This window comes from Streptomyces humi, from assembly GCF_001005085.2.
Classification (GTDB): domain Bacteria; phylum Actinomycetota; class Actinomycetes; order Streptomycetales; family Streptomycetaceae; genus Streptomyces; species Streptomyces humi.
On sequence record NZ_LBMU02000036.1, the window covers coordinates 1 to 40585 of the forward strand.

A 40585-nucleotide genomic window follows, 5' to 3' on the forward strand; every position below is an offset into this window, starting at 1 on the left:
CGCCGACTACCGGGCGCTCGTGCACCGCTGCACGGAGGCCGAACTCGCCGCAGTGCTAGGGCGGTTGATCGCCGAGCGCGGTTCGGGGACCGTGGTCGTGCCGGCGGGTCTCGCGCCGGGGTGGCTGGCGGCGACCGACGCCGAGCAGGTCCCCGACCGCGCGGAGAGCACTCCGTACGAGCTCGACCGGGTCGGCAGCGTCGTCACCGGCTGCGCGGTGGCGATCGCCGAGACCGGCACCATCGTCCTGGACGGCGGCCCCGACCAGGGCCGCCGCCGCATCACCCTCGTCCCCGACCATCACATCTGTGTCGTCCGGGTTCCGGACCAGGTCGTCTCCTCCGTGCCCCAGGCCCTCGAACGCCTCGACCCGGCACGCCCGTTGACCTGGATCTCCGGCCCTTCGGCCACCAGTGACATCGAGCTGGACCGGGTCGAGGGGGTGCACGGCCCGCGCACCCTGGAAGTGCTGCTCGTCAGCCGCGATCAGCCGAGCGACGTCAGCAACTCGAAGTGACCGGAAGGTAGTTCGTACGACGCGACGCCGTCCGCGTACCCCTGGTAGGTCACGCCGGGCACCCGGGAGAGCGGGGTGCGGCCCTCGCGGACGGTCCCCGGGTCGGCCGTGGGGATGCGCAGGGTGGCGGTGCTGTTCGCTGGTACCACGGCCCGGTAGGCGAGTCGGCGGTCCGTCACCCGCCACGCGCTGACGATCTCACCGTACGGCGACTGGTGCGAGCCGGAGACCTGGGTGATCTTCCCGGTCGGGTCGAAGTGCGGCCGGAGCAGGAAGTGCTTGAATCCGGGATGGGCCGGGTCCTTGGCGATGCCCGCCATGGACTCGTACATCCACTCCATGATGGCGCCGTAGGAGTAGTGGTTGAAGGAGTTCATCTCGACCGGTCCGAAGCCGTCGGCCGCGGAGTAGGAGTTCCAGCGCTCCCAGACCGTGGTGGCGCCGTTCTTCACCGAGAACAGCCAGGACGGCATGGCGTCCTGGTGGAGGAGCCGGTAGGCGAGGTCGGCGTGGCCCTCGTCGGTGAGGACGGGGGCGAGGACGTTCACGCCCAGGAAGCCGACGGAGAGGGTGTTCTCGGCGTAGTCGACGCGGGTGCTGTCGGGGTGGGCCGCCTTGTAGGCCGCGTCGTTGCCGATGTTGGCGGCGAGCAGGGTGACCAATTGGCGGCGCTGCGCCTCGGTGTCGTAGAAGCCGAGTCTGAGGACCCAGAGCAGGGCGGTCTGGGCGTTGTCCTCGGTCCTGCCCGCGCTGTTGCCGGGGGTCCAGGGCGGCGGGTCGCCGAGGCTGGAGCGGAGCGTGAGGTCGCCGGTGGAGGTGTCGGTGGCCAGGTACTTGGTGATGAACGCCCGCTTGATGTGGGCGAACAGCCGCTCGTAGGCGTCGGCTTCGTCGGTGCGGCCGGTGGCGCGGGCCATGTCGGCCATCAGGCGGGTGCTGTGGCCGTAGTAGACGTCGCTCATCAGCTGGGTGCTGGTGATCTGGAAGGCGAGCCAGTCGCCGAAGACGGCGCCCTGCCCCGCGTAGGTGTCGCCGGTCCTGCGCTGGATCCAGTCCAGGTACTTCGTCATCGCCGGCCAGCAGCGGTCGATGACCGTGCGGTCGCCGGACATCTGCCAGACCGTCCAGGGCACGACCACCCCGCAGTCGGCCCAGCCGCTCGCCGCCACCGGCTGGTTGTAGCGGTTGCCGGGCGCGACCCAGGTGAACTGGGCGCCGTCCAGGCCGTAGATCCGCTGGGAGTCGTTGAGGTTGTCGGTGAAGTGGCTGAGGAAGTTGACCGCGTCGGCGTTGTAGAGGCCGGTGCCCGCGAAAAGCTGGGTGTCGCCGGTCCAGCCGAGCCGTTCGTCCCGCTGGGGACAGTCGGTGGGGACCCAGAAGTAGTTGCCGCGCTGGCCCCAGCGCACGTTGCTGATCAGCTGGTTGACGGTGTCGTCGTCGGTGCCGATCGCCCCGGTGTCGCGGATCGCGGAGGTGGCGACCCGGCCGGTGAGGGAGGTGACGGTGATCTGCTCGGTGGCGGTGACGGAGGCGTAGCGGAAACCGTAGAAAGTCAGCGAGTCCTCGTGGGTCTCGCCGCCCGGGTCACCCTTGAGGACGTAGGTGCTGGTGGCCTTCGCGGTGCGCAGGTTGGCCCGGTACAGGGAGCCGGCCGGGCCGTCGGCGCCCGCGCTGGAGTCGTTGAGCATCTCGCCGAAACGGAAGGTGACTTCGGTGCCGGCCGGGCCGCGCAGCGTGTAGCGGGGGACGCCGACCATGTTCTGCCCCAGGTCGAAGACCGCGGTGTCGCCGGGGGCGAGGGTGACGGTGGCGGTGGCCGCCTGCGCCGGGTCGGTGACGGTCCGGGCGGGGTCGACGACGATCCGCCCCCTGCCGTCGCCGGTCACGCCGGTGTACACGGTGACGGAGCGCGGCCTGCGGTCCCACTCGGGCATCAGCCGGGCGCTCTCCCCCGGGTAGGCGACGAGTTGCGCGTCGGGGAACCGCGCCGGGTACGCGCTGGGTTCGACGGCCGACCAGCCTGAGGTGTCGAAGCCGTTCGCGGTCCAGCCGGGCAGGTCCCGGCGGGCGTCGTAGGTCTGGCCGTCGTAGATGTCGTCGGCGCGGTAGGGGCCGGTGTCGGTGGCGCGCCAGGCGTCGACCGGTTCGGTGACGACGGACTGGGTGCTGCCGTCGGTGTACCGGATCAGCAACTTGGCTTTGAGGGCGAGGGAGTTACCGTCCGCGGAGTAGTAGGTGCTGCCGTCCGAGACCCGGCTGTTGTACCAGCCGTTGCCGAGCACGGCGGCCAGGGTGACCTGCCGTTCGCCCGCGACCAGGTGGGTGACGTCATAGCTGAGGTAGCTGATCCGGCTGTCGTAGTTGGTCCAGCCGGGGGCCAGCAACTCGGTTGTTCTGCCGTCTCCTTGGGGCACGGTGACCCGCCGTCCGTTGACGTGGGCGGTGTAGACGCCGAGGGCCGAGACGTAGAGCCGGGCCGCGACCACCGTGCGGCCGGTGAGGGCGGTCTGGCGGCGCAGCAGCGGGGCGCCCGCGCTGCCCGGACGCTTGCCCGCCATACCGATCCAGCGGGCGCCGTCCCAGCCGGTGACACCGTCGGTGCTCAGCAGTCCGGTCTCGAAGCGGGCCGGGCGGGAGGTGGTGGCGCGGCCGTCCTCGTGCCAGACCGTCACCGTCCAGTCGTAGCGGGTGGCGGCGGTGAGGTCCGGGCCGCCGTACGGTACGGCGACGGAGTCGGCCGAGGGGACCCGGCCGCTGTCCCAGACGGGCGCGCCCGCTTCGGTGACCCGGATCCGGTAGGCCGTCTGGCGGCGGCCGCGGACCGGGGAGGCGGTGCGCCAGCCGAAGCGCGGGCGCTGTGCATCCACGCCGAGCGGGTCGGTGCGGTGCTCGACCGTCAGCCCGGTCACGGCGTCACCGGCGGCCGGGGCAGCGGCGGCGGCCGGGCCGGGGCTGCCTGCCCTCAGCACCGGGACGGCCCCGAGCGCGGTGGTGAGCAGGGTCCTGCGCCGGACTCCGTCGTGATCGTCCCTGGATACTCCGTCTGTCATGCCGTCATCCCTTCGGCCGGTCGGAGTTGTATCGATTCAGATCGATCGACGGATGAAGATAGTTGCCCTTGTGACACGTGTCGACGGAGGGAACAGGGACAATTTTTCACAGCCTCCGACACCCGTGGGATCCGGCCAGGGGACGGAAGGCCATCGGAAGATCGGGTTGAAACTTTTCAAAAACGGAGCCGAGCGTCCCGGAACGGCCGCGGCTAGCGTGAGGAGCATGATCCGGTTCGAGCAGGTCTCCAAGCGGTATCCGGACGGCACGACCGCCGTGGACGGCCTCTCCTTCGAGGTGGCCGAGGGTGAGCTCGTGACGCTCGTCGGCCCGTCCGGCTGCGGCAAGACCACCACGATGATGATGGTGAACCGGCTCATCGAACCGACCTCGGGCCGGATCCTCGTCGACGGCGAGGACGTCGCCACGGTCGACCCGGTGCGGCTGCGGCGCCGGATCGGCTACGTCATCCAGCAGGTGGGGCTGTTCCCGCACCGCACGATCCTCGACAACACCGCCACCGTCCCGGCTCTGCTCGGCTGGAGACGGGCGAAGGCCCGGGCCCGCGCGGCCGAGTTGCTGGATCTGGTGGGCCTGGACCCCGGGACGTACGGGGCGCGCTACCCCGACCAGCTCTCCGGCGGTCAGCGGCAGCGGGTCGGCGTGGCGCGGGCGCTGGCCGCCGATCCGCCGGTACTGCTGATGGACGAGCCGTTCGGCGCGGTCGACCCGGTGGTGCGGGCGCAGTTGCAGGACGAGTTCCTGCGGATGCAGGCCGCGGTGCGCAAGACGGTGCTGCTGGTCACGCACGACATCGAGGAGGCGGTGCGGCTCGGTGACCGGATCGCGGTGTACGGGCAGGGGCGCATCGAGCAGTTCGACACGCCCGGCGCGGTGCTCGGCACCCCCGCCACGCCGTACGTCGCCGAGTTCGTGGGCGCCGACCGTGGGCTCAAGCGGCTGTCGGTGACCGCCGTCGAGCCGGACGACCTGGAGCAGCCGCCGGTGGTCCGGCTGGACGAGTCCGCCGGGGGTGCCGCCGCGCGGATGCGCGGCCTGGGCGCCCGGTGGGCCGTGGTGCTCGACGCGGACGGCGACCTGCACGGCTGGGTCGGTCTGGACGAGTTGGCGGCGGGCGGCCCGGTCCGCGCGCTCGCCCACCGGATGACCTCCTGGGTACCGGTCGGCGCCCCGCTGAAGCAGGCGTTCGGGGTGATGCTCCAGCACGACGCCGGGTGGGTCGCCGTCCTGGACGGCTCGCGGTTCCTCGGTGTGCTCACCCCGGCCAGGCTGCACGAGGCGCTGCGCCGCTCGGTGGACGCGGACGCGCGCGGGATTTCGCGGGGGCAGGTGCCGTTCGACTCGGTGTCCGGCGCCTGACGGGCCCCGGCCGGGGTGGCGTCAGGAGTACGTCATCGGGCAGCCGCGGCGCAGTGAGTGCTGGGCGGCCCGCAGGTACAGCGCGACGTAGAAGGCGGCGTCCAGGTCCTCGGCCCATGGCCCGGGGCGGGAGGCGGCCGCCTCCTCGGCCTCGCCCTCCAGGAACCACATGGTCAGGTCAAGGTTGTCGCAGGCCTCCGGTATCACGTCCAGGGGCAGCCGGATCGCCTCGGCCATCCGCTCGGCGAGGGCGAGCACCTGGGGTGCGCCGGCGACCGTCGTCTCGTCGGCGTAGGGGGACCGGACGGGCAGCCGCAGTGACTCGTCGAGCGGCAGCGGCACCAGCACCGACCAGGTCAGCAGCAGCCCCGACTCGCGCTCCGACAGGTGCTCCCGGCACAGCCCGCCGAACCCGTCCATGGGCGCCGCCAGCTTCTCCTCGAACGACTGCCCGGAGCCGCGCACCAGGGCGGTCCGCTCGGGCACCGACGTGTACGGCGCGAGACCGCGGCGTGCCAATTCCGCGTCGAGCGCCGCGGCGAGGGCGCCGTGGCCGCCCTCGCCGTCGTCCTCCGCCTCGGCCTCGGTCGTGCCGAACCAGTCCCCCGCGCTGACACTCACCAGATAGATCCCCATGCCCCGCAACGTACCGGCCGCCACTGACAACGGCCCCGGACCGACAGGCCCCGGACCTCACTTCGCCGGGACCGGACCTCACTTCGCCGGGACCGGACCTCACTTCGCCGGGACCGGACCTCACTTCACCAGGCCCTTGTCCTTCAGGTAGGTCCGGGCGACGTCCGAGGCGAGTCGCCGCCAGCTGTCGACCTGCTGGTTCATGGCGGCCAGATCGGCGGTGGTGAGAACGTCGTTGAGCCTGCCGAGCGCCTTGGTCACCCGCTCGCCGCCGGCCCGTGACCGGTTGACGACCGGGACGACGTAGTCGGCGTTCTGTAGGTGCCGGTCGTCGGCGAGGAGGACCAGGCCGAACCGGCCGAGGGTGGCGTCCGTGGTCGTGGTCAGCACCATCTGGTCCTGTCCGTTCTGCACGGCCCGCTTGGCCTGCGTGGTCCCGACGCCCTTGGGGTCGACGCCGGTGATGTCGATGCCGTACACCTTCTTCAGCCCCGGCGCGCAGTACGGCCGTTGCACGCACTCGTCGCCCGCCGCGAGCCGTACCTTCAGTCCCGAGGCACCGAGGTCGCTCAGGGTTCTCAGGTGGTACCGGCGGGCGTAGGCGGCGGTCACCGCGAAGGCGTTCTGGTCGACGGCCCTCCCCGGGGCGAGGACGGTGAGACCTCGCGGGGTGGCGAGGCGGCGCAGCGCCTTCATGGTGGTGGCGAGGTCCGGTGAGCCGGCGGGCGGCGCGTCCGGGCCGTTGGTCCTGGCGTTGAGCCAGTCGGCGAAGGTGGCCGCGTACTCCGGGACGACGTCGATCTGGCCGGATTCCAGGGCCGGTTCGTAGAGCTCCCGGTTGGCGACGGTGAGGAGGGAGGTCCGGTAGCCCGCCTGGTTCAGCAGCTGCGCGTACATCTGGGCGAGCAGGTCGCTCTCGGTGAATCCGGCGGATCCCACGGTCAGGTGCCGGATGTCGCCCGGAGGTGCGGTGACCTCGCCGCGGGTCTCCAGGGAAGGGCCGGTGGCGCAGGCGGTGAGGACGAGCAGCAGCGCGGCCGGTGCCGCCGTGCGGCATCTCACCGCGAGCCCCGTGCCCACACCGGGGCGAGCCGTTCGGCGATCTCGAAGACGCCCTCCACGACCAGCGCGAACGCGGCGACCAGGATCGCTCCGGCGACCACCATGGGGGTGCTGGCCAGGTTGAAGCCGGCCGTGATGATCCGGCCGAGTCCGCCGCCGCCCGCGAGCGCCGCGATGGTGGCGGTGGCGACGAGTTGCACGGCGGCGAGCCGCACCCCGGTGAGGATCATGGGCAGGGCGAGGGGCAGTTCCACGCGCAGCAGCAGTTGCCGGCCGGTCATCCCCATCCCCCGGGCGGCCCGTACGACGCTCCGGTCGACCTCGCGCATCCCGACGTAGGCGTTGGTGAGCAGGGGCGGTACGGCGAACAGCACCAGGGCCACCACGGTGGGGCCCTCGCCCCAGCGTCCGACCGGGGTGAGCAGGAGCAGGACCAGGACGGCGAAGGTGGGGACGGCGCGGCCCACGTTGGAGATGTTCACGGCGAGCGCGCCGCCCCTGCCGAGGTGACCGAGGACCAGGGCGACCGGGAGGGCGATCAGGCAGCTGACGAGCAGACAGACGACGGTCAGGACGAGGTGCTGGAGCAGCCGGTTGCCGATGCCGTCGTCGCCCGCCCAGTGCGCGGCGTCGGTGAGCCAGGACCAGGCGTCGGCGAGCGTCGTCATCGGCGGGCCGCCCGGGTCCAGGGGGTGAGCAGCCACTGCACGCCGAGCAGCAGCAGGTCGGCCAGGACGGCGATGGCCACGCACAGCACGGACGCGGTCAGTACCTGGGCCTTGAAGTAGGTGTTCATACCGGCGTAGATCAGGTTGCCGAGCCCGCCGAAGCCGACGATCGCCCCGACGGTGACCAGGGAGACCGCGGAGACGGTGGCGATGCGCAGCCCTGCCATCGCGGCGGGCAGGGCGAGCGGGAACTCGACGGTGAGCAGCAGCCGGACCGGGCCGTAGCCGAGGCCGCGGGCGGCCTGCCGGATCTCCTCGGGGACGGCGCGCAGGCCCGCGAGGAGGTTCCGGACCAGCAGGGTGAGCGAGTAGAGCACCAGGCCGGCGACGACGAGGGTGGCCGAGAGGCCGTACAGGGGCAGTAGCAGGGAGAACATCGCCAGGGACGGGATGGTGTACAGGATCGTGGTGACCCCGAGGACGGGTCCGGCCGCCCAGCGCCGGCGGCGGGCCAGTACGGCCAGCGGTACGGCGACGAGCAGCGCGATGACCACCGAGACCACGGTGAGTTTCAGGTGCTGGCCGACGGCGTCGAGCAGGATCTGCCGGCGGCTGGAGAGGTAGGCGCCGCAGATCCACTCGTTGCGCGCGAGGCAGTCGTTCGGGGGCGCGGTCACGCGTCCATTGCACCGGACGGGCGACCGGCTCGGCGCGTTGTGGTGATCCGTCCGGGGCCGGCCCCGGGGCTACTTCATGCCGGCCGCGTCCATCAGGGCGGTCACCGTGCCGGTGGCCAGGCCGTCGGCCAGGGTCTCGATGCGTGCGCCGGCGCGGGCGCCGGCCCCGTCGAAGACCAGCATCAGCTGCCGGGCGAGCAGTCGCGGGTCCCGGGCGCCGCCCCGCTCGGCCTGGGTGCGGAAGCCGCTCTCCAGGTGGTCCTTGACGTCCCGGGCCACCGCGCTCGCCGGATGCTCGGTGTCCTTCAGCTCGACGAGGACGGCGAGGTACGGGCAGCCGCGGTAGTCGGGGGCGGCGGAGGCCTGCTCCAGCCGCCGGAAGACGTACAGGATCCGCTCGCGGGGCGTGTCCGACGCGCTGTCCGGCGGCGTGAGCTGGGCCTCGTACCAGGCCCTGCGGCGCTCCAGGCTGGCGGCCAGCATCTCGTCGTTGCTCTCGAAGAGCTGGTACATCGAGCGCTTGGAGACCCCGGCCGACCTGCACAGTGCCTCGACGCCGATGGAGACGCCGTCGCGGTAGAAGAGCTGGGCGGCGGCGTCGAGCAGCCGGTCGCGGGGGGACGCCTTGGCGGTGGTGGCCATGTGGCCGAGGGTACCGCGCGGAGCGGAGTTGGGAAACCGATCGGTATACAGGGTGGCGGGTCATGTGAACAAGCGCTTAGATAGTGAGGTCAGTGCTCGCCCCTCAGCCGGAGGCCCCGTTGTTCACTTCCGTCGACGACGTCTCCACGCGCCTCGCGGAGACGGGCTACCTCGCCTCCCCCGCGGTGGCCACCACCGTCTTCCTGGCCGACCGGCTGGGCAAACCGCTGCTCGTCGAGGGCCCCGCCGGGGTCGGCAAGACCGAACTGGCCAAGGCCGTGGCCGAGGTCGCCGGGGCGCGGCTGGTCCGGTTGCAGTGCTACGAGGGCGTGGACGAGTCCCGCGCGCTGTACGAGTGGAACCACGCCAAGCAGCTGCTGCGCATCAGCGCGGGCCGGGACGAGAGCTGGGACGACACCCGCACCGACATCTTCAGCGAGGAGTTCCTGCTCCCCCGTCCGCTGCTCACCGCGATCCGGGGTGACGACCCCAAGGTGCTGCTGATCGACGAGACCGACAAGGCCGACGTCGAGGTGGAGGGCCTGCTCCTGGAGGTGCTCAGCGACTTCCAGGTGACGGTCCCGGAGCTGGGTACGGTCACGGCGGCCCGCCGCCCCTTCGTGGTCCTCACCTCCAACGCCAGCCGTGAGCTGTCCGAGGCGCTGCGCCGCCGCTGCCTGTTCCTGCACATCGGGTTCCCGGACGAGGAGCTGGAGCGGCGGATCGTGCGCCTGAAGGTGCCCGCCCTGACCGAGACGCTGGCCGAGTCCGTCGTCCGGGTGGTCGGGGCACTGCGCGCGATGGACCTGCGCAAGGTGCCGTCGGTCGCGGAGACCATCGACTGGGCGCGGACCCTGCTCGCGCTGGGCGCCGACACGCTGGACGAACAGGTGGTACGGGACTCCCTCGGCGTGATCCTCAAGCACCAGGACGACATCCAGAAGGCGGCCGCCAAGCTGGACCTGGACGCGCTGTGAGCGCGCCGGCCGGTCCCCTCGCCGACCTGGCGGACCGGCTCACGGGGCTGGTCGGGGCGCTGCGGGCGCACGGGGTGCGGGTCGGGACCGGCGAGACGGTGGACGCGGCCCGCGCGGTCGAGGCGCTGGGCCTGGCCGAACGGGAGCCGCTGCGCGAGGGGCTGGCCGCGACCCTGCTGCACGGCACCGGTCAACGGGCCGTGTTCGACCAGGTCTTCGACCTCTACTTCCCGCGCGGGGTCGGCGGCCCCGGCGACGGGTCCGGCGACGGGTCCGGCGACCGGGACGAGCTGCGGGAACGGCTCGCGGACGCGCTCGCCGACGACGACACCGCGCTGCTGCGGCAGTTGGCGGCACAGGCCGTGGACGGCTTCGGCGGGTACGGGAGTTCACCGGGCTCCGACGGCTGGTCGTCGTACCAGACGCTGGACCGGCTGCGGCCGCAGACGCTGCTGGCCCGGGTGCGGGCGGACATCCGGGCACGGGGCGGGAACGGCGCGGGGTTCGCGGACCGGCTGCTGGACGACGAGATCAGGCGGCGGATCGAGGCGTTCCGGGGCATGGTCGCGGCGGAGGCCAGGCGGCGGGTGGCGGAGCGGCGCGGGCGGGACGAGATCGCCCGGCGGGCGGTGGCGCCGAGCGCCGACCGGGTGGACTTCCTGTTCGCCGGACGGGACCAACTCACCGAACTGCGCAGGGCCGTGCAGCCGCTGGCCCGCAAGCTGGCGACCCGGCTGGCCGCACGCCGCCGCCGGGCCGCTCGGGGCACGATCGACCTGCGGCGCACCCTGCGCGGCTCGCTGTCCACCGGCGGGGTGCCGATGCGGCCGGTGCTGCGCCGACGCCGGCCGGTCCGCCCCGAGCTGGTGCTGCTGTGCGACGTCTCCGGCTCGGTGTCGGGGTTCTCGGACTTCACGATGCTGCTGGTGCAGGCGCTGCACGACCAGTTCAGCAAGGTCCGGGTGTTCGCCTTCGTCAACCGGATCGACGAGGTGACCGGCCTGCTGGAGCACGGCCGGGCCGACCCCGAGGGGCTCGGCGCCCGGATCCGCGCCGAGGCGACGCTCACCGGCTGGCACGGCAGCAGCGACTACGGCATGGCGCTGGGCGAGTTCGCCGAACGGTACGGCGCCGCGGTGGGCCCGCGCACCACCGTGTTCGTACTCGGCGACGCCCGCACCAACAACCTCGACCCGAACCTCGCGGCCGTCCGCCGGGTCGCCGGGCAGGCGCGCCGCGTCTACTGGCTGAACCCCGAGCAGCGCTCGCTGTGGGGCACCGGCGACTCGGCGGCGCCCGACTACGCGGAGCTGGTGGAGATGCACGAGTGCCGGACGGCCCGGCAGTTGAGCGGACTGATCGCACGACTGCTGCCGGTGTAGCGCACGGAACGGGGTGCCGTCACCGCACGTGGTGACGGCACCCCGGGGCCGGCCCTCAGCCCTCCTTGGCCTTCGCGTAGTCCGTCGCCATGCCGCCGGCGAAGTCGTACACGATCACCTGTTCGTCGCCCACGACCCAGGCATCGTGCCCCGGCGGGCAGACGAAGACGTCTCCGGGGCCGACCTCGCCCTCGCCGCCGTCGTCCATGACCAGGTGCATCCGGCCCTGCACCACGAATCCGTTGTGGTGGACCATGCAGGTCGGGGTGCCCGCGATCGGTCCCACCGACTCCGTCCAGCGCCAGCCCGGCTCGAAGGTGGCGACGGCGAAGTCCAGGCCGGTCATGTGCACGGCTTCGAGGTGGCCGCGAGGGAAGTCACGCCGCTCGTCCGGCTTGTCGACCGTCTTGATCTCCAGCATGACGGTGTCCTCCCTTCCGGCCGCTCACCACGGCCGGGGCCGGCCTCCGCCGCCCGGTGGCCGCGCCCCACCACTCCATCGTCTTCCTGTCAAGCCGGGAGCGCCATTCGGACGAGCGGCGCGGCCGACGCGGGCAGCAGCAACTCCCCCGGCAGGCGCGGGAATTCGACAGGGCCGTAGCGGAGCCCGCTTCGGGGTGGGCTTCCCGGCCGGTTCTGCCTCCTCGGTCACGCCGGCATCCGCCACCGTAGGTGTTCCCCCGGCCGGTGCCATGTGACATATTACTGTCGTGAGCATGCGACTGACCTGCGATGTCGTGATCGTCGGGGCGGGCATGGTGGGCGCGGCGTGCGCCCTGTACGCGTCCCGGGCGGGGCTCGACGTGATCGTGGTGGACCGCGGTCCGGTGGCCGGCGGTACCACCGGCGCCGGCGAGGGCAACCTGCTCGTCTCCGACAAGGAGCCGGGGCCCGAGCTGGAACTCGCCCTGCTGTCCGCCAGGTTGTGGACGGAGCTGGCCGACGACCTGGGCGACCTGTTCGAGTACGAGGCCAAGGGCGGGGTGGTGGTCGCCGCCGCGGCCGCGGAGCTGGCCGCCCTCGACCGCCTCGCGGACGGTCAACGGGCCGCCGGGGTACGGGCCGAGGCGGTCGACGCGGACCGGCTCCGGGACCTGGAGCCGTACCTGGCACCCGGCCTGGCGGGCGGCTTCTTCTATCCGCAGGACGCGCAGGTGATGCCGACGCTGGCCGCCGCGCATCTGCTGCGGGTCTCGGGCGCCCGGCTGTCGGCGGGCCGGACGGTGACGGGGGTACTGCGCGGTGCCGACGGCGCCGTGCGCGGGGTCCGCACCGACCGCGGCGACCTGCACGCCCCGGCCGTGGTGAACGCGGCCGGGACCTGGGGCGGCGAACTGGCCGCGCTCGCCGGTGTGCGGCTGCCCGTGCTCCCCCGGCGCGGTTTCGTGCTGGTCACCGAGCCGCTGCCACGCCGGGTACGGCACAAGGTGTACGCCGCCGACTACGTGGCCGACGTGGCCAGCGACTCGGCCGCCCTTCAGACCTCGCCGGTCGTCGAGGGCACCGCGGCCGGGCCGGTCCTGATCGGGGCGAGCCGGGAACGCGTCGGTTTCGACCGGTCGTTCGCACTGCCGGTGGTCCGGGCGCTGGCGGCGGGCGCCACCCGGCTGTTCCCCTTCCTGTCCGACGTCCGGGCCGTACGCGCCTACCTGGGCTTCCGCCCGTACCTGCCGGACCACCTCCCCGCCATCGGCCCCGACCTCCGCGCCCCCGGGCTCCTCCACGCCTGCGGACACGAGGGCGCGGGCATCGGACTCGCCACCGGCACGGGGCAGTTGATCGCCCGGGTGCTCAGCGGCCAGGCCCCGGAACTGGACCTGACTCCGTTCGCTCCCGAGCGTTTCACCGAGGAGGCCGTGTGAACCCCCTGGAGTGGGCCGGGGCCCGCCCGGGTCCCGCCTTCGCCGTCACCTTCGACGGCCGCGAGATCGAGGCACTGCCCGGCCAGACGGTCGCGGCGGCGCTCTGGGCGGCCGGTGTCAGGTCCTGGCGGACCACCCGCGGCGAGGGCCGCCCCCGAGGTGTCCTCTGCGGGATCGGCGTCTGCTTCGACTGCCTGGTCACCGTCAACGACCGCCCCAACCAACGGGCCTGCCTGGTGCCGCTGCGCCCGGGTGACGCCATCCGTACCCAGGAGGGCACCGGCCATCATGACTGAGCGTCCCCACCTCGCCGTGATCGGCGCGGGTCCGGCGGGACTCGCCGCCACCCTGGCCGCCGCCCGGCACGGTCTGCGCGTCACCCTGATCGACGCGGCACCCGAGGCGGGCGGCCAGTTCTACCGGCAGCCGGCCGCCGGACTCGGGGCCCGCCGCCCGCGGACACCGCGCCACAGCCGACGCGGCTGGGAGCGGCTGCGCGCGGGGCTGGACCGGTACGTCTCGGCCGGGCACGTGACCCATCTCCGCGACCATCACGTGTGGTTCGCGCGGCGGCGGCGGGCCGGCTTCACCGTGCACGCGCTGCTCGGGCCGGAGCAGGAGCGGCCCGTCGAGGTCCGTGCCGACGGGGTGCTGCTCGCGACCGGCGGCTACGAGAAGGTACTGCCGTTCCCCGGCTGGACGCTCCCCGGGGTCGTCACCGCGGGCGGTGCCCAGGCCATGCTCAAGGGCGGGCTGGTGCTGCCCGGCCGTACCGTCGTCGTCGCCGGTACCGGGCCGCTGCTGCTGCCCGTCGCGACCGGGCTCGCCGCGGCGGGCGCGCGGGTGGCGGCGCTGGTGGAGTCCGCCGACCCGCGGGCCCTCGTACGACGGCCCGCGCCGCTGGCCGCCCAGCCCGCGAAACTCGCCGAGGCCGCCCGGTACGCGGCCGGGTTGCTACGGCACCGGGTGCGGACCCTGGTCCGCCACACCGTCGTCGAGGCCCACGGCGACGACCGGCTGACGGCCGTGACCGTCGCCGCGCTCGACACGGACGGCCGGGTACGGCCGGGCACCCGGCGGCGCATCGACTGCGACACGCTGGCCGTCGGGCACGGCATGCTGCCGCACACCGATCTCGCCCAGGGCCTCGGCTGCCGCGTCGACGGTGTCGCCGTGCACGTGGACGACGAGCAGCGCACCGACGTACCGGGGGTGTGGGCGGCGGGCGAGGCGACCGGGATCGGCGGCGCGGCCCTCGCCCTGGCGGAGGGCCACATCGCGGGACGCTCGGCCGCCGCCCGGCTGTCGGGTGCGGTGCCCGAGCCGCACGGCTGGGCGGCGGCGGCCGGCAGCCGGGCGGGGCTGCGGAGGTTCACGGCGGCGCTGGACGGGATCTACGCACCGCCCGCGCACTGGGCCGACCTGGTCACGGACGGCACGGTCGTCTGCCGGTGCGAGGAGGTCACCGGCGGGGCGGTCCGGCAGGCCGTGACCGACCTGGGCGCGGGGGACGTACGGACCGTCAAGCTGCTGACCCGGGCCGGGATGGGCTGGTGCCAGGGCCGTATGTGCGGGACGGCGGTCGCCGGGCTCGCCGGGTGCCCGGAGACGGCGGCCCGCAGGCCGTTCGCGCGGCCGGTGCCGCTCGGGGTGCTCGCCCGCGCCGGCGAGGACGAAAACGAGGACGAGGAACGGCAGGCCGACGGCCACGACGGCCGTGACGGCCGTGACGCACACCCGGATGAACAGCACGACGCACGGTGACATGACACATCCCCTCCGAGGAGCCCGAGGAGCCTGATGACCCCCGACCCCCAGTCCCGCCCCTGGCGCGGTGTCCTCGTCGCCACCGCCCTCCCGCTGCGCGACGATCTCTCCGTCGACCACGACCGGTACGCCGAGCACTGCGCCTGGCTGGTCGAGAACGGCTGTGACGGCGTAGTGCCGAACGGCTCGCTCGGCGAGTACCAGGTGCTCACCCCCGAGGAGCGCGCCGAGGTGGTGGCGACCGCCGTGGCCGCGGTCGGCGGCGCCCGGGTCATGCCCGGCGTCGCCGCGTACGGCTCGGCCGAGGCCCGGCGGTGGGCGGAACAGGCCCGCGACGCCGGCTGCGGGGCCGTGATGCTGCTGCCGCCCAACGCCTACCGGGCCGACGAGCGTTCGGTCCTGGCGCACTACGCGGAGGTCGCGAAGGCGGGCGTGCCGGTGGTGGCGTACAACAACCCCGTCGACACCAAGGTCGATCTCGTCCCGGAACTGCTCGCCAGACTGCACGGCGAGGGGTACGTCCATGCCGTCAAGGAGTTCTCCGGTGACGTCCGCCGTGCCTGGCGGCTGGCCGAACTCGCTCCGGAACTGGACCTGTTGATCGGCGCGGACGACGTCCTGCTGGAGCTGGCGGTCGCGGGGGCCAAAGGCTGGGTGGCGGGCTACCCCAACGCGCTGCCCGCGTCGACCGTCGAGCTGTACCACGCGGCGGTGCGCGGGGACCTGGACACGGCCAAGCGGCTGTACGAGCAGTTGCACCCGCTGCTGCGCTGGGACTCGCGGGTCGAGTTCGTGCAGGCCATCAAGTTGTCCATGGACATCGCCGGCCGTCACGGGGGCGCCTGCCGTCCGCCGCGGGTGCCGCTGCTGCCCGAGCAGGAGGCCGTCGTCCGCGCGGCCACCGAGAAGGCCCTGGCGTCCGGACTGACATGAACCCCCGCCCCGCCGGGACGACCACGCGAGGGGCCACGCCGAAAAGACCACGCGGAGCGACCACCAGGAGTGTCATGCGCAGCAAACTCGTCCTGCACGCCGTCGACTCGCACACCGAGGGCATGCCCACCCGCGTGATCACCGGCGGGATCGGGACGATCCCCGGCGCGACCATGAACGAGCGGCGGCTGTACTTCCGTGAACACCGCGACGACATCAAGCAGTTGCTGATGAACGAGCCGCGCGGGCACTCGGCGATGAGCGGGGCCGTCCTGCAACCGCCGACCCGGCCGGACTGCGACTGGGGTGTGGTCTACATCGAGGTCTCCGGCTACCTGCCGATGTGCGGGCACGGCACGATCGGGGTGGCGACCGTACTCGTGGAGACCGGCATGGTGGAGGTGGTCGAGCCGGTGACCACCATCCGGCTCGACACCCCGGCCGGTCTCGTCGTCGCCGAGGTGGCGGTGGAGGAGGGCGCCGCGACGAACGTCACCCTCCGCAACGTGCCGTCCTTCGCCGTCGGCCTCGACCGCAGGATCACCCTCGCGGACGGGCGGACGGTGACCTACGACCTCGCCTACGGCGGCAACTTCTACGCCATCCTGCCGCTGGACGAGTTCGGCCTGCCCTTCGACCGGGCCCGCAAGGACGACATCCTGGCCGCCGGGCTGTCGCTGATGGCGGCGATCAACGCCGAGGCGGAGCCGGTGCACCCCGAGGACCCGTCGATCCACGGCTGTCACCACGTCCACCTGCTCGCCCCCGGCGCGACGGCCCGCAGCTCCCGGCACGCCATGGCCATCCACCCGGGCTGGTTCGACCGCTCCCCGTGCGGCACCGGCACCAGCGCGCGCATGGCCCAGCTGCACGCCCGCAGCGAACTCCCCCTGCACACCGAGTTCGTGAACGAGTCCTTCATCGGCACCCGGTTCACCGGCCGGCTCCTCGGCACCACCGAGGTCGCCGGCCGCCCCGCCGTCCTGCCCAGCTTCACCGGCCGCGCCTGGATCACCGGCACCGCGCAGTACCTGCTGGATCCCACCGATCCGTTCCCGGCCGGCTTCGTGCTCTGACGTCCCTGTACCGCCACCAGGAGTTCCACCATGGCCGACCGGCCCAGCACCTCTTCCGCCCCCGCCATCCCCTCGCTGGGCGGCCGGAGACCCAACTACCGGGAACGGGTCGTGGACGTCCTGCGCGCCGCGCTGATCGCGGGTGAACTGCGGCCCGGCGAGGTGTACTCGGCGCCTGGCCTGGCGCCCCGTCTAGGCGTCTCCGCGACCCCGGTGCGCGAGGCCGTGCTGGAGCTCGCGAAGGAGGGGATGGTCGAGATCGTCCCGAACAAGGGGTTCCGGGTCACCGCCGTCTCCGAGAAGCAGCTGGACGAGTACACCCACGTCCGGTCCCTGATCGAGACACCGACCACCGTGGGCCTTGCGGCCACCGCCGGCCCCGAGGACCTGGAGGCGCTGCGACCGGTGGCCCAGGAGATCGTCGCCTCGGCCCGGAAGGGCGACCTGATCGCCTACGTCGAGGCCGACCTGGCCTTCCACCTGGGGCTGCTGGCCCTGGCGGGCAACGACCACCTGGTGGAGGTGGTACGGGACCTGCGGCGCCGCTCGCGGCTGTTCGGTCTGACGGCGCTGGTGCGGGCCGGCCGGCTGACCGCCTCCGCCGAGGAGCACCTGGAACTCCTGGACGCCCTGCTGGCCCGCGACGAACGGGCCGTACGCGAGGTGATGGCCCGTCACCTCGGACACGTCCGCGGGCTGTGGGCAGCCCGACCGCCCACGGACGACTGACCTTCACCCGTGCGACTGCCCGCCGGGATGCGCGAGTTCGATGTCGTGATCGTGGACGTCGGTGCCGCCGACGTCCACGGCGGTGGCCTGCGGCGGGTAACCGGTGGCGATGACCGTGTACTGGCCGGTGTCCAGATCCGGGAAGACGTACGCGCCGTCGTCCCCGGTGGTGGTCGTGGCGACGACGTTGCCGACGGCGTCCACCAGGGTGACCCGGGCGTCGCCCAGCGGACCGGCCGCCGCGCGCACCGTGCCGCGTACCTGGGCGCCGGGCCGCAACTCGGCCTCGACGCGGGTGAGTCCGGTCCCGGACAGCTCCACGGGGAGCGCGAGCGGCCGGTGCTTGGGTGAGCTGACCGCGAGGGTCACGGTGCCCGGCGCCAGCTCGCCGGCCGTGAACTCGCCGAGCCCGTCGGTGCGCACGGTGGCGAGCACGTCGCCGCGCACGTCGGTCACGACCACCACCGCCCCGGCGACCGGCGCGCCGCTGTCGGCGGCCCGCACCAGTCCGGCGAGTTGGCCGGTGCCGGTGAGCAGCACGTCGTACGCGACCGGTTCGGCGCTCACCACCAGGGTGGTGGCCCGCGGCCGGCAGCCGTCGGCGGAGGCGATCAGGACGTACGTCCCCGCGCCGGGCGCCGGCAGCAGGTAGCCGCCCTCGGCGTCCGCGACCGCGCGGCCGAGCTGGCGCCCGCCGAGGGAGACGAGCGTGACGGCGGCCCGCCCGACGCCGGCACCGTCGGCCCCACGCACCCGCCCCCGCACGGCGACACCCGTCCCCGCCGCCGAATCCGCCGCCCCGGCCGTCGGGCCCGCCGTCGGGTCCACCGTCAGGTCCGCCGTAGGGCCCGCCGTCGGGTCCACCGTCAGGTCCGCCGTAGGGCCCGCCGTCAGGTCCACCGTCAGGTCCGCCGTAGGGTCCGCCGTCAGGTCCACCGTCAGGTCCGCCGTCGGTTCCGGCTGGGCGACCGCGGCGGTCCGCCTGCGGCGTGGGATGAACGCGGCCACGAGCAGGGCCAGCACCGCCGCGCCCGAACCCACCGCCATGACCACCTTGAACCCGTTCTCGGAGGGCACCGCCGCGGTGCCGAAGGGGATGGTCATATGGGCCAGGATCACGCCGGCGACGGCGCTCGCGGTCGAGGTGCCGATGGACCGCATCAGGGTGTTGAGGCTGTTGGCGGCAGCCGTCTCGTGCGGGTCGACGGCGCCCATGATGAGCGCGGGCATCGCTCCGTAGGCGAATCCGATGCCGGCGCCGACGACGCAGGAGACGAGGACCAGCTGCCAGACGGCGTCCATCAGCACGATGTTCAGCCCGTACCCGGCGGCCACGATCACCGCGCCGCACATCAGGGTGATCTTCGGGCCGAAGTTCTTGGAGACGAGGGCCGACAGCGGGGCCGTCGCCATCATCACCAGTCCGGTCGGCGCCATCACCAGGCCGGCGTCCAGGAGTGACTTGCCCAGGCCATAGCCGGTCGCCTCAGGCAACTGTAGGAGCTGGGGAAGCACCAGGGACATCGCGAACATCGAGAACCCGAAGGCGATCGAGGCGAGGTTGGTGACCAGGACCTGGCGGCGGGCGGTGGTGCGCAGGTCGACCAGGGGCTCGCGGGTGCGCAGTTCGTAACCGCCCCAGGCGAGCAGGACCACCAGGGCGGCGGCGAACAGCCCGAGCGTGGTGCCGCTGCCCCACCCCCAGTCGGCGCCCTTGGAGATGCCGAGCAGCAGACAGACCAGGCCGGCCGCCATGCCGAGGGCGCCGGGCAGGTCGAAGCGGCCGCCGGCACGCACCCTGGACTCCGGTACCAGGGCCCGTACCAGCAGTGCGGCGACGACACCGAGGGCGGCCGAGGTCCAGAACAGGACGTGCCAGTCGAAGTGGTCGGCGATCAGCGCGGCGGCGGGCAGACCGAGGGCGCCGCCGACACCGAGCGACGCGCTCATCAACGCGGTGGCGGAGCCCAGCCGTTCGGCGGGGAGTTCGTCGCGCATGATGCTGATGCCGAGCGGGATCACACCGGAGGCCAGGCCCTGGAGCGCACGGCCGACGATCATCGGCACGAGGGAGTCGCTGAGCGCGGCCGTGACCGAACCGGCGACCAGCATGACCAGGCTGGTGAGCAGCATCAGCCGTTTGCCGTACATGTCGCCGAGGCGTCCCATGACGGGGGTGGCCACGGCGGCGGCGAGCAGGGTGGCGGTGACGGCCCAGACCGCGTCGGACGCCGAGGCGTCGAGCAGCCTCGGCAGTTCGGGCACGATCGGGATCACCAGGGTCTGCATCAGCGAGACCACGATCCCGCCGAAGGCCAGCACCGCGACGACGGCGTTCGGGCGCGGCGCGGCGGTCTCCCCTGCCACTGCCGGCCGGGGCTGCGCATGGGACATGGTCGGGCCTCCACGGGGCCGCTCGGGTCTGCACGACCCTCCCGAATGTAAGTCAGTTGATTGACTTACTCAAGGAGGACCGGGCACCGGGGAGTGAAGGTTCCGTGCGGCCCGACGGCCGCCACACCCCGGACCACGGCGGCGGCCCCTGTCCTCAGCTGGACTCGCGCACCACCAGCCGGCACGGCACCGTGTGCACACCCGGTTCCGGCTCGGCGTCGATGGCCTGGAGCAGTCGCAGTGCGGCGATCCGGCCGATCTCGGCCAGGTTCATGTCGACGGTGGTGAGCGGCGGGCGGCAGGCGAGCGCCATGGTGTCCCAGTTGTCGTACCCGACGACGGCGATGTCCCCCGGCACGTCCTTGCCACGCTCGCGCAGCGCGTCGGCCACTCCCCGGGCGATCTGGTCGTTGCCGCAGAAGACGGCGTCCGTGCGGGGGGCCGTGCGCAGCACGGCGTCGGCGGCCCGCCGCCCCCAGGCCTCGCTCCACTCCCCGAAGTGCACGCGCCCGGCCGCGGGTTCCAGTCCGGCCGCGGCCAGGTGCTCGACGGCGTGCCGGGCCCGGTCGCGGGCCGCCTGATGATGCTCGGGCCCGGTGACGTGGGCGATCCGGGTGCGGCCCGTGGCGAGCAGGTGCTCCACGGCGAGCCGGGCGCCACCGCGGTCGTCGGTGACGACGGAGGTGTCGGCGGGGTCGGCCGACGGGGAGAGGGCGTAGACGACGGGGATGGCCGGGTCGATGCCGGTCAGCGGCGGGCGGGGGTCGGTACGGCGGCCTGCGACGATGACCCCGTCCACCCGCCGGTCGGTGAGGTTGCGCAGGTGGTGCTGCTCGCGGATGGCGTCGCCACGGGTGTCGCAGAGCAGGACGGAGATCTTGCCGGCCCCGAGCGCGTCCTCGGCGCCGAGCAGTACCGGCGTGCTGAAGCGGCCGATGCCGTCCGTCGTCATCAGGCCGACGGTCCAACTGCGGCCGCTGTGCAGGCTCTGCGCGTGCTGGTTGGGCCGGAACCCGAGCGCCTCCACCGCGTCCAGCACCCGCTGCCGGGTCTCCGGACGCATCCGGCCCGCGCCGTTCAGCGCCTTGGACGCGGTGCCGACACTGACACCGGCGAGGGCGGCGACATCGGCGAGCCGGGCCCGGCCGACGGGCGGGGAGTCGGGAGCAGAGGTCACGAGCAAACCTTTTCCTAGACGGTCTCTCGCTCGCACCGTCGGCCTTGCGACGGCAGAGCCGCCCCACATGGTCGCAGGCGCTCGCGCCAAGCGCCAGCCTCCGCAGGCAACTTGAAAAAAGTGCGCCGGGCGCCTTGACCCCCTCCCCCGACTGCCCTGTACTTCTCGGCGAGAAAACGGTTGCGCAACACGGTCCCGCATCGCATCGCAACACGGTCCCGCATCACATCGCGGCGCGGTTCCGTACCGCATCGCGGCGCGGTTCCGTACCGCATCGCGGCCGTTGCTCCAGACAGTGTTCGGTATTTCGAATCTCGTATCAGCGCCCCGGCACCCAGTCCCTCCCCACCTCGGAGAGCCATGCCCCGCACGCCTTCCGCCCTGCCCCTCCCCACCGGCCCCGTCCGTCCCACGCCCGGCGCCCGCACCGCGCTGCGCCCGGCGGCCGTCACCATCGACGGCGGCTTCTGGCACGACCGGCGCGCGACCAACGCCCGGGTCTCCCTCCCGCAGGGTCCGGAGCTGCTGGAGTCCGCCGGGAACCTGCACAACCTGCGGCTGGCGGCGGGCCGGGCCGAGGGCGATTTCCAGGGCGCGTACCCGTTCGTCGACACGGACGTCTACAAGTGGCTGGAGGCGGCCGCCTGGCAGCTCGCCGAGGACTCCGGCGAACCGCTGGCCGCCGAGGTCGAACGGATCGCCGCCCTGGTGGCCGCCGCCCAGCAGCCCGACGGGTATCTCAACACCTGGTTCCAGCTGGTCAAGGGCGACGCACGCTACCAGGACCTGCGCTGGGGCCACGAGCTGTACTGCGCGGGCCACCTGATCCAGGCGGCCGTGGCCCACCACCGGGCCACCGGGCGTCCCGAACTCCTCGACGTGGCCCGGCGGTTCGCCGACCACATCGACTCGGTCTTCGGCCTCCCCGGCAGCGGGAAGCCGATCGACGGCATCGACGGCCACCCGGAGGTGGAGACCGCCCTGGTGGAGCTGTACCGGGAGACCGGCGAGCACCGCTACCTGGACCTGGCCGGCTACTTCGTGGACCGGCACGGCCACGGCCTGCTCGGCGGCGAGGCGTACTGCCAGGACCGCGTCCCGCTGCGCTCGGCGACGAACGTCGAGGGCCACGCGGTACGGCAGTTGTACCTGCTGGCAGCCGCCGCGGACCTGGCGACGGAGACCGGCGACGACGAACTCCGCGCCGCGGGCGAGCGGTTGTGGCGAGCCATGACGGCCACCAAGACACACCTCACCGGCGGTCTGGGCGCCCATCACGACCGGGAGGACTTCGGCGATCCGTACGAACTTCCCAACGAGCGGGCCTACTGCGAGACCTGTGCGGCGATCGCCTCGGTGCAGTGGAGCTGGCGGCTGGCCCTGCTCACCGGCGAGGCCCGCTACTCCGACCTGATCGAGCGCACCCTGTTCAACGGCTTCCTCGCCGGGGTCTCGCTGGACGGCGAGCGCTGGCTGTACGTCAACCCGCTCCAGGTCCGCGACGGCCACACCGACTCCGGGGGCGACCAGTCGGCCCGCCGCACCCGCTGGTTCCGTTGCGCCTGCTGCCCGCCCAACGTGATGCGGCTGCTGGCGAGCCTGCCGCACTACCTGGCGTCGGGCGACGAACAGGGCCTGCAAGTCCACCAGTTCGTCACCGGGACGTACGCGACCGACCGGGTGCGGGTGCGCGCCGAGACCGACTACCCCTGGCACGGCACGGTCGCGTTCACCGTCGAGGAGACCACCGCCGACGGCCCCTGGACGCTGTCACTGCGCATCCCGCAGTGGTGCCGCGAGTTCCGGGTGCGGTCCGGTGCCGACGCGTACGACCAGTCCGACGCCCCCGTCGACCACGGCTGGCTGCGGCTCACCCGCGCCTGGGAGCCGGGCGACCGGGTCGTCCTCGAACTCGGTCTGGAACCCCGGCTCACCGCCGCCGACCCCCGCGTGGACGCCGTACGCGGCTGTGTGGCGATCGAGCGCGGCCCGCTCGTGCACTGCCTGGAGCAGGTGGACCACCCGGGCGGCGGGCTGGACGACATCGTCCTCGACCCGTCCCGTCCGCTCGCCGTGAAGCACCGCCCGGACCTGCTCGGCGGCGTCACCACCGTGGTGGCGGCGGGCCGCCGGCGCCGGCTCCCGGACCGCGGCTGGTGGCCGTACGCCTCGGCGTCCGGCACGGGCGGCGAACCGGACGGCGAACCGGTCGAGCTGACCGCGATCCCGTACCACGTCTGGGCCAACCGCGAGGACGGCAGCATGCGCGTCTGGCTCCCCACCTCCTGAAACACCCCGCTCTACGACAACGAGGTCACCCCGTGATACCCACCCGCCGTACCCTCCTGGCCGTCGCCGTGGCGACCCTGCTTCCCCTCACCGCCTGCGGTGGCGGTTCCGGCTCCTCGGGATCGTCGTCCTCGGCCGGCGGCACGTACACCTTCTGGGACCCGTACCCGCAGTTCGACGCCTCCTCGGACTGGGGCAAGCGGGTCAGCGCGTGCGGCACCGCGGCCGGGGTGAAGCTCAAGCGGACCGCGTACGACACCACCGACCTCGGCAACAAGGCGCTGCTGGCCGCCCAGCAGGGCAACGCACCGGACGTGATGCTGGTCGACAACCCGGTCGTCTCCACGCTGGTGGAGGCCGGGATCCTCAACAAGACCGGCGACCTCGGGCTCGACACCGCGTCGATCCAGAAGAACGTCATCGGCGCCGGCACCATCGACGGCGCCTCCTACGGCGTCCCGATCGGCGCCAACACCCTCGCGCTCTACTACAACAAGAAGGTCCTCTCCGCCGCCGGCGTGGACCCGGCCTCGGTCAGGGACTGGGCGTCGCTCACGGCCGCGCTGAAGAAGGTCAAGGCGGCCGGTAAGAAGGGGATCACCTTCTCGGCGATCAACACCGAGGAGGGCAGCTTCCAGTTCCTGCCCTGGTTCTGGGGCGCGGGCGGCGACCTGACGAAGCTGGACTCCGCCGGCGGAGTCGCGGCGCTGACGCTGTGGAAGCAGTGGGTGGACGCGGGGTACGCGCCCAAGGACGTGCTCCAGAACACCCAGACCACCAGCTGGCAGGAGTTCGCCACCGGGGACTACGCGTTCAGCGAGAACGGCACCTGGCAGCTCGGCAACGCCGACAAGGCCGGCTTCCCGTACGGGGTCGTCAACATCCCCGGCCGGACGGGTGGTTCGGCGCCGGTGCCGACGGGCGGCGAGTTCGTCACCGTACCCGTGCAGAAGGACTCTTCGCGCTACGACGTCAGCAAGAAGATCGTCACCTGTCTGACCAGCGCGACGAACCTGCTGGCCACCGACACCACGCTGATGTACGTGGCACCCACCGCGGCGGTACAGGCCGAACAGGTCAAGAAGAACGCCGAGTTGAAGCCGTGGGTGGCGGCGGTCGCGGCGGCCCGCGGCCGCACCAGCGGTGGTCTCGGCACCAAGTACCCGACGATCTCGCAGCCGATGTGGACGGCCGTGCAGGCGGCGCTGTCCGGCGGCAGGAGCCCGCAGGACGCGCTGGACACCGCGCAGGCCGCGGCACGCAAGGGCTGACCGGTGACTGCCAGTCCGCGGGTCGGCGGGGGCCTGCCGCGCCCCCGGTTCTCGGCCTCGCCCGAACCGGGAGGTACCCCCGTCGCTGCGGAGCCGCACATCGATGCGGTCCCGCACCCCCGTCGGGGCGGTTCGCACCCGGGAGTCCGCATGTCCCCCGCCCTTCGGCGCCGGCTGACCACGCTTGTCTTCGTCCTCCCCCTGCTCGTCTACCTCGTCGCCTTCTACGTCTACCCGCTGTACCGCAACCTCGACCTGAGCCTGCGCGACTACACGGTCCGGTCCTTCGTGGCCGGCGACGCCCCGTTCTCCGGCTGGGACAACTTCCGTACGGTGCTGGACGATCCGACGTTCGGACCGGCGATGCGGCACACGATGGTCTTCACCTTCGTGTCGATCGCCTTCCAGTACGTCATCGGACTCGCCCTCGCGGTCTTCTTCAACCGGCACTTCAGGCTGTCCACCGTGCTGCGGGCGCTGTTCCTGATCCCGTGGCTGCTGCCGCTGATCGTGTCGGCGTCGACCTGGTCGTGGATGTTCAACAGCGAGTCGGGAGTGGTGAACCACCTCCTCGGCACCGTCGGCCTCGCTCCGGTCGGCTGGCTGACCTCGCCGGACTGGGCCCTGACCGCGGTGATCGTCGCGAACATCTGGATCGGCATCCCCTTCAACCTGGTCATCCTCTACAGCGGGCTACAGAACATCCCCGGCGAGCTGTACGAGGCGGCGGCCCTGGACGGGGCGGGCGCCTGGCAGCAGTTCCGGCGGATCACGTTCCCGCTGTTGCGCCCGGTGTCGGCGATCACCCTGCTGCTGGGGCTGGTCTACACGCTCAAGGTGTTCGACCTGATCTGGATCATGACCAAGGGCGGTCCCGGTGACGCCTCCTCGACCCTGGCCACCTGGTCGTACCAGCTGGGCTTCGGCACGCTGCTGCCGAAATTCGGGCCCGGTGCGGCGGTCGGCGACATCCTGATCCTCATCGCGCTGGTCTTCGGCCTCCTGTACATCCGCGTCCAGAGGAGGCAGGAAGCGTGAAGTCACGCGGCTACACCCTGATCGGCCTCCTGCTCACCGCGCTGATGCTGTTCCCGGTGTACTGGATGGTCAACGTGTCCCTCACCCCGCAGCAGGACATGCGCAAGGACCCGCCCGACCTGTTTCCGCTGCACCCCACCTTCGAGGGCTACCGGGCGGTCCTCGACGACCAACTCCCCTACCTGGGCACCAGTCTGCTGATCGGCCTCGGCACGGTCGCCGTCACCCTGGTCATCGCGGCCCCGGCCGGCTACGCGCTGGCGAAGCTGCGCCCACGCGGTGGCGGCACGCTCGGACTGGCCCTGCTCATCGCACAGATGGTCCCCGGAATCGTGATGGCGATGGGCTTCTACGGCATCTTCCTCGACCTCGGTCTGCTCAACTCCTGGTGGGGACTGATCGTCGCGGACTCCACCATCGCCGTGCCCTTCGGCGTCATGATCTTCACCGCGTTCATGTCGGGCATCCCCGGCGAACTGATCGCGGCCGCCCGGATCGACGGCGCCGGCACCTGGCGCACCTTCCGCTCGGTCGTCCTCCCACTGAGCCGCAACGCGCTCGTCACCGTCTCGCTGTTCGGCTTCCTGTGGGCCTGGTCCGACTTCGTCTTCGCCAACACCCTTGACGGAGGCGGCAGTTGGAAGCCGATCACACTCGGCATCTACAAGTACATCGGCAACAACAACCAGGAGTGGAACGCGATCATGGCCACCGCCGTCGTCGCGTCCGTCCCGGCGGCCGTCCTCCTGGTCCTCGCCCAGCGCTACGTGGCGGCGGGCGTCACCGCGGGCGCGGTGAAGGACTGACCCCCGGCCGACTCCCGATTCCCCCTATTCCGCAAGGGAGACCCATGTCATGAGCCGCACCTCCCGCAGAGCCGCGGTGGGCGCCGTGGCCCTCACCGTGGCCGCTCTCGGCACCACGGCACCCGCCCAGGCCGCGCCGACGTCCTCGACCACCCTGGTGGTGAGCGCGAACCAGACCCTGCGCTCCGTCACGCACGTGGCGACCGGCAGCCTGTACGGCCTGGACACCGCGAGCGTCCCGGCGGACAGCCTGGTCGAGCCGCTCAAGCCCAACACCTTCGTGCAGATGGCGCCCGGCGGCAGCCAGCTGCCCAACGGCGAGCCCGGCCCCGGCGGTGACGCCCTGGTCGTCGCCCCCGAGGCGGCCAGGGCCGGTGCGAAGGTCGTCGTACGCATGCCGGACTGGTATCCGGACTTCCCCTACAAGTGGGTGAGCTGGAGCGACTGGCTGTCCGCCGTGGACAAGCAGGTGGCCTCGGTCAAGCCCTCGGGCGCCACCGACATCGCCGCCTACGAGCTGTGGAACGAGCCGGACTGGACCTGGAACACCTCGGCGGCCGGCAGCTTCGACTCCGGGTGGGCGACGACGTACCGGGAGGTCCGCGCCAAGGACGCCACGACACCGGTCCAGGGCCCGAGTTACTCGGCGTGGAACCAGAGCTGGATGAGCACGTTCCTCACCGACGCGAAGGCCAGTGGCACGGTCCCGGACATCGTCTCCTGGCACGAGTTGCAGGGCTCGCAGAACATCGCCGCCCATGTCGCCGCGTACCGCGCCCTGGAGACCAGCCTGGGCATCAGCCCTCGCCCGATCGCCATCGAGGAGTACGGCACCACGAGCGAGGTCGGGGTCCCCGGACCGCTCGCGAGTTACGTCGCCAAGTTCGAGCGGGCCGGCGTCCACGACGCCGAACTGGCCTTCTGGAACCACTACGGCACCCTCGGCGACACCCTCACCGACACCGGCGGCTCCCCCAACGGCTCGTACTGGCTCTACAAGTGGTACGGCGCCATGTCCGGGAACATGCTCGTCACCACACCCCCGGCGCAGACGGGCATCGACGGCTTCGCGTCCCTCAACGGCGCGGGCAACCAGATCAGCGTCGTCACCGGCGGCTGCACCGGTTCGTGCGCCGTGACCGTCAACGGGCTGTCGTCCCTGTCGGCCTTCGGCAGCACGGTGCACGTCAAACTGGAGTACACGCCGTCCAAGGGCCGTACCACCGCGGTCGCCGGGCCGATCACGGTCTCGGACACGGACTACACGGTCAGCGGCGGCTCGATCACCGTCCCGGTGACCATGAACGCCTCCGACGGCTACCACCTGACCGTCACCCCGAGCGGCTCCGCCACCTCGCTGGCCGGGCGGTACCAGATCACCAACAGGAACAGCGGCCTCGCCCTGGACACCAGCGGCGCGGGCACCGCCCAGGGCACCGCCGCCGTCCAGGCCGCCTCCACCACGGGCACCGACCAGAACTGGACCCTGGTGGCCGCCGGCAACGGCCTCTACAAGATCAAGCAGCAGGCGAGCGGTCTGCTCCTCGGCATCACCGACGCGGGTACCTCCGACGGCGGCACCGCCCTGATCTGGGGCGACAACGGCACCGCCGACCACCTCTGGCAGCTGATCCCGTCGGGCGACGGCTACTACAAGATCGCCAACTACAACAGCGGCCTGCTGCTCGGCGTGAACGGCATGAGCACCTCGGCCGGCGCCCAGGTCCTCCAGTGGGACGACAACGGCACCGCCGACCACCTGTGGAAGCTCACGGCCCGCTGACGTACGCCACAGTGAACCCGAGCACACCCGCGTGGGGCCGCGGCCTGCATTCGCGACCCCACGGAGGCTCTTCCTGTTGATTCGCAGCCGAAAAGAGACGACCGGCCTCACCTTCGCAGGAGGGTGGGGCCGGTCGTCGTCGCATCACCGCAGGTGACCAGGAACGGGCGGTTATCGTGACGGGACTCATCGAAGGCGGACAGAGCTGGCGGAGGACGGGGCGGTGGCGGACGAGGGGCGGCTGGTCGCCGGTCGTTACCGGTTGACGGAACGGATCGGCCGCGGCGGCATGGGGACGGTCTGGCGGGCCGACGACGAGGTACTGGCCCGGCAGGTCGCGCTCAAGCAGCTGCATCCCCGCCCGCACCTCTCCGACGACGAGGTGGCCACCCTCCACGAACGCACCCGCCGCGAGGCGCGCAGCGCCGCCCGGGTCGTCCATCCCAATGTCGTCGTCGTGCACGACGTGGTGGACGACGACGGCCTCCCCTGCATCGTCATGGAGTACGTTCCCGCGTCCACCCTCGCCGACCTCCTCGACGGCGGCCGTACCCTTTCGCCCGAGGAGACCGCCAGGATCGGCCTCGGCATGGTCGCCGCGCTGCGCGCCGCGCACACCGCGGGCGTGCTGCACCGGGACGTCAAGCCCGGCAACGTCCTGCTCGGGCCGGGCGACCGGATCGTCCTCACCGACTTCGGGATCGCGCTGACCGCCGGGTCGTCCACCCTCACCCGGACCGGTCAGATGGTCGGCTCGATCCCCTACATGGCGCCGGAACGGCTGCGCGGGCTGACCCCGGGACCGGCCTCGGACCTGTGGTCGCTGGGCGCCACGCTGTACCAGGCGCTGGAGGGCCGGGTGCCGTTCCGCCGCGAGACCGCGATGGAGACGGGGTACGCCATCGTCACCGATCCCGTCGAGCCGATGCGGGGGGCCGGCCCGCTGGAGCCGCTGGTACGGCTGCTGCTGTCGAAGGACCCGGCGGACCGGCCCACCGCCGAGCAGACGGAACGGGCTCTGCTGGCGACCTGGTCGGGAGCCCTGACGGAGCCGGCGCCGCCCCCGGTTCGCCCTGATCCGGCCGCGCAGGGCGCGCGGGGCCCGCAGAAGGTCCGGCGTCGGCGGCGTGGCCGGCGCGGACGCCTCGCCCTGGTCGCCGTGGCGGTCGCGCTGGCCGCCGGCACGGGCACCGCGGTGACCCTCCTGCACCCCCTGCACCCCCTGGACACCGTGCGCCCGCACCCGTCCGCCGGGAGGACACCGGCGAGCACCCCCTCGCCCCTCCCCCACGGCTACCGCCTCGTCACCGACAAGGACCTGGGCGTCTCCTTCCCGGTCCCCGACGACTGGACGGCCGGCACCCGCGCCGGCGACGAGGTCACCTACAAGGACCCCACCGGCCTGGCCGGCGTCACCATCGGCACCGTGGAACCGGCCGGCCCGAACCCCGACTCCCACTTCGCCGACACCGAGGCCAACACCAAGGTCAACTACCCGTCGTACCGCAGGCTGCGGATGCAGCGCACCGCCTTCCACGGGCAGCCCGCCGCGATCTGGGAGTTCACCTTCCAGGGCCGGGTCCGCGCCTTCCGCGCCGTCGACCTGGGATTCGGCAGGGAGGGCGGCCGGGAGTACGACATCTACCTCTCCGCACCCGCCGCGAAGTGGGACACCTACCGTCCGGTCTTCGACAAGGTGAGGGACGGGTTCCGTACGACCCGCTGACCGCTCGGCAACACGGACCGGCGCCCGCTAAGTTTGGCGGCATGAGCAACCTTGACCGCGCTCCCGTGCCGAGCGTGTGCGGCGGCCGCGGATTCGTCGTCGCCGAACCCGTCCGCGAGCTGTTGAGCCCCCGCCAGGTGAGACTGGGCGAGTCGACCGAGGTGCGCCGGCTGCTGCCGAACCTCGGCCGCCGCATGATCGGCGCCTGGGCGTTCGTCGACCACTACGGCCCCGACGACATCGCCGACGAGCCCGGGATGCAGGTGCCGCCGCACCCGCACATCGGGTTGCAGACGGTCAGCTGGCTGCACGAGGGCGAGGTGCTGCACCGTGACTCCACGGGCAGCCTTCAGACGATCCGCCCGCGCGAGCTGGGTCTGATGACGTCGGGCCGGGCGATCAGCCACTCCGAGGAGAGCCCTCGTCCGCACGCCCGGTACCTGCACGGCGCCCAGCTGTGGGTGGCCCTCCCGGACGCGCACCGGCACACGGACCCGATGTTCGAGCACCACGCCGACCTGCCGAAGGTCACCGCGCCCGGCCTCACCGCCACGGTCGTCCTCGGTTCCGTCGACGGCGCGGCCTCCCCGGGTACGACGTTCACCCCGATCGTCGGCGCGGACCTGGCCCTCGCCCACGGCGCCGACCTGCGGCTGCCCCTCGAACCCGACTTCGAGTACGGCGTCCTGGCGATGTCCGGCGAGGTGCACGTCGACGGTGTGCCGGTGCTCCCGGGTTCCATGCTCTACCTGGGCTGCGGCCGCACCGAACTCCCGCTGCGCGCCGAGTCGGACGCGGCGATCATGCTCCTCGGCGGCGAGCCGTTCGAGGAGGAGCTCGTGATGTGGTGGAACTTCGTGGCCCGCTCCCAGCAGGAGATCGAGGAGGCCCGCGCCGAGTGGATGACGGGGTCCGCCTTCGGCGAGGTCAAGGGGTACGACGGGGCGCCGCTCCCGGCCCCGGAGATGCCGCCGACACCGCTCAAGCCGCGCGGCCGGGTGCGCTGACCCGGAGGCCGCCCGCGCGTGTGCGGCGCGACCGGTTCAGAGGCCGCCGGTGTCGAGCAGCCTGTTCGGGGTGTCGGAGCGGACGCCGTGCAGGATGCCGCGGGTGGCCGTGTGGTCGAGCCAGACGTGGACCTGGGCGGCCGTGGCGTGCGGATGTGCCGACAGGTACAGCGCGATCACGCCGGTCGCGTGCGGCGCGGCCCAGGACGTGGCACCGTCGTCCTCCGTGGTCGTACCGCCGCCGGCGAGGGCGGCGGTCACCTTCTGGCCGGGGGCGTACAGGTCCACGCAGCGACCGTGGCCGGAGCCGTAGGAGCCGCCGTCGCTCCATGGCCGGTCGTTCGGGGTGGAGGCCGCGACGACGATGGTGCCGGGGACACCCGCCGGGGAGTGCTTGCAGGCGTCGTCGTGGAAGTTGCCGGCCGACACCACGGTCGGGATCCCCGCGTCGACCATCTTCTTCACGGCGGACTCCAGGGCCGCCGACCGGTGATCGAGGTTGAGCGACATGTTCACCACCGCCGGCTTCTGCGCGTGCGCGGTGACCCACTTGACCGACTTCACCAACGCCGCCTCGGCCGCCGCCGGGGAGCCGCCGCCCTCGCTCTCGCACAGGATGCCCTGGACGCGCACGAGTTCCGCCTTGGGTGCCACCCCGTACTTCGCTCCGCCGATGATGCCCGCGACGAACGTGCCGTGGCCGGTTCCCGCCTCGCTGAAGCAGTCACCGGAGTCCTTCGGCCCCACGAAGTCGGCGCCGAGGCGGGCCCGTCCGCCGAACTCCTGGTGCCCGACGTCCAGTCCGGTGTCGATCACGTAGACGTGCACGCCCTTGCCCGTGGCGGTGGTGGTGAACTTCCCGTTGAGGGGCCGCGACCGCTGGTCCAGGACGTCCAGGTTCCACGGCACGCGCCGGGTGACGGCCGACGCCGTGGTCCGTGCGGTACCGGACAACGTCCGCACGGTGCTGCCGGAGGGCGCGGCCTCCCCTGTCCGGTGCGCGGGGAGCGTTCCGCCACTGCCGCCGGCCGCCGCACCGGCCGCCCCGGCGCAGGCCGAGGCCCCGACCACCGTCACCACGGCCGCCATCATCAGACCGGCCTTCGTCATGTTCCGCGCCATCACGTCCCCCGTCGCCCCGCTTCGCACACAGTCAGCGCACAAGACGACCACAGGGGGCGGGTGGTTCCGGCCGGACGCGCGCCACCCGGGCCGCGCCGGTATCCGCGGCAGGTGGCCCGGTCCGTGCTGCTCAGGTCGCCTCGTCGGCCAGCCGGAGCAGTTCCTCGACCGCCAGGGAGCCGGGTGCCCGCCGTTGCCGGGCGAAGGTGTTCGCCAGGTGCTGGAGGAGCTCGTTCAGCGGGGTCGGGACACCGTGCAGCCGGCCGAGGAGGGCTGTCTCGCCGTTGAGGAAGTCGGCCTCGATCGTGCCGGCGGCCCGGCTGAGGGCCTGCCAGGAGGAGCCGTCGGCCGGCGCGGGCGGGGCCTCGGCCCTCGGCCCCCGGACACCGGAGCCCGCGTGACCGTCAGGCGAGCGTGTCGCGCAGAGCCGCGCCGACGAGGGCGACGCCCTCGTCGATCTCGTGGGCGGGGCCGGCCGCGTAGCCGAGGACCAGGCCCGGACGGCCGGGCGTCATGCGGTGCCACGACAGCGGATGCACCTTCACACCCCGAGCGAGGGCGGCCTCGGCGAGATCGGTGTCCCGAAAACCACCGACCTGGAAGTAGCCGCCGCCCTCGAAGCCGCCGTCACCGTCCCGGACGTCGCCGTCACCGTCCCGGAAGCCGCCGTCACCGTCCCGGAAGCCGCCGTCACCGTCCCGGAAGTCGCCGGCGCGTACGCCGCCGGCGCGTACACCGCCGTCACCACAAGCGCCGTCTCGTGCGCCGCCGTCACCGCAAGCGCCGTCTCGTACGCCACCCTCGCCGAAACCGCCGCCGCCTACGCCGTGGTCGTCGAAGGTGACCATCAGGTGCAGGCCCGCCGCCGCGCCGTGCACCCGGGCCCCCGGCAGGTGCGTCCGGATCGCCCGCAGCATGGCGTCCCGTCGGCGCCGGTGGCGGGACCGGACGTGCCGCAGGTGCCGTTCCAGCTCGCCGGAGTCCATCAGCCGGGCGAGCACCAGCTGGGTGAGGATGCCGGTCCCGAGGTCGGCGTACCGCTTCGCGGTCACCACGGCGTCCAGCCGGTCCGGCGGGACCAGGAGCCAGCCGATCCGCAGCGCGGGTGCGAGCAGCTTGGAGACGCTCCCCGCGTAGCAGACCCCTTCGGGCATCAGGGAGCGGAGGGCAGGTACCGGCGGCCGGTCGTAGCGGTGTTCGGCGTCGTAGTCGTCCTCGATGACGACTCCCCCGCCGGCCGCCCAGTCCAGCAGCTCACGGCGGCGCTCGCCGTCGAGGACGACCCCGGTGGGGAACTGGTGCGCCGGGGTCGTCAGCACCGCGCGGGCTCCGCCGGCACGCAGCGCGCCGACATCCAGCCCGCCCCGGTCCACGGGGACGGGTACGACCGTATGGCCGCCGTACTCCAGTTGCTGTCGCGCGCCGAGGGATCCGGGGTCCTCGACCGCGATGCGGCTGATGCCGTCCTTCCGCAGGACCTGGGCGAGCAGTCCGAGGGCCTGTGCCACCCCGGCGACCACCACCACCTCGGCCGGGTCGGCGCGGATGCCGCGGTTGCGGGCCAGCCAGTCGACGACGGCCCGGCGCAGGGCGGGGGCGCCCCTGGGGTCCCCGTATCCGAAGTCGCCCGGCGAGACGCCGGCGAGTACGGCGCGTTCGGCGCGCAGCCAGGCGGTGCGGGGGAACGCGGCGAGGTCGGGCACGCCCGGCGAGAGGTCGATCCGGCACGGCAGCGCACGCAGTGCGTCCACGGCACCCTCGCGGTCGGCCGCCGCGAAGAGCGCGGTCCGGGACTCGGGCGGCCCGGCGGGGCGGGTGCGGGGCGGCGCGGGGGCCGCCACGACGACCGTGCCGAGCCGGCCGCGGCCGGCGATCTGGCCCGACTCGGCCAGCCGCCGGTAGGCCTCGGTGACCACCCCCCGCGTCACGCTCAGCTCTGCGGCCAGTACCCGGCTGGCGGGCAGCCGGGTCCCGACGGGCAGCCGGCCGTCGGCGATGGCCGACCGCAGCCGGTCCGCCAGCCAGGCCGTGCGCCCGCCGGCCGGCACCCGGCCGATGTCCAGCTGGAGGAAGTCGGATCCGACCGCCGGCGCGGCCACCGGACGCGGACTTTTGGACCCCTCCGACGACGGCTTCGTGGACCTGCCCATGGCGTCCATTGTGCGGGCAGGGTGGAGCACATGGACACACCTTCCGCCTCGTTCGCCCCGCTGCTGCCCGGCATGGCCGGGATGGTGCTGGTCGGCAGCAGTGTCAGCGTCTCGCACGTCCTCGTCGGCGCCCCGCTGTTCACCGCCCAGGCCGTCCGGTACGCGGCCGCCACCGTGATCCTCCTGGTCGTCGCGAGGGTCGCCGGTGCCCGCCTGGTGTGGCCGCGCGGACGGGAGTGGTTGTGGCTGACGGGGCTGGCGGTCACCGGCCTGGTGCTGTTCAACGTGGCCGTGGTGCGGGGTGTCGCGCATGCGGAGCCCGCGGTGATCGCGGTCGCGGTCGCCTGTGTCCCGGTGGTCCTCGGGCTGGTGGGCCCACTGCTGGAGCGGCGCGCACCGAGCCGCCGGGTGCTGGTGGCGGCGCCCGTCGTCATGACCGGCGCGGTGCTGGTGGAGGGAACGGGCCGCACCGATGCCGCCGGAGTGGCGTGGGCGGCGCTGACGCTCGGGTGCGAGGCCGCCTTCACCCTGCTCGCCGTGCCGGTGCTGGGCCGGCACACCCCGTGGGGGGTGTCCGTGCACGCGACCTGGCTGGGCGGCGCCCTGCTGGCCGTCCTCGGCACGGCGTCCGAAGGGCCCGCGGCCATAACGGAGTTGTCCGGCGTGCAGTGGGCCGCCGTCGGCTATCTGGCGGTGCTGGTCACGGCGGTCGCCTTCGTGCTGTGGTACTCGACGGTCCGGGCGGCCGGGGCGGGCCGGGCCGGGCTGCTGACCGGCATCGCCCCGCTGGCCGCGGCGGGCGCGGGCGCGGCCGCGGGTACCGGTGTGCCGGGGCCGCCGGTCTGGGCGGGCATCGGCGTGGTCGTCGTCGGCCTGGTGGTCGGCCTGCGGCCATCGGGTCCGGCGGCCGGGAAGCGCGGGGAGCGGGCGCCCCGGACGGCTTCCGCACCCGCCCCGGGCCGCGCCCGGTAGACGCGGGGCGGGGCGGGGCGGGGCGTGGGCGCCGGCCGGTCCTGGTGCCGGTGACCCCGCGTCAGTAGCCGGCGGTGAAGCGGCGGTTGAGGTGGCGAGGGTTCTCGATCTCGTCGACCAGCGCGGCGGCGTAGTCCTCGTACGAGATGCGGGCCTGTCCGTCGGGACCGGTCACGGGGGTGTCCAGGCCGGTGCGGTAGGCGCCGGTGCGCGCGCCGGGGGCGAAGTGGACGGGCGGCGGGGAGAAGTAGGTCCAGGTGACGTCGTCGCCGAGGGAGCGGTAGGCGTCCAGGGCCCGGATCTGTCCGATCGCGTAGGGCTTGAACTCCTCCGGGAACCCTGGGGCGTCGAAGAACCGCACCCCGTCGGTGTTCAGCAGGCTGGCGCCGCCGCCCATGTGCACGATGCGGGGGCCGGCCGGACCCAGGGCCCGGACCGCCGCGGCGGCGGTGTCGACGGCGTCGGTGTAGAGAGCGGGGTCCGGTCCGCCGACGGTCAGTACGAGTGCGTCGGCCCCCTTGGCCAGGTCGGTCACGGAACCCTGGTCGGTGACGTCACCGGTCACCGCGCGCACGCCGTCGGGGAGTCGGCCGAGACGGCTGGTGTCCCGGGCCACGGCGGTGACCTCGTGTCCGCGGGCGGCCGCCTCGGTGACGACGCGGGAGCCCGCCTTGCCCGCGGCCCCGTACACCACGATCCTGCTCATCTGTCTCTCGCTTTCACTTTCCCTGGTCGGCACCCCCCACCTTCCTCTGCCGGGTCCAGGAATCGCGAGATGGGACGAGGACTCGTCATGGTCAAACGAGGACATGTGCGGGTGCCGGGTTCAGCCGCCGCGCCGTATCCGGGCCGCCTCGCGGGCCTGGGCGAGTTTGCGGGCCTCGCTGCTCCTGCGGGACGGCCTGCCGTCGGCGCCGCCCCGCGTGTCCTTGCTGCTGCCCAGGCCGCGGAACGGGGCGTTGTGGTTCTTGGGGCGGGGCACGGCCGGGCCGCCGTCGAGAGGCTGTCCGGACGGGGTCCTGGCACCGGTGATCCGGCTCAGCTCCGCCTCGCCGGACCGTGCCTTGGTGACCTTGGGGGCGACGCCGGCGTCCGCCATGACCTGGCTGGTCTCGCGGCGCTGCCCCGAAAGGACGAGTGTCACGACGGTGCCGGAACGGCCGGCCCGGGCCGTGCGGCCCGCGCGGTGCAGGTAGTCCTTGGGGTCGGTGGCCGGGTCGACGTTGACCACCAGGTCGAGGTCGTCGACGTGCAGGCCGCGGGCGGCGACGTTCGTCGCCACCAGGGCGGTGACCTGACCGCTCCGGAACTGGGCCAGGGTGCGGGTGCGCTGCGGCTGGGACTTCCCGCTGTGCAGCGCGGCGGCGGACACTCCGTTGGCCCGCAGATGCCGCGTGAGCTGGTCGACGCCGTGCCTGGTGTCCAGGAACAGCAGGACCCGGCCGTCCCGGGCAGCGATCTCCGTGGTCACCGCGTACCGGTCGGGGCCGTGCACCACGAGGAGGTGGTGTTCGATCGCCGGGACCGCGCTCGACGGGGGGTCCACGGAGTGGACGGCGGGGTCACGCAGGTAGTCCCGCACCAGCTGGTCGACGTCGCGGTCGAGGGTGGCGGAGAACAGCATCCGCTGCCCGTCGGGGCGCACCTGGTCCAGGAGCGCGGTGACCTGGGGCAGGAATCCCATGTCGCACATCTGGTCGGCCTCGTCCAGGACCGCGATGCGCACCCGTCCCAGCCGGCAGTCCCTGCGCTCGACGAGGTCGTGCAGCCGGCCGGGCGTGGCGACGACGATCTCGGCGCCGTCCCGCAGCGCCGCGGCCTGCCGTCCGACGGAGACTCCGCCCACCACGGTGGCCAGCCGCAGTCGCAGCGCCTCGGCGTACGGGGTGAGCGCCTCACCGACCTGTTGCGCCAGTTCCCTGGTGGGCACCAGGACGAGCGCCAGCGGCTCCTTGGGCTGCGCGCGCCGCCCGGCCGTCCGGGCGAGCATGCCGAGGCCGAAGGCGAGCGTCTTGCCGGACCCGGTTCGGCCCCGGCCCAGGACGTCCCGGCCCGCGAGCACGTTGGGCAGGGTCGCCGCCTGGACGGGAAAGGGAACCGTCACACCGTGCGCGTCGAGCACCCGGAGCACCTCCGCCGGCAGCCCCAGCCCGGCGAAGGACGCCATCCGCGGGGCCCGCTCCCGGTCCTGGTGCCCGGCGTCGGTACGTGCTGATTCGCTCACAGAAAGCCTTCCTCCGAAGGGACCGTACCGAGGAAGGCGCGGCGGGGACGCGGTTCACCGGCCGGAGACACCGGACCGGGCACCGACACAGCGGCGCTCCAGAGCACCGATGCAGCGACGCTGCAAAAGCTCGACGGTAGCACAGGGCGACGGCGGCCCACGGCCGAGGTGGTGTTGGCACCACCCCTTCTTCGGTGTCCAGGCCCAGCGACGACGGCCCCCCGCGACGGGCAGGCTGCACAGCGTCGGCGAACGGGCCGGCCAAGCATCCACCACACCCATCGGGGGACACCCATGACGGAAACCTTCGCGCGGCGCCTGACCGGCGTCGCCGGCATCGCCGCCGCGGCCGCCTTCATCGTCGAAGTACCCCTGTACTTCGTCTACTCGGGTCCGCCGCCGGACGCGAACGTGCTGAGCAGGCTGCTCATCGGGATCGTCGCGCTGGTCTGCCTGGTGGTGTTCGTGACCGCCCTGCGGGAGCTCGTGAAAAGGGTGAGCCCGGCGTACGAGTGGGCCGGCTCGGTCGCCTTCGCCGCGGGGCTGGTCTACGCCACCGTCACGCTGGTCTCCAGCGGTCTGGAGGCGGGCGCGGTCATCGCCGTCGACCACCCGGTCGACCCGACCATCACGGTCAGCGGCACCTACATCCTGTACGGGTCGATCTCCCGACTGCTGCTGGCGCTGTTCCTGGCCACGGTCGGCTTCCTCGTCTCCCGCACGGAGCTGCTGCCCCGGTGGACCGGCCGGTCGGCCTACGTCCTCGCGGGCGTCAACCTGGCCTTCGTGCCGTCCCTGTTCTTCGGCAACGTCCCCGCGCACTTCTACGCGGCCAACGGCTGGGGCACCACCGCGCTGATGGGGGCGTTCCTCAGTTACTGGCTGCTGGCGTTCGGCATCTCCGCCTACCGCAGCGGCACGCGGCCCGCGCTCGTCCGCTCAGCGGTGACGGAGCTCTGAGCGGCGGTTCCCGCGAGCAGGCGACCGCGGTGCCGGCCCGGGTCGGGCCGGCACCGCGGTCGGTGCGGCGCTCAGCCCAGCTGCTCGGCGAGCCCGACGACGATGTCCTCGGGGCCGCGGACGTGCATTCGTTCACGGGCCGCCGTCGCCCATCAGGTGGTTCGCGCGTTCCGTGCGCAGGTGCAGCGCGGTACGGCCCTCGCGTTGTGTCGACACCAGACCCGCCCCGCGCAACGCGCCCAGGTGCTGGGAGACCGCGCTCCGGGTGACGCCCAGCCTGACCGCCAGGGCCGGCGTCGTCAGGGGTTCGGTGAGGGCCGCGAGGATCGCCGCCCTGGTGCGGCCCAGTACCGGGACCAGACCCGCCGCCGTCCGGCCGGGGGGCTCCCAGAGCAGGCCGACGCCCACCGCCGGGTAGCGGATCGACGCGGCTCGCACGGGGGACTTGTCGACGCCCACGTGCGGCCAGTTGAAGACGCTGGGCAGCAGGACCAGGCCGTGCCCGCCGGTGTCCACCGTGACCGCCGTGTGCGGGGCGCGCCGGCCGTGCACCACCAACTGGCCGCCGTCCCAGGCGATGTCGGGGTGCAGCTCCGCGAAGAGCGCCTGGACCCCGCCGTCCACCAGGGTGAGCGCCCGGCCGGCGACGTCGGCCTCCAGCACCGCGCGCATCCGGCCCCAGTGCGGAGCGATCAGCAGCTCGTGGCAACGGTGGAGGGCGTCCGCGAGCCGTGGCAGCACTGCCGCCGGCGCCGGGACCTGTTCGTCCGGTACGCCCACCACGGCGCCGTACTCCCGCCGGAAGAAGCTCTCTTCGGTGGCCCGCAGCTGGTCCAGCTCGGCCGACACGGCAGGCAGCCGCTCCTGCGGCACCGGGAACAGGAACGACGGCAGCGGCCCGGCGATCAGCGCCCGCAGCAGCGGCAGTTCGCGCTCCCCCGCCGGCAACTGCCGTGCCCGGCGCACCCACGGCCGGTGCACCTCGTGACCGGCCCCGCCCAGCAGGATCCGCAGCGCCAGCACCGTCTCGCCCAGCGGCGAGAGGGCGAACCGCACCTTCGCGACCGCCGCCGCGGTGAACCTGATCCCGACCGCCATCCGTGCCGCCCCATCATATAGCCGTGGCTGAACGACAGGCCGGCACCCGTCGCCGCCCCCACGCTGTCCGGCATGGAATTCTTCACCTCGTACGACGGCACCGCCCTCGCCTGCCGGGTGGCCGGGGACGGACCGCCGCTGGTCTGCCTGCCGGGCGGCCCACAGGAGTCGGCCTACCTGGGCGAGCTCGGCGGTCTGTCCGCGCACCGGCGGTTGATCATGCTGGACCTCCGTGGCACGGGCCGCTCGGCGATGCCGGCGGACATCGCCTCCTGCCGCTGCGACCGGCTGGTCGACGACGTGGCGGCCCTCCGGGAGCATCTGGGCCTGGACCGGATGGACCTGCTGGCGCACTCCGCCGGCGCGAGTCTGGCCCTACGGTACGCGGAGCGCCGGCCGGAGCACGTCGGCAGGCTCGCGCTGATCACGCCGAGCGTCCGGGCCGTCGGCATCGGGATCAGCGGAGCACTGCGGCGCGAGACCGTCCGGCCGCGCCGGGACGAGCCGTGGTTCCCGGAGGCGTTCGCGGCCCTGACGGCGATCGGCGCGGGCCGGGCCACCGCGGAGACCTGGCGGGCCCTCGCGCCGTTCTCGTACGGCCGCTGGGACGAGGCGGCCCGAGCGCACCGGGCTGCCGAGGACGAACGGATGAACCCTGAGGTGGTGGCCGCCTTCCACGCCGAGGGCGCCTACGACCCGGACGCCACCCGTGCGGAGCTCGCCCGGTTCGGGGCACCGGTGTTCGTGCTGGCCGGGGAGGTCGATCCGGGTTTCCCGCCGTCGACGGCCGCCGAGTTCGCGAGGCTCTTCCCGAACGCCGGGTGCACCGTCCAGCCCGGCGCCGGGCACTTCCCGTGGCTCGACGACGCGGACCGGTTCGTGTCAGCCGTCCTGGCGTTCCTGGAACAACCGGCCCTCCCCCGCCCCGTCCTCCCTCACCCCGTCACCTCCCGCCCCGTCACCTCACAGGCCACGGAAGTGGACAGCCGTCCCAGCGACGTCCCAACGGCCTGACGACGCCGCAGGTCATCGAGGCGACGGCGTCCCGTCCTCCCAGAGCGCCCGGAACCCCTTGGCACGCGTTCGCCCGGGTCGGCAACCTGTAGCCGCCGGGCCGCCGGATGTCCACGGACCAGCTGCCCGGCCTCCATCGCACCTGGCCGTGGCGGCGTCACCTGGCGTTCGGCGTTCTGATCCGCCCGGTCACCG

At 73.2% G+C, this 40585-nt stretch carries 34 protein-coding genes and 1 pseudogene; 20 read left to right on the forward strand and 15 right to left on the reverse strand.

Annotated elements, in window-relative coordinates:
• Window positions 1-517, forward strand: a 517-nt coding sequence (locus AAW13_RS15795; RefSeq protein ID WP_071659568.1) for a LutC/YkgG family protein, incomplete at its 5' end; no start/stop codon positions are given.
• Here the strand turns inward: AAW13_RS15795 and AAW13_RS15800 are convergent.
• The gene (locus AAW13_RS15800) at window positions 487-3567 is read right to left on the reverse strand and encodes an alpha-L-rhamnosidase (protein ID WP_046732672.1); all 3081 of its coding nucleotides are present in this window, start codon (window positions 3565-3567) and stop codon (window positions 487-489) included. The two genes, AAW13_RS15795 and AAW13_RS15800, sit on opposite strands and share 31 nt — an antisense overlap.
• Before the next feature lie 226 nt (window positions 3568-3793).
• Between AAW13_RS15800 and AAW13_RS15805 the strand changes: the two genes are divergently transcribed.
• Window positions 3794-4948: a betaine/proline/choline family ABC transporter ATP-binding protein gene (locus tag AAW13_RS15805; RefSeq protein WP_046732671.1), complete on the forward strand. Its 1155-nt coding sequence runs from the start codon at window positions 3794-3796 to the stop codon at window positions 4946-4948.
• A gap of 21 nt (window positions 4949-4969) precedes the next feature.
• Here AAW13_RS15805 and AAW13_RS15810 read toward each other — a convergent pair whose 3' ends face one another.
• The 5 genes from AAW13_RS15810 to AAW13_RS15830 all read right to left on the reverse strand — a co-directional run bounded on the left by AAW13_RS15810 (window position 4970) and on the right by AAW13_RS15830 (window position 8633).
• A complete protein-coding gene (locus tag AAW13_RS15810) occupies window positions 4970-5584 on the reverse strand; it encodes a hypothetical protein (RefSeq protein ID WP_046732670.1) in 615 nt (204 codons plus the stop codon).
• Window positions 5585-5704: 120 nt separating this feature from the next.
• Window positions 5705-6646, reverse strand: a complete 942-nt coding sequence (locus AAW13_RS15815) for an ABC transporter substrate-binding protein (RefSeq protein ID WP_046732678.1) — start codon at window positions 6644-6646, stop codon at window positions 5705-5707.
• A complete protein-coding gene (locus AAW13_RS15820; RefSeq protein WP_046732669.1) occupies window positions 6643-7314 on the reverse strand; it encodes an ABC transporter permease in 672 nt (223 codons plus the stop codon). The genes AAW13_RS15815 and AAW13_RS15820 overlap by 4 nt, the downstream gene beginning before the upstream one ends.
• Window positions 7311-7991: an ABC transporter permease gene (locus tag AAW13_RS15825; protein WP_046732668.1), complete on the reverse strand. Its 681-nt coding sequence runs from the start codon at window positions 7989-7991 to the stop codon at window positions 7311-7313. The genes AAW13_RS15820 and AAW13_RS15825 overlap by 4 nt, the downstream gene beginning before the upstream one ends.
• 69 nt (window positions 7992-8060) lie before the next feature.
• Window positions 8061-8633, reverse strand: coding sequence for a TetR/AcrR family transcriptional regulator (locus AAW13_RS15830; RefSeq protein WP_046732667.1), 573 nt, complete (start codon window positions 8631-8633; stop codon window positions 8061-8063).
• Window positions 8634-8752: 119 nt separating this feature from the next.
• Between AAW13_RS15830 and AAW13_RS15835 the strand changes: the two genes are divergently transcribed.
• Together AAW13_RS15835 and AAW13_RS15840 are read left to right on the forward strand one after the other, a co-directional pair.
• Window positions 8753-9610 carry an AAA family ATPase gene (locus tag AAW13_RS15835; protein WP_046732666.1) on the forward strand — a complete coding sequence of 286 codons (858 nt, stop codon included), beginning with the start codon at window positions 8753-8755 and terminating at the stop codon, window positions 9608-9610.
• Window positions 9607-10992: a VWA domain-containing protein gene (locus AAW13_RS15840; RefSeq protein WP_046732665.1), complete on the forward strand. Its 1386-nt coding sequence runs from the start codon at window positions 9607-9609 to the stop codon at window positions 10990-10992. Before AAW13_RS15835 ends, AAW13_RS15840 begins: the two co-directional genes overlap by 4 nt.
• A 55-nt stretch (window positions 10993-11047) precedes the next feature.
• On the opposite strand, the gene AAW13_RS15845 is transcribed toward AAW13_RS15840, so the two are convergent.
• Entirely contained in the window at window positions 11048-11413 is a 366-nt protein-coding gene (locus AAW13_RS15845) for a cupin domain-containing protein (RefSeq protein ID WP_046732664.1), read from the reverse strand.
• 289 nt (window positions 11414-11702) lie between these two features.
• On the opposite strand from AAW13_RS15845, the gene AAW13_RS15850 reads away from it, so the two are divergent.
• The 6 genes from AAW13_RS15850 (at window position 11703) to AAW13_RS15875 (ending at window position 17359) form a co-directional block, all read left to right on the forward strand.
• Entirely contained in the window at window positions 11703-12854 is a 1152-nt protein-coding gene (locus tag AAW13_RS15850; protein ID WP_046732663.1) for an NAD(P)/FAD-dependent oxidoreductase, read from the forward strand.
• Window positions 12851-13150, forward strand: a complete 300-nt coding sequence (locus AAW13_RS15855; RefSeq protein ID WP_046732662.1) for a (2Fe-2S)-binding protein — start codon at window positions 12851-12853, stop codon at window positions 13148-13150. The genes AAW13_RS15850 and AAW13_RS15855 overlap by 4 nt, the downstream gene beginning before the upstream one ends.
• Complete coding sequence (locus AAW13_RS15860) at window positions 13143-14618, forward strand: NAD(P)/FAD-dependent oxidoreductase (RefSeq protein WP_079178827.1); 1476 nt, start codon at window positions 13143-13145, stop codon at window positions 14616-14618. The genes AAW13_RS15855 and AAW13_RS15860 overlap by 8 nt, the downstream gene beginning before the upstream one ends.
• 36 nt (window positions 14619-14654) lie before the next feature.
• Entirely contained in the window at window positions 14655-15554 is a 900-nt protein-coding gene (locus AAW13_RS15865) for a dihydrodipicolinate synthase family protein (RefSeq protein WP_046732661.1), read from the forward strand.
• Window positions 15555-15628: 74 nt separating this feature from the next.
• Window positions 15629-16630 (forward strand): proline racemase family protein, encoded by a 1002-nt coding sequence (locus tag AAW13_RS15870; RefSeq protein ID WP_046732660.1) that lies wholly within the window; start codon window positions 15629-15631, stop codon window positions 16628-16630.
• 30 nt (window positions 16631-16660) lie between these two features.
• Complete coding sequence (locus tag AAW13_RS15875) at window positions 16661-17359, forward strand: GntR family transcriptional regulator (RefSeq protein WP_046732659.1); 699 nt, start codon at window positions 16661-16663, stop codon at window positions 17357-17359.
• 3 nt (window positions 17360-17362) lie between these two features.
• Here AAW13_RS15875 and AAW13_RS15880 read toward each other — a convergent pair whose 3' ends face one another.
• Both AAW13_RS15880 and AAW13_RS15885 read right to left on the reverse strand, forming a co-directional pair.
• Complete coding sequence (locus tag AAW13_RS15880; protein ID WP_046732658.1) at window positions 17363-19753, reverse strand: MFS transporter; 2391 nt, start codon at window positions 19751-19753, stop codon at window positions 17363-17365.
• Window positions 19754-19907: 154 nt separating this feature from the next.
• On the reverse strand, window positions 19908-20930 hold the full coding sequence (locus AAW13_RS15885) for a LacI family DNA-binding transcriptional regulator (protein ID WP_046732676.1): 1023 nt from the start codon (window positions 20928-20930) through the stop codon (window positions 19908-19910).
• A gap of 360 nt (window positions 20931-21290) precedes the next feature.
• Between AAW13_RS15885 and AAW13_RS15890 the strand changes: the two genes are divergently transcribed.
• The 7 genes from AAW13_RS15890 to AAW13_RS15920 all read left to right on the forward strand — a co-directional run bounded on the left by AAW13_RS15890 (window position 21291) and on the right by AAW13_RS15920 (window position 30850).
• The gene (locus AAW13_RS15890; RefSeq protein ID WP_046732657.1) at window positions 21291-23219 is read left to right on the forward strand and encodes a glycoside hydrolase family 127 protein; all 1929 of its coding nucleotides are present in this window, start codon (window positions 21291-21293) and stop codon (window positions 23217-23219) included.
• Between the two features lie 32 nt (window positions 23220-23251).
• Window positions 23252-24490 carry a sugar ABC transporter substrate-binding protein gene (locus tag AAW13_RS15895; protein WP_046732656.1) on the forward strand — a complete coding sequence of 413 codons (1239 nt, stop codon included), beginning with the start codon at window positions 23252-23254 and terminating at the stop codon, window positions 24488-24490.
• Window positions 24491-24640: 150 nt separating this feature from the next.
• Window positions 24641-25528: a carbohydrate ABC transporter permease gene (locus tag AAW13_RS15900; protein WP_240528633.1), complete on the forward strand. Its 888-nt coding sequence runs from the start codon at window positions 24641-24643 to the stop codon at window positions 25526-25528.
• A 44-nt stretch (window positions 25529-25572) separates the two neighbouring features.
• A complete protein-coding gene (locus AAW13_RS15905) occupies window positions 25573-26334 on the forward strand; it encodes a carbohydrate ABC transporter permease (protein WP_079178829.1) in 762 nt (253 codons plus the stop codon).
• Between the two features lie 49 nt (window positions 26335-26383).
• Window positions 26384-28117, forward strand: a complete 1734-nt coding sequence (locus AAW13_RS15910; protein ID WP_046732654.1) for an RICIN domain-containing protein — start codon at window positions 26384-26386, stop codon at window positions 28115-28117.
• 223 nt (window positions 28118-28340) lie between these two features.
• The gene (locus AAW13_RS15915) at window positions 28341-29843 is read left to right on the forward strand and encodes a serine/threonine-protein kinase (protein ID WP_046732653.1); all 1503 of its coding nucleotides are present in this window, start codon (window positions 28341-28343) and stop codon (window positions 29841-29843) included.
• Between the two features lie 41 nt (window positions 29844-29884).
• Window positions 29885-30850, forward strand: a complete 966-nt coding sequence (locus AAW13_RS15920) for a pirin family protein (protein ID WP_046732652.1) — start codon at window positions 29885-29887, stop codon at window positions 30848-30850.
• Window positions 30851-30886: 36 nt separating this feature from the next.
• Here AAW13_RS15920 and AAW13_RS15925 read toward each other — a convergent pair whose 3' ends face one another.
• The 3 genes and pseudogenes from AAW13_RS15925 to pdxR all read right to left on the reverse strand — a co-directional run bounded on the left by AAW13_RS15925 (window position 30887) and on the right by pdxR (window position 34122).
• The gene (locus AAW13_RS15925; protein WP_240528634.1) at window positions 30887-31960 is read right to left on the reverse strand and encodes a S8 family peptidase; all 1074 of its coding nucleotides are present in this window, start codon (window positions 31958-31960) and stop codon (window positions 30887-30889) included.
• Between the two features lie 142 nt (window positions 31961-32102).
• Window positions 32103-32315: pseudogene (locus tag AAW13_RS15930) on the reverse strand (ketopantoate reductase C-terminal domain-containing protein); the annotation flags it as partial.
• A gap of 61 nt (window positions 32316-32376) precedes the next feature.
• Entirely contained in the window at window positions 32377-34122 is a 1746-nt protein-coding gene (gene pdxR, locus AAW13_RS15935) for a MocR-like pyridoxine biosynthesis transcription factor PdxR (protein WP_046732674.1), read from the reverse strand.
• Between the two features lie 30 nt (window positions 34123-34152).
• Between pdxR and AAW13_RS15940 the strand changes: the two genes are divergently transcribed.
• Window positions 34153-35094, forward strand: a complete 942-nt coding sequence (locus AAW13_RS15940; protein WP_046732650.1) for a DMT family transporter — start codon at window positions 34153-34155, stop codon at window positions 35092-35094.
• Between the two features lie 61 nt (window positions 35095-35155).
• Here AAW13_RS15940 and AAW13_RS15945 read toward each other — a convergent pair whose 3' ends face one another.
• Window positions 35156-35800, reverse strand: coding sequence for an NAD(P)-dependent oxidoreductase (locus tag AAW13_RS15945; protein WP_046732649.1), 645 nt, complete (start codon window positions 35798-35800; stop codon window positions 35156-35158).
• 120 nt (window positions 35801-35920) lie between these two features.
• Entirely contained in the window at window positions 35921-37318 is a 1398-nt protein-coding gene (locus tag AAW13_RS15950) for a DEAD/DEAH box helicase (protein WP_046732648.1), read from the reverse strand.
• A gap of 294 nt (window positions 37319-37612) precedes the next feature.
• Here AAW13_RS15950 and AAW13_RS15955 point away from each other — a divergent pair, with 294 nt between their 5' ends.
• Entirely contained in the window at window positions 37613-38278 is a 666-nt protein-coding gene (locus AAW13_RS15955) for a hypothetical protein (protein WP_046732647.1), read from the forward strand.
• A gap of 132 nt (window positions 38279-38410) precedes the next feature.
• Here AAW13_RS15955 and AAW13_RS15960 read toward each other — a convergent pair whose 3' ends face one another.
• Window positions 38411-39376: an ArsR/SmtB family transcription factor gene (locus AAW13_RS15960; protein WP_046732646.1), complete on the reverse strand. Its 966-nt coding sequence runs from the start codon at window positions 39374-39376 to the stop codon at window positions 38411-38413.
• A 72-nt stretch (window positions 39377-39448) separates the two neighbouring features.
• Here AAW13_RS15960 and AAW13_RS15965 point away from each other — a divergent pair, with 72 nt between their 5' ends.
• Entirely contained in the window at window positions 39449-40390 is a 942-nt protein-coding gene (locus AAW13_RS15965; RefSeq protein ID WP_046732645.1) for an alpha/beta fold hydrolase, read from the forward strand.
• Window positions 40391-40585: the final 195 nt, after the last annotated feature.

Coding starts and splice junctions, on each gene's coding strand:
- AAW13_RS15845 (WP_046732664.1), bottom strand. CDS start 11,413: ATGCTGGAGATCAAGACGGTCGACAAGCCGGACGAGCGGCGTGACTTC.
- AAW13_RS15955 (WP_046732647.1), top strand. CDS start 37,613: ATGACGGAAACCTTCGCGCGGCGCCTGACCGGCGTCGCCGGCATCGCC.
- AAW13_RS15860 (WP_079178827.1), top strand. CDS start 13,143: ATGACTGAGCGTCCCCACCTCGCCGTGATCGGCGCGGGTCCGGCGGGA.
- AAW13_RS15870 (WP_046732660.1), top strand. CDS start 15,629: ATGCGCAGCAAACTCGTCCTGCACGCCGTCGACTCGCACACCGAGGGC.
- AAW13_RS15875 (WP_046732659.1), top strand. CDS start 16,661: ATGGCCGACCGGCCCAGCACCTCTTCCGCCCCCGCCATCCCCTCGCTG.
- pdxR (WP_046732674.1), bottom strand. CDS start 34,122: ATGGGCAGGTCCACGAAGCCGTCGTCGGAGGGGTCCAAAAGTCCGCGT.
- AAW13_RS15880 (WP_046732658.1), bottom strand. CDS start 19,753: ATGTCCCATGCGCAGCCCCGGCCGGCAGTGGCAGGGGAGACCGCCGCG.
- AAW13_RS15965 (WP_046732645.1), top strand. CDS start 39,449: ATGGAATTCTTCACCTCGTACGACGGCACCGCCCTCGCCTGCCGGGTG.
- AAW13_RS15960 (WP_046732646.1), bottom strand. CDS start 39,376: ATGGCGGTCGGGATCAGGTTCACCGCGGCGGCGGTCGCGAAGGTGCGG.
- AAW13_RS15820 (WP_046732669.1), bottom strand. CDS start 7,314: ATGACGACGCTCGCCGACGCCTGGTCCTGGCTCACCGACGCCGCGCAC.
- AAW13_RS15945 (WP_046732649.1), bottom strand. CDS start 35,800: ATGAGCAGGATCGTGGTGTACGGGGCCGCGGGCAAGGCGGGCTCCCGC.
- AAW13_RS15800 (WP_046732672.1), bottom strand. CDS start 3,567: ATGACAGACGGAGTATCCAGGGACGATCACGACGGAGTCCGGCGCAGG.
- AAW13_RS15910 (WP_046732654.1), top strand. CDS start 26,384: ATGAGCCGCACCTCCCGCAGAGCCGCGGTGGGCGCCGTGGCCCTCACC.
- AAW13_RS15905 (WP_079178829.1), top strand. CDS start 25,573: ATGCTGTTCCCGGTGTACTGGATGGTCAACGTGTCCCTCACCCCGCAG.
- AAW13_RS15805 (WP_046732671.1), top strand. CDS start 3,794: ATGATCCGGTTCGAGCAGGTCTCCAAGCGGTATCCGGACGGCACGACC.
- AAW13_RS15865 (WP_046732661.1), top strand. CDS start 14,655: ATGACCCCCGACCCCCAGTCCCGCCCCTGGCGCGGTGTCCTCGTCGCC.
- AAW13_RS15890 (WP_046732657.1), top strand. CDS start 21,291: ATGCCCCGCACGCCTTCCGCCCTGCCCCTCCCCACCGGCCCCGTCCGT.
- AAW13_RS15830 (WP_046732667.1), bottom strand. CDS start 8,633: ATGGCCACCACCGCCAAGGCGTCCCCCCGCGACCGGCTGCTCGACGCC.
- AAW13_RS15940 (WP_046732650.1), top strand. CDS start 34,153: ATGGACACACCTTCCGCCTCGTTCGCCCCGCTGCTGCCCGGCATGGCC.
- AAW13_RS15810 (WP_046732670.1), bottom strand. CDS start 5,584: ATGGGGATCTATCTGGTGAGTGTCAGCGCGGGGGACTGGTTCGGCACG.
- AAW13_RS15925 (WP_240528634.1), bottom strand. CDS start 31,960: ATGACGAAGGCCGGTCTGATGATGGCGGCCGTGGTGACGGTGGTCGGG.
- AAW13_RS15900 (WP_240528633.1), top strand. CDS start 24,641: ATGTCCCCCGCCCTTCGGCGCCGGCTGACCACGCTTGTCTTCGTCCTC.
- AAW13_RS15920 (WP_046732652.1), top strand. CDS start 29,885: ATGAGCAACCTTGACCGCGCTCCCGTGCCGAGCGTGTGCGGCGGCCGC.